Annotated in this window: 59 protein-coding genes and 1 pseudogene (1 of these 60 cut by a window edge); 37 read left to right on the forward strand and 23 right to left on the reverse strand. The window is 42.1% G+C overall.

Annotation, left to right across the window (positions count from 1 at the left end; genetic code table 11):
- Positions 1-86: 86 nt before the first annotated feature.
- From ENH88_RS13870 to ENH88_RS13900, 7 genes are all read right to left on the reverse strand, one after another.
- The gene (locus tag ENH88_RS13870) at positions 87-1,004 is read right to left on the reverse strand and encodes an alpha/beta fold hydrolase (RefSeq protein ID WP_304182964.1); all 918 of its coding nucleotides are present in this window, start codon (positions 1,002-1,004) and stop codon (positions 87-89) included.
- Positions 1,005-1,151: 147 nt separating this feature from the next.
- Positions 1,152-2,075, reverse strand: coding sequence for a HEAT repeat domain-containing protein (locus ENH88_RS13875; protein WP_304182966.1), 924 nt, complete (start codon positions 2,073-2,075; stop codon positions 1,152-1,154).
- A gap of 148 nt (positions 2,076-2,223) precedes the next feature.
- Positions 2,224-3,417, reverse strand: coding sequence for a dipeptidase (locus ENH88_RS13880; RefSeq protein WP_304182968.1), 1,194 nt, complete (start codon positions 3,415-3,417; stop codon positions 2,224-2,226).
- 59 nt (positions 3,418-3,476) lie between these two features.
- Positions 3,477-3,722 carry a YheU family protein gene (locus tag ENH88_RS13885; RefSeq protein ID WP_192543172.1) on the reverse strand — a complete coding sequence of 82 codons (246 nt, stop codon included), beginning with the start codon at positions 3,720-3,722 and terminating at the stop codon, positions 3,477-3,479.
- Positions 3,719-4,699 carry a hydrolase gene (locus ENH88_RS13890; RefSeq protein ID WP_283709839.1) on the reverse strand — a complete coding sequence of 327 codons (981 nt, stop codon included), beginning with the start codon at positions 4,697-4,699 and terminating at the stop codon, positions 3,719-3,721. Before ENH88_RS13890 ends, ENH88_RS13885 begins: the two co-directional genes overlap by 4 nt.
- A 667-nt stretch (positions 4,700-5,366) precedes the next feature.
- Entirely contained in the window at positions 5,367-5,780 is a 414-nt protein-coding gene (locus ENH88_RS13895) for a TIGR02444 family protein (protein ID WP_304182976.1), read from the reverse strand.
- Positions 5,767-7,689, reverse strand: coding sequence for an ATP-binding cassette domain-containing protein (locus tag ENH88_RS13900; protein WP_304182979.1), 1,923 nt, complete (start codon positions 7,687-7,689; stop codon positions 5,767-5,769). The genes ENH88_RS13895 and ENH88_RS13900 overlap by 14 nt, the downstream gene beginning before the upstream one ends.
- Positions 7,690-7,837: 148 nt before the next feature.
- Between ENH88_RS13900 and ENH88_RS13905 the strand changes: the two genes are divergently transcribed.
- Positions 7,838-8,041, forward strand: a complete 204-nt coding sequence (locus ENH88_RS13905; protein ID WP_029216159.1) for a YheV family putative zinc ribbon protein — start codon at positions 7,838-7,840, stop codon at positions 8,039-8,041.
- 12 nt (positions 8,042-8,053) lie between these two features.
- On the opposite strand, the gene ENH88_RS13910 is transcribed toward ENH88_RS13905, so the two are convergent.
- Together ENH88_RS13910 and ENH88_RS13915 are read right to left on the reverse strand one after the other, a co-directional pair.
- Entirely contained in the window at positions 8,054-8,269 is a 216-nt protein-coding gene (locus ENH88_RS13910) for a SlyX family protein (protein ID WP_182719570.1), read from the reverse strand.
- Complete coding sequence (locus ENH88_RS13915; RefSeq protein WP_304182984.1) at positions 8,266-9,255, reverse strand: WD40 repeat domain-containing protein; 990 nt, start codon at positions 9,253-9,255, stop codon at positions 8,266-8,268. The genes ENH88_RS13910 and ENH88_RS13915 overlap by 4 nt, the downstream gene beginning before the upstream one ends.
- Before the next feature lie 201 nt (positions 9,256-9,456).
- Here ENH88_RS13915 and fkpA point away from each other — a divergent pair, with 201 nt between their 5' ends.
- Entirely contained in the window at positions 9,457-10,209 is a 753-nt protein-coding gene (gene fkpA / locus ENH88_RS13920) for an FKBP-type peptidyl-prolyl cis-trans isomerase (protein WP_304182987.1), read from the forward strand.
- A gap of 54 nt (positions 10,210-10,263) precedes the next feature.
- On the opposite strand, the pseudogene ENH88_RS13925 reads toward fkpA, so the two are convergent.
- Together ENH88_RS13925 and rsd are read right to left on the reverse strand one after the other, a co-directional pair.
- Positions 10,264-10,431, reverse strand: a pseudogene (locus tag ENH88_RS13925) (LD-carboxypeptidase); the annotation flags it as partial.
- A 245-nt stretch (positions 10,432-10,676) separates the two neighbouring features.
- The gene (gene rsd / locus ENH88_RS13930) at positions 10,677-11,144 is read right to left on the reverse strand and encodes a sigma D regulator (protein ID WP_304182988.1); all 468 of its coding nucleotides are present in this window, start codon (positions 11,142-11,144) and stop codon (positions 10,677-10,679) included.
- A 484-nt stretch (positions 11,145-11,628) separates the two neighbouring features.
- On the opposite strand from rsd, the gene hemE reads away from it, so the two are divergent.
- Positions 11,629-12,693, forward strand: a complete 1,065-nt coding sequence (hemE, locus tag ENH88_RS13935; RefSeq protein WP_304182990.1) for a uroporphyrinogen decarboxylase — start codon at positions 11,629-11,631, stop codon at positions 12,691-12,693.
- 76 nt (positions 12,694-12,769) lie between these two features.
- Here hemE and sthA read toward each other — a convergent pair whose 3' ends face one another.
- Both sthA and ENH88_RS13945 read right to left on the reverse strand, forming a co-directional pair.
- Positions 12,770-14,197 carry a Si-specific NAD(P)(+) transhydrogenase gene (gene sthA, locus ENH88_RS13940; RefSeq protein WP_304182992.1) on the reverse strand — a complete coding sequence of 476 codons (1,428 nt, stop codon included), beginning with the start codon at positions 14,195-14,197 and terminating at the stop codon, positions 12,770-12,772.
- Positions 14,198-14,210: 13 nt separating this feature from the next.
- Complete coding sequence (locus tag ENH88_RS13945; protein ID WP_304182994.1) at positions 14,211-15,344, reverse strand: acyl-CoA desaturase; 1,134 nt, start codon at positions 15,342-15,344, stop codon at positions 14,211-14,213.
- A gap of 126 nt (positions 15,345-15,470) precedes the next feature.
- Between ENH88_RS13945 and fabR the strand changes: the two genes are divergently transcribed.
- The 6 genes from fabR to ENH88_RS13975 all read left to right on the forward strand — a co-directional run bounded on the left by fabR (position 15,471) and on the right by ENH88_RS13975 (position 21,935).
- The gene (fabR, locus tag ENH88_RS13950; protein ID WP_149980408.1) at positions 15,471-16,088 is read left to right on the forward strand and encodes an HTH-type transcriptional repressor FabR; all 618 of its coding nucleotides are present in this window, start codon (positions 15,471-15,473) and stop codon (positions 16,086-16,088) included.
- Positions 16,089-16,471: 383 nt separating this feature from the next.
- Entirely contained in the window at positions 16,472-18,025 is a 1,554-nt protein-coding gene (gene leuA / locus ENH88_RS13955) for a 2-isopropylmalate synthase (protein WP_145242424.1), read from the forward strand.
- Entirely contained in the window at positions 18,022-19,098 is a 1,077-nt protein-coding gene (gene leuB / locus ENH88_RS13960) for a 3-isopropylmalate dehydrogenase (protein WP_304182995.1), read from the forward strand. Before leuA ends, leuB begins: the two co-directional genes overlap by 4 nt.
- A 75-nt stretch (positions 19,099-19,173) precedes the next feature.
- Positions 19,174-20,574 (forward strand): 3-isopropylmalate dehydratase large subunit, encoded by a 1,401-nt coding sequence (gene leuC, locus ENH88_RS13965; RefSeq protein ID WP_304182997.1) that lies wholly within the window; start codon positions 19,174-19,176, stop codon positions 20,572-20,574.
- The gene (leuD, locus tag ENH88_RS13970; RefSeq protein WP_304182999.1) at positions 20,574-21,173 is read left to right on the forward strand and encodes a 3-isopropylmalate dehydratase small subunit; all 600 of its coding nucleotides are present in this window, start codon (positions 20,574-20,576) and stop codon (positions 21,171-21,173) included. The genes leuC and leuD overlap by 1 nt, the downstream gene beginning before the upstream one ends.
- A gap of 168 nt (positions 21,174-21,341) precedes the next feature.
- Positions 21,342-21,935 carry a hypothetical protein gene (locus ENH88_RS13975; protein WP_304183002.1) on the forward strand — a complete coding sequence of 198 codons (594 nt, stop codon included), beginning with the start codon at positions 21,342-21,344 and terminating at the stop codon, positions 21,933-21,935.
- Between the two features lie 11 nt (positions 21,936-21,946).
- Here the strand turns inward: ENH88_RS13975 and ENH88_RS13980 are convergent, their stop codons facing one another.
- On the reverse strand, positions 21,947-22,318 hold the full coding sequence (locus ENH88_RS13980) for a hypothetical protein (RefSeq protein WP_304183003.1): 372 nt from the start codon (positions 22,316-22,318) through the stop codon (positions 21,947-21,949).
- A gap of 96 nt (positions 22,319-22,414) precedes the next feature.
- On the opposite strand from ENH88_RS13980, the gene ENH88_RS13985 reads away from it, so the two are divergent.
- On the forward strand, positions 22,415-22,858 hold the full coding sequence (locus ENH88_RS13985; protein ID WP_304183005.1) for a TerB family tellurite resistance protein: 444 nt from the start codon (positions 22,415-22,417) through the stop codon (positions 22,856-22,858).
- Between the two features lie 16 nt (positions 22,859-22,874).
- Here the strand turns inward: ENH88_RS13985 and ENH88_RS13990 are convergent, their stop codons facing one another.
- Entirely contained in the window at positions 22,875-23,444 is a 570-nt protein-coding gene (locus ENH88_RS13990; protein ID WP_304183008.1) for an NADPH-dependent FMN reductase, read from the reverse strand.
- A gap of 125 nt (positions 23,445-23,569) precedes the next feature.
- Here ENH88_RS13990 and ENH88_RS13995 point away from each other — a divergent pair, with 125 nt between their 5' ends.
- Both ENH88_RS13995 and ENH88_RS14000 read left to right on the forward strand, forming a co-directional pair.
- Positions 23,570-24,466 carry a LysR family transcriptional regulator gene (locus tag ENH88_RS13995; protein WP_304183010.1) on the forward strand — a complete coding sequence of 299 codons (897 nt, stop codon included), beginning with the start codon at positions 23,570-23,572 and terminating at the stop codon, positions 24,464-24,466.
- Positions 24,466-24,693, forward strand: coding sequence for a hypothetical protein (locus tag ENH88_RS14000; protein WP_304183012.1), 228 nt, complete (start codon positions 24,466-24,468; stop codon positions 24,691-24,693). The genes ENH88_RS13995 and ENH88_RS14000 overlap by 1 nt, the downstream gene beginning before the upstream one ends.
- On the opposite strand, the gene norR is transcribed toward ENH88_RS14000, so the two are convergent.
- Positions 24,690-26,264 carry a nitric oxide reductase transcriptional regulator NorR gene (gene norR, locus ENH88_RS14005; protein ID WP_304183013.1) on the reverse strand — a complete coding sequence of 525 codons (1,575 nt, stop codon included), beginning with the start codon at positions 26,262-26,264 and terminating at the stop codon, positions 24,690-24,692. The two genes, ENH88_RS14000 and norR, sit on opposite strands and share 4 nt — an antisense overlap.
- 167 nt (positions 26,265-26,431) lie before the next feature.
- On the opposite strand from norR, the gene ENH88_RS14010 reads away from it, so the two are divergent.
- Both ENH88_RS14010 and hmpA read left to right on the forward strand, forming a co-directional pair.
- Positions 26,432-27,664 (forward strand): NnrS family protein, encoded by a 1,233-nt coding sequence (locus tag ENH88_RS14010; protein WP_304183120.1) that lies wholly within the window; start codon positions 26,432-26,434, stop codon positions 27,662-27,664.
- Positions 27,665-27,674: 10 nt separating this feature from the next.
- Positions 27,675-28,856 (forward strand): NO-inducible flavohemoprotein, encoded by a 1,182-nt coding sequence (gene hmpA / locus ENH88_RS14015; RefSeq protein ID WP_304183014.1) that lies wholly within the window; start codon positions 27,675-27,677, stop codon positions 28,854-28,856.
- Between the two features lie 37 nt (positions 28,857-28,893).
- Here hmpA and ENH88_RS14020 read toward each other — a convergent pair whose 3' ends face one another.
- Together ENH88_RS14020 and ENH88_RS14025 are read right to left on the reverse strand one after the other, a co-directional pair.
- On the reverse strand, positions 28,894-29,547 hold the full coding sequence (locus ENH88_RS14020; RefSeq protein WP_304183016.1) for an endonuclease: 654 nt from the start codon (positions 29,545-29,547) through the stop codon (positions 28,894-28,896).
- A 131-nt stretch (positions 29,548-29,678) separates the two neighbouring features.
- Positions 29,679-30,389, reverse strand: a complete 711-nt coding sequence (locus ENH88_RS14025) for a hypothetical protein (RefSeq protein WP_304183018.1) — start codon at positions 30,387-30,389, stop codon at positions 29,679-29,681.
- A gap of 163 nt (positions 30,390-30,552) precedes the next feature.
- Between ENH88_RS14025 and ENH88_RS14030 the strand changes: the two genes are divergently transcribed.
- Positions 30,553-30,933: a hypothetical protein gene (locus tag ENH88_RS14030; protein WP_304183019.1), complete on the forward strand. Its 381-nt coding sequence runs from the start codon at positions 30,553-30,555 to the stop codon at positions 30,931-30,933.
- On the opposite strand, the gene ENH88_RS14035 is transcribed toward ENH88_RS14030, so the two are convergent.
- Entirely contained in the window at positions 30,930-31,373 is a 444-nt protein-coding gene (locus ENH88_RS14035; protein ID WP_304183022.1) for a PaaI family thioesterase, read from the reverse strand. The genes ENH88_RS14030 and ENH88_RS14035 overlap by 4 nt on opposite strands.
- A 121-nt stretch (positions 31,374-31,494) precedes the next feature.
- On the opposite strand from ENH88_RS14035, the gene ENH88_RS14040 reads away from it, so the two are divergent.
- From ENH88_RS14040 to ENH88_RS14065, 6 genes are all read left to right on the forward strand, one after another.
- Positions 31,495-32,289 (forward strand): hypothetical protein, encoded by a 795-nt coding sequence (locus ENH88_RS14040; RefSeq protein WP_304183024.1) that lies wholly within the window; start codon positions 31,495-31,497, stop codon positions 32,287-32,289.
- 74 nt (positions 32,290-32,363) lie between these two features.
- The gene (gene lexA, locus ENH88_RS14045; protein ID WP_304183026.1) at positions 32,364-32,981 is read left to right on the forward strand and encodes a transcriptional repressor LexA; all 618 of its coding nucleotides are present in this window, start codon (positions 32,364-32,366) and stop codon (positions 32,979-32,981) included.
- Positions 32,982-33,405: 424 nt separating this feature from the next.
- On the forward strand, positions 33,406-34,548 hold the full coding sequence (coxB, locus tag ENH88_RS14050; RefSeq protein WP_304183027.1) for a cytochrome c oxidase subunit II: 1,143 nt from the start codon (positions 33,406-33,408) through the stop codon (positions 34,546-34,548).
- Entirely contained in the window at positions 34,549-36,150 is a 1,602-nt protein-coding gene (gene ctaD / locus ENH88_RS14055) for a cytochrome c oxidase subunit I (RefSeq protein ID WP_304183028.1), read from the forward strand. It begins immediately after the preceding gene.
- Entirely contained in the window at positions 36,150-36,677 is a 528-nt protein-coding gene (locus ENH88_RS14060; RefSeq protein WP_304183029.1) for a cytochrome c oxidase assembly protein, read from the forward strand. The genes ctaD and ENH88_RS14060 overlap by 1 nt, the downstream gene beginning before the upstream one ends.
- Positions 36,678-36,688: 11 nt before the next feature.
- Entirely contained in the window at positions 36,689-37,564 is an 876-nt protein-coding gene (locus ENH88_RS14065; RefSeq protein WP_304183030.1) for a cytochrome c oxidase subunit 3, read from the forward strand.
- On the opposite strand, the gene ENH88_RS23160 is transcribed toward ENH88_RS14065, so the two are convergent.
- Positions 37,464-37,826: a DUF2909 family protein gene (locus ENH88_RS23160; protein WP_349768655.1), complete on the reverse strand. Its 363-nt coding sequence runs from the start codon at positions 37,824-37,826 to the stop codon at positions 37,464-37,466. The two genes, ENH88_RS14065 and ENH88_RS23160, sit on opposite strands and share 101 nt — an antisense overlap.
- Here ENH88_RS23160 and ENH88_RS14075 point away from each other — a divergent pair.
- The 13 genes from ENH88_RS14075 (at position 37,780) to ENH88_RS14135 (ending at position 50,272) form a co-directional block, all read left to right on the forward strand.
- Positions 37,780-38,520, forward strand: a complete 741-nt coding sequence (locus ENH88_RS14075) for an SURF1 family protein (protein WP_304183031.1) — start codon at positions 37,780-37,782, stop codon at positions 38,518-38,520. The two genes, ENH88_RS23160 and ENH88_RS14075, sit on opposite strands and share 47 nt — an antisense overlap.
- A gap of 1 nt (position 38,521) precedes the next feature.
- Entirely contained in the window at positions 38,522-39,016 is a 495-nt protein-coding gene (locus tag ENH88_RS14080; protein WP_304183032.1) for a transmembrane cytochrome oxidase associated protein, read from the forward strand.
- A gap of 17 nt (positions 39,017-39,033) precedes the next feature.
- Positions 39,034-40,023 (forward strand): COX15/CtaA family protein, encoded by a 990-nt coding sequence (locus ENH88_RS14085; protein ID WP_304183033.1) that lies wholly within the window; start codon positions 39,034-39,036, stop codon positions 40,021-40,023.
- 8 nt (positions 40,024-40,031) lie between these two features.
- A complete protein-coding gene (gene cyoE, locus ENH88_RS14090; protein WP_304183034.1) occupies positions 40,032-40,940 on the forward strand; it encodes a heme o synthase in 909 nt (302 codons plus the stop codon).
- Complete coding sequence (locus ENH88_RS14095; protein WP_304183036.1) at positions 40,937-41,557, forward strand: SCO family protein; 621 nt, start codon at positions 40,937-40,939, stop codon at positions 41,555-41,557. The genes cyoE and ENH88_RS14095 overlap by 4 nt, the downstream gene beginning before the upstream one ends.
- A 168-nt stretch (positions 41,558-41,725) precedes the next feature.
- Entirely contained in the window at positions 41,726-41,998 is a 273-nt protein-coding gene (locus ENH88_RS14100) for an STAS domain-containing protein (RefSeq protein WP_304183122.1), read from the forward strand.
- A gap of 9 nt (positions 41,999-42,007) precedes the next feature.
- The gene (locus ENH88_RS14105; protein WP_304183037.1) at positions 42,008-42,370 is read left to right on the forward strand and encodes a response regulator; all 363 of its coding nucleotides are present in this window, start codon (positions 42,008-42,010) and stop codon (positions 42,368-42,370) included.
- Between the two features lie 15 nt (positions 42,371-42,385).
- The gene (locus ENH88_RS14110; RefSeq protein ID WP_304183040.1) at positions 42,386-44,467 is read left to right on the forward strand and encodes a chemotaxis protein CheA; all 2,082 of its coding nucleotides are present in this window, start codon (positions 42,386-42,388) and stop codon (positions 44,465-44,467) included.
- Positions 44,464-44,949, forward strand: coding sequence for a chemotaxis protein CheW (locus ENH88_RS14115; RefSeq protein WP_304183042.1), 486 nt, complete (start codon positions 44,464-44,466; stop codon positions 44,947-44,949). Before ENH88_RS14110 ends, ENH88_RS14115 begins: the two co-directional genes overlap by 4 nt.
- 47 nt (positions 44,950-44,996) lie before the next feature.
- Positions 44,997-47,684 (forward strand): methyl-accepting chemotaxis protein, encoded by a 2,688-nt coding sequence (locus ENH88_RS14120; protein WP_304183043.1) that lies wholly within the window; start codon positions 44,997-44,999, stop codon positions 47,682-47,684.
- A gap of 113 nt (positions 47,685-47,797) precedes the next feature.
- Complete coding sequence (locus tag ENH88_RS14125; RefSeq protein WP_304183046.1) at positions 47,798-48,622, forward strand: CheR family methyltransferase; 825 nt, start codon at positions 47,798-47,800, stop codon at positions 48,620-48,622.
- On the forward strand, positions 48,612-49,229 hold the full coding sequence (cheD, locus tag ENH88_RS14130) for a chemoreceptor glutamine deamidase CheD (RefSeq protein ID WP_304183047.1): 618 nt from the start codon (positions 48,612-48,614) through the stop codon (positions 49,227-49,229). The genes ENH88_RS14125 and cheD overlap by 11 nt, the downstream gene beginning before the upstream one ends.
- An 11-nt stretch (positions 49,230-49,240) precedes the next feature.
- Positions 49,241-50,272, forward strand: coding sequence for a protein-glutamate methylesterase/protein-glutamine glutaminase (locus ENH88_RS14135; RefSeq protein ID WP_304183049.1), 1,032 nt, complete (start codon positions 49,241-49,243; stop codon positions 50,270-50,272).
- On the opposite strand, the gene ENH88_RS14140 is transcribed toward ENH88_RS14135, so the two are convergent.
- Positions 50,269-51,300 carry a polysaccharide deacetylase family protein gene (locus ENH88_RS14140; protein ID WP_304183051.1) on the reverse strand — a complete coding sequence of 344 codons (1,032 nt, stop codon included), beginning with the start codon at positions 51,298-51,300 and terminating at the stop codon, positions 50,269-50,271. The two genes, ENH88_RS14135 and ENH88_RS14140, sit on opposite strands and share 4 nt — an antisense overlap.
- Here ENH88_RS14140 and dinF point away from each other — a divergent pair.
- The 3 genes from dinF to ENH88_RS14155 all read left to right on the forward strand — a co-directional run bounded on the left by dinF (position 51,277) and on the right by ENH88_RS14155 (position 54,888).
- On the forward strand, positions 51,277-52,611 hold the full coding sequence (dinF, locus tag ENH88_RS14145) for an MATE family efflux transporter DinF (RefSeq protein WP_304183053.1): 1,335 nt from the start codon (positions 51,277-51,279) through the stop codon (positions 52,609-52,611). The two genes, ENH88_RS14140 and dinF, sit on opposite strands and share 24 nt — an antisense overlap.
- Positions 52,612-52,725: 114 nt before the next feature.
- The gene (locus ENH88_RS14150; RefSeq protein WP_304183054.1) at positions 52,726-53,340 is read left to right on the forward strand and encodes a trimeric intracellular cation channel family protein; all 615 of its coding nucleotides are present in this window, start codon (positions 52,726-52,728) and stop codon (positions 53,338-53,340) included.
- 33 nt (positions 53,341-53,373) lie between these two features.
- Complete coding sequence (locus tag ENH88_RS14155; RefSeq protein WP_304183056.1) at positions 53,374-54,888, forward strand: YifB family Mg chelatase-like AAA ATPase; 1,515 nt, start codon at positions 53,374-53,376, stop codon at positions 54,886-54,888.
- Here ENH88_RS14155 and ENH88_RS14160 read toward each other — a convergent pair.
- Together ENH88_RS14160 and ENH88_RS14165 are read right to left on the reverse strand one after the other, a co-directional pair.
- Positions 54,885-55,589: a response regulator transcription factor gene (locus ENH88_RS14160; RefSeq protein WP_304183058.1), complete on the reverse strand. Its 705-nt coding sequence runs from the start codon at positions 55,587-55,589 to the stop codon at positions 54,885-54,887. The genes ENH88_RS14155 and ENH88_RS14160 overlap by 4 nt on opposite strands.
- Before the next feature lie 154 nt (positions 55,590-55,743).
- On the reverse strand, positions 55,744-57,034 hold the 3' portion of the coding sequence (locus ENH88_RS14165) for an alpha/beta hydrolase family protein (protein WP_304183060.1). 1,205 nt of this gene lie beyond the right edge of the window; 1,291 of the gene's 2,496 nt are visible here — the last part of the coding sequence; the start codon falls outside the window, past its right edge; its stop codon occupies positions 55,744-55,746.

Consider the following 57,034-nt stretch of genomic DNA (forward strand, 5'->3'; position numbering starts at 1 on the left):
GCTTACCGCTTACCGCTTACCGCTTACCGCTTACCGCTTACCGCTTACCGCTTACCGCTTACCGCTTACCGCTTACCGCTTACCGCTTACCGCTTTTTCTTGGCGCGCTTTTGCTCTGCTTTTTTAACGTGTTTGCTGATCCATTTGGTCATTTTTGCCATTAATGCTGGCGGGAAGTTATGACCCATACCCTTTACGATTTTTAATTTTGCTTTGCGTATCTGCTGTGCGGTTTGCTTTCCTGCGGCCACAGGCATGACGGGGTCTAAACTGCCGTGAATGACTAATGTAGGGGCTTTTATTTTCGGCATTAAATGCTGCCGACAATCACTGGCGGCAATTGCTGCGAGTTGTCGGTTAAAACCTTGCGGGTTGTGTGCTCTATCAACTCCTAGAGTCGCTTGCTTACGTAGCGTTTGTTCATCTTGAGGATAGGCGGGGCTACCAATTAATTGATTGAGTTTTATATTGTAATGAATAGCGCTATCGCGATTTGCTCGTAACGGGCGGTGTTTAGCGAGTCGTAAAAATAACTTTAAGCTAGATGCCGATAACTTAGGTTTAGTGGAGCTCGACATAATTGAGGTTAAGCTCAGCACCTTCTTTTTATGTTGTGCAGCAATAAGCTGAGCAATCATGCCACCCATAGAGGCGCCGACTAGGTGCGCTTTTTTGATTTTTAGCTCAGCCATCAGCTCGATAACATCATTTGCCATATCATCTAAGGTGTATGGTATATGCGATGCAACAGGCAGTCGTTTAGTTAACCATACTTTAAATAGGTTAGGATTACCTAGCTGCTCAAGTTGGCTCGAAAGCCCTGTGTCGCGGTTATCAAATCGGATCACCCGAAAGCCATTATTAACCAAGCCATAATAAAGTTCATCGGGCCATACTGTTAACTGTGCACCGAGCCCCATAATCAAAATAATAACGGGAGCAGCAAGGTCTCCGCTAGCTTGATAGCTAATGCTGATGCCGCTGCGAGTGTTAATAGTGCGCATAGTCGATTACAGATTAAATGCAGCTAATTAATTATGTGAAAGTATAGCCAGAACAATGGGCAGCTTCATGCTTATTAATATGAATTTTTTATATTCAAAGACTAGCTAAGAAATCATGTGTAAACACGGCTCAGCAGCTGTTTGCTTTTAACTGCCGCCTGTTGCGTGGTTTTGCAATTCATCCAACATTTTTTGATTGCCGAATACTTCATCAAGTAACGTTTTGACATCATTATCAGTGGGGTTTTTATATAGGCTTAAAAGATGCTGCGCCACTTGTTGACTGTAACCAGTTTGCTCATTCTGCGCTTGATAGTACTGCATCACTAAACCTTGCACAGCTAAGCGGCGCACATAGTCATTGTTATCAGTTTCTAATAACTGAGTAAACTTTTCGACAACCCGGTAGTCAAGCACTGGTGTCTGTGTGACTGTCTCGATTGCTTGTATTTTAAAATTACCATCGGTGCTATTGATTGCTAAATTAAAGAGACTATCAATAACAGCAAAGTCATATTCAGGCATGCTCTGTTTATTCAAGATATTCATATTTAATTGCAGTTGATTTAAAGCCACTAGGCGCTCTGCATCACTTATATTTGGGTTGAGAATTTGCTCTCTTAACTGAGTTGCCATTTTTTGAGCATATTGTGGATCTGATTTTATACGTAGTTCATAGTCATCAGGTAACTCGGAGTAAAAGGCATGATAAGGGTTACTCGCTCGCATTTTAGCTTGCACTTGTTGTTCTTTTTCATTTAGCACCGCTAATACCAGCTCTTTAAAATCGTCGTTATTGGCTGCCTCTGCAAATGCTGGATTCTGTATTTGCAAATTAGCGAGTTGTAATTCTAAGGCGGTAATCTTTTTATTTAATAGATCAATTGATAGCTCATTATAATCGCTATTTAATGGGATGTTAGTGACCACTATTTCTGAACCATTTTGTTGTAGAGTAGTTTGTTTTGTATGCGGGGTTACTACATGTTTTGCGAAAAAAGTACCGTAACACGATATAGCAATGGCAATTGTGGCAATAACAATTGCTACAGAGCCCTTATTGATAGGCATTAAAAATGTGCTCCAAAGATAAAACGCTAATTTATCTCTTTTCGCTAAAAATTTCTGTTAAAAGATGTAAGAAGGTAGGTACAAAAATGAGTTTTTTGCTGTGGCTTTGTATATAAGCTCCAGTTGCCCAGAGCTTAACATTTATGAGTTAATGCTTTTTCGCATACTGTTCGGCTTGTTGCCACACGCGTAGTACATTGTCACTTAATATTTTTTTGATATCAGTGTCGCTGTAGCCTCTATCCATTAAGCCTTGTACAAGGTTAGGGTAGCTAGATACATCTTTTAAGCCAACTGGTAAAGAATCGCCCACACCATCATAATCAGAGCCAATACCAACGTAATCGATGCCAATTAGCTCAACAACGTGATCTATGTGATCAAGTACTTGCTCAAGGCTGGCAAACGGGAAGGGGTTTTTCTTACGGTACGCAGCATCAAAATCCTTACTTAGTTTAACGCCTTGCTTTTTAGCATCGTCTTTTTTGTTATTGAGTTGGTCGTACCAACTGCGGGAGTTAGATGTAACAAAGCTTGAACCAAAGTTAATTTGAATAACACCGCCATTCTTTTTCAGTGCTAGTAACATGTCATCGTCCATATTACGCTCAAAGCCTGGCGTGTATTTACGTAGCGATGAGTGTGAGGCGATCACCGGCGTTTTAGATAGTTCTATTACTTGATAAAATGCATCATCTGAAATATGTGAAACATCAATCAGCATGCCGATGTTGTTCATCTCAGTAACCAGCTTTTTACCAAATGGGCTAAGCCCTTTCCATTTACGGCGAATATCATACGACGAATCAGCAATATGGTTGCTTTGTGAGTGAGCTAGGGTGATATAGCGCACACCACGGTCAAAAAAGTGTTGTAGGTTTTTCATTTCGCCCTCAATGGGCGAGCCATTTTCCATGCCCATGGCAAGTGACATTTTACCTTGCTTAAATTGCGCTTTAATATCAGCGGTAGAGCTTGCAATAGCAAACTTGTCAGGGGCGCGTTGTGCAATCGCTTCCATGCTATCAATGAGTTGATTGGCTAATTGGTAGCTTTTACCTTTTCCTTCAAACTCTAAATGAGCTGGAATATAAATCGACATAAACGGCGCGTTCAACCCACCTTGTACTGCGCGTGGGTAGTCAAAATCACCGTCATCAGTGGCTTTAGTTACATCAGCCCATTTCGCATGAATACGGTACGGCACATCGATATGAGTATCGATCAAAATAGTTTCTTGGGTGAGTTTGATTGCTTTAGCTGAGGGGGTAATTGTAGCTGCATTTACTTGGCTGCTAAGAGCTAGAGAGATAGCAACAACCATTGAGCTTAGTTTTATCATTTTTAATGGCTCTTTAAGGAAAAAAGCCATTGTCTATTTTTGCAACGCTGGTTACAAGTTTACTCGTTAAATTGCTCTTCACTTTGCAGTGCTTTAAATTCGCTCTTCGAAATAATAGTGACCGATTCGTGTAGTTCAGAGAAAAACACCAGCGCTTCGCCAGTGGTTAATTGCTGCTTTACTTGCGCCACTTTACTTTCAATGCTGAATTCTTGCTCACCGTAATCGGTGCCTTCACGCAAAACATAGCTTTCAATAAGGTTATACAATGTGTCTTTATCGAGTTGTTGGTGTGGAATGATCATAACGGCTCTTTTTTAACGATCTGATTGAAGTACTCAGGCACGATTTGCTCTAACCAGTAAACAGGTTTAAATGGGTTACTACCCGTTATAAAACCAACATGGCCGCCTTTTTCTGAGATACGCAGCGTAACATGCTCACTCACATCTTGCCTACTAGGTACGGCTTTAATCGACAGCATAGGGTCATCTTTAGCGTGAATAATTAAAGTCGGTGTGGCGATGTGTTTTAAATATGCCTTGGCACTGGCTTGCTGGTAATAATCTTCAGCGCCATTAAAGCCATGCAGCGGTGCTGTGAGGTGCTCATCAAACAGCCATAAATCATCAATGGCGAGTAATTGCTCTGGCGTTAAATTAATTTGTTGCTTGATTTGCGGCAGTTTACGGTGCATGGACTTTTTCATCCGATCGAGCAAATACTTCTGATAAATTTTTGCTAAGCTTTTACGTATTACTTGGCATGATGCCGATAAATCATAAGGTGCAGATACAACCGCGGCGCCATTAAGTAAACATTGCTCCCCTTGTTCACCTAAATATTTTGCCAGTACGTTACCACCGAGTGAAAAACCAACTGCCAGCAAAGGTCGATCTGGAAACTGCTGTTTGAGCTGTTTTATAAAAAAATCAAGGTCGCCAGTTTCGCCACTGTGATAAGCACGGGGTAGGCGGTTAGCTTCAGTCGAACAATTACGAAAATGCATTAATACAACGCTAAAACCGCTTTTTTTCAGGGCTTTCATCATGCCTTTGGCATAAAAGCTATTAATGTTGCCCTCAAGGCCGTGCAGCACAATAGCCAGTGGCGTGTGGTCATTTTTTGGTAGCGACCAAGCAAGCTCTAAAAAATCACCGTCTGGGGTATCAAGCTGTTCTAATTGGTAACGTGTATTATGAAAAGGGCGAAAAAAACGCGGCATAATTGTTTGCACATGACGATTACTCATCCACCACGCAGGCTTGAAATTTGTAAGCATAATTTAAAACATGTTTAGCTATTTGAATTGCTAGTGTAACAAATTTTAATAAAAAGCCCCTAATCAAACAAGTTGATAAGGGGCTTTGCGCGTCGTGCTTAATTCTGATTAGGTGTTTTGTCGTCATGTACTTTCTTGATAAAAAAGTACACAAAGAAAAGGCATAAACTGATCACAACTCCCAGAAAACCAAATGATAAAAATAGTACTGGGTCACTAAAAAAGTCTCTGAAGAATACGTCCATAAATGCCTCCTAATGGCTATGGGTTAATCATAGGCTGGCTTGGCAGAGCTTGATATGATCCAGATCAAGCTATTTTCCTAAGTTGATTAGCAGTGATACAGAAGTTGATTTGGATCAAGTCAGTTAGCTAGGCGAAAGCTAGCGAGATAATGAGCTTGTGAGGGAGAGTTAGCGAGAGGAAAGTTACAAGGTAATGAATTGCTGTAGGTCGTCATTTATGACGACAATTTTTGCTGTAAGTCATTTAAAGGTCTTTTTGCACAAAGAGAAGAGCATGAGAAGTAAATGAGGGTGAATTTAAAGTTTATTCACAGCTAAAGCTGGCTCCTACAAGATTTGGTTACCCGTAGGAAATGGCTTTAGCCATGAATTATTTTTGTTATTAGGATTGTCGCGCTAAAGCACGACCTACATGAGAGCTTTTACAAATATAACGATGTGTTATTTGGCGTGCTGCAAGGTGTTAGAGCAAAGCTATTAATTGTGGTTATTAACATCCCTTGCTGTTGCTTTTCTAGCTTTAACTCGGCGATGAGTAGGTCTTTACGAATTGCAGCATAATCTGCAATCTCGGTTTGATTCGCTTTTAAATAGCCGCGGGCGGCACGCAGGGGTTGTAATACGTGTTGATCAAGTTCACTAATGGATTGTGCAAGTTTGTTTAGCTGTGCTTGACTAATTGCTAGATTGAGGGAATCTAAATAATACAGTAGCAGGCACAGGTTAACGTTTTTACCTTGCTGGTTTTGATAATCTAACAGGCGCGCTTGCATATCACCTTCACTATAAAGCTGACATGCAAACTGCCAAAAGTCATCGCTATTAAGCAAGTTCATCGGCAAACGCTTGTTCTTTTTCTTCCATCTCTTCAAGAGCCATCAGTAGCTCCTCTTCGATGTCATTTACTTTTGGCGTTAATGTCGCTTGTTTTGCGAGTAACTCTTTGAGTTTTGATTTGTTGTCATCGTTATAAAGCTCGTTATCGCCAAGTGCCTGTTCGATTTCAGCTAATTCCGCTGAGTGTTTATCGAGTTGCTTTTCGAGCTTTTCAATCTGTTTTTTAAGTGGTTGCACGGCTTTTCTAAATTCGGCCTCTAGGCGTTTTTGCTCTTTGCGATTGACTTGCGAATTAGCTTTTGGCTCATCGTCAGCTTGAGTGGCTTTTGCCGCTTCTTTATTAGCATTAAGTAGCCATTGATAGTATTCGTCTAAGTCGTAGCCAAACTGGGTTACTTCACCGTTATCCACTAAGTAATATTCGTCGGCGGTATTTTTTAGCATGTGACGGTCATGGGATACAGTTACCATCGCGCCTTCAAAGCCTTGTAATGCCATAACCAGTGCATGACGCATTTCTAAATCAAGGTGGTTGGTTGGCTCATCCAGTAGCAGTAAGTTAGGTTTTTGATAAACCAACATCGCTAACACTAGGCGGGCTTTTTCACCACCAGAAAACGGTGCAACTGGCTCAAGGGCTTTATCGCCAATAAAGGCAAAACCACCTAAAAAGTCGCGCAGTGATTGCTCGCTCGCTTTTGGGTTTAAACGCTGTAAATGAGTAACTGCGCTGGCTTTTAAATCGAGTGATTCCAATTGATGCTGGGCAAAGTAACCAATATTTAAACCCTGATGCTGAAACACTTCACCGGCTTGCGGTTGTAACTCGCCTGATAGCAATTTGATTAACGTAGATTTACCCGCGCCATTACGACCAAGTAGGGCGATACGACTACCAGGCACTAAGTTAAGTTTTATACTGTGTAATATTGTCGTGTCGCCATAACCTGCTTGCGCTTTATCGAGCGTCATCAAAGGGTTTGGCAGTGCGATTGGCTCGGCAAATTCAAAGTCAAACGGTGAGTCTGCGTGAGCGGGGGCGAGTTTTTCCATACGTTCAAGGGCTTTAACACGGCTTTGTGCTTGCTTAGCTTTACTGGCTTTGGCTTTAAAACGGGTAATAAACTGCTCAAGGTGGGCAATTTGTTCTTGTTGTTTTTCAAACATAGCTTGGTGCTGTAATAAACGCTCTGCTTTTTGGCGTTCAAACTGCGAGTAATTACCTTTGTAGACATTGATCAGCTGCTTATCAATATGCCAAATTTGATCAACTACCGCGTCTAAAAACTCGCGGTCATGCGATATTAATACCAGTGTACCTGTGTAGGCGCGTAAAAAGCGTTCTAGCCAATACACGGCATCTAAATCTAAATGGTTGGTTGGCTCATCCAGTAATAATAAATCTGCATCGCGAATAAGTGCTTGCGCAAGGTTTAAACGCATGCGCCAGCCACCGGAAAAATCACTCACTGGGTTTTCGATTTGGTTATTGGCAAACCCTAAACCATGCAGCAGTTCACCGGCTTTGGCTTCTATGCTATAGCCTTTAATGTGCTCAAGTTGTATGTGCACTTTGGCTTGGGTATCGCCATCGTTATGTTGTTCTGCTTCGCGCAGCGCAATACGCATGGCGTAATACTCTGGATGACCTTGTAATACATAATCAATGGCGCTGATCTCAAGCGCAGGGGTTTCTTGTTTTACCGAGGCAATCGACCAATCTTTAGGAATACTGCAATTACCAGCATCAAGCTGTAGCTCTGATTTTAATAAGCTAAATAGCGTTGACTTACCGCAACCATTTGCACCAACGAGGCCAACTTTGTGCTCTGGAAATAAGGTTGCCGATGCGTCTTTAAGCAGTGCTTTACCGCCACGGAGTAATTCAATTTCTGAGATTTGGATCATGTATTATGCGCTTTACTGTGCCTGTGTGAACTTGACGCTATCATAGCACGGAAGCTGGGCTATATTTCAATTGCTAGCGTATCAACTGAGCAGTTATTGGGTTAAAATGCGGCGAGTTTCTTTTCTAATCTAACTGTGAGAAAGCGTAGTGAAGCAGAAAAAACGATTTATTGCTGGGGCAACCTGTCCAGAGTGTAAAACCATGGATATGATGATGCTTTATAAAGAGCATGATGTAGAAAAAGTTGAGTGCATGCAGTGCGGCCATAAAATGGCACAGCCAGAGCAGGCAGTGCAAGCATCAACACGCCAATTTGAACAAGTCATTGGCGTGTTTAAACCGGGCGATTAAGCGACGCTGCAATCAATAGTGTGGCGGCGGTGGCTCTGGCGTATCTGACATCATCATCGACGATGCTTGCGACTCTTTAATTTTTTCAGCCAGTAGCTCTGTTTGGCGTTTCATTTTTGCTAATAGCTGCTGGTGAACTTTGATTTCGTCATTTAAAATTTCAATCGTTTCATCTTGAAAGGCCACTTTGGCTTCAAGTTCTGTTAAGCGATGTTCAATTGTGTTCATTTTTTTTCTCGTCTAGTAAAGCGCTCAGCGATCCCACTGGAGCTTTCGGTTAACAACCCTGTATCGTTGTCAGTAAAAGCGACATCAAGCACCACCGCCGATTTTGGTTTGCTGCCTTCGCGCGGGGTGACACGCCAACTTTGAATTTGTTCACCTGTAGCTAATTGCCATAAATCAACTAAGCGGTTAGGTGAGCCTGTTGCCAGCAATGTGCCTGCGTCATTAAAGCGTACCGCAGTGAAAATTCTCTGGCGGGCAATATACTGCAGTTTACTAACAAGATCACCTGTTGTCAGCTGCCATACATGTGCTTGTGCCATACTGTCTGCGGTAAATGCATAGCGACCTTGTGGATCAAGTGCCACTTGAGTCACTCTGGTGGGGTGATTAAAGCGATGGATCACTTGCCCTGTACGAGTGTCCCAAAAGTAGGCGGCATAATCGTTAGAGCCACTGAGGGCAAAGTGCCCATTAGGGGATAAATCGACCACGTTAATTTTTTCTTGGTGACCAAGGAACTCTATGCGCCTACCGGTTTCTAACTCGAGGTAAACAACCACGCCATCGCTGCGGCCATACAAAACGCTGCGACCTTGGTTGCTAATAGCGATATCTCGAATGGTGGCGGTTTTGATTTTGTAATAGCCGGTATTTTTACCGCTAGCAATATCCCAAACTGCAAAAGTGGTTTTTTCTGCGGTGACAGCATGGCTATTGTCATACGCAATGGCGACAGTGTGGACTAAGCTATCTTGAGCTCGCTGCTGAAACCATTGGTATTTTAGTACTTGCTGTTGATTATCCCACAGGGCGACCCCATGGTGTATGGATGAGATCAGGCTGTATTTGCCATCATGGGATACCGCTGAGGCAAACGCACCTCTAGCTGCATGCTCATAGCTTGCAGTCGCTTGGTCTTTTTGTTCTGAGCAGGCAATTAGTAAGGTGCAGCACAGAAGATACAAAAAAGTACGAAATATCGACATATTACAGGTATTTCCCCTTAACTCTTAGTGATTGAGAGGTTAGACTAGGGCACGTTAGACGCCAAGGTTGTTTATCTAATAACTTGAAAGTGAGCGGTAGCTTACAATCAGAAATTAGATAAGTAGCCTATCACGGGCCGTTAATCATTAACTAGTAATAATACAATAAATGACATCTGCAAAGTGTGTCGGAGATTTAAAATGAAAAAGACGATTAAATTGTCATTGATTGCAGCGTCAGTTTTTGCGCTAACAGCTTGTAATCAAGAAGCAAAACAAGAACAAGCACCTGTAACGCTGGATACTGAAGCACAACAACAAGCATACGGTATTGGTGCATCTGTTGGTAACTTTTTAAATAAAGATTTAGCTGACAAAAAAGAGCTAGGTATTGAGCTTGACCAAGCACTATTAATTCGTGGTTTTGAAGATGCCCTTGCTGGTGATGCAAAAATTGACGAAGAAAAAATTCGTGAAGTATTAACTGCATTAGATACATCAGTGCGTACTAAACAAGAAGCACACGCTAAAGTTGAAGCTGAAAAGAGCCAAGCTGCAGGTGTTAAATACTTAGCAGATAACGCTAACAAAGAAGGCGTTACAGTAACTGAATCTGGCCTACAGTATGAAGTGATCACCCAAGGTGATGGCGAAAAACCAGTCGCTACCGATGTAGTAAAAGTACATTACAAAGGTACTTTATTGGACGGCACTGAATTTGACAGCTCTTATTCACGTAACGAGCCAACAACTTTCCCACTTAACCGCGTAATCGCTGGTTGGACTGAAGGTTTACAACTTATGCCTGTTGGCTCTAAGTACAAGTTCACTATTCCTGCTGAGCTTGCTTACGGCGACCGTGACTTAGGTAAAATTCCAGCTAACTCAACGCTTGTTTTTGAAGTAGAACTACTTGAAATTCAAGACGAAGAGAAGTCAGCTGCTGCAGAGTAATTAGTTATTCTGTATTGAAAAGGGGCTAATTAGCCCCTTTTTTGTTGCTAAATTTTAGCTGAAGGCGGCTTCTTTTATAATCAGTGTACCGGCATCAGCATTAAGCTCAATTTGGATGCTGATCGGCAAAATAAATGGTCGTTTGAGATGACCAATCATCACGCTTCGGTAGGCAGGAATAGTCTGCGGTTTAATGTAATCTGCAAAAATTTCAGCAAGTGTTAATGAGCCATAGCCATTTCCTGGACTGCAATCGTTACAGTCACCAAAAACAACCCCTCCAGTGCACCCATTAGTTTTAAAGTGCTAAGCATGCGGTCAATCCGACAAGGCTATCATTACATTATCGAAATATAAGTTTCATTTTTTTTGGTTTGGCTAGGAATATTTAATTTATTTTTGAATCAACAGCAGTGAAAAAGTAAACAAGGAGCAGGGCTCCTTGCTATATCATCAATGTGGCTTATCTAGGTATGATTAGAATACAAATTATCGATTAATTCATCTTCTAGCTCAAAGCGCAGCTCAAGTGCTTCGCCAAGTTTTGATAAGTCATCATCAAAATCATTGAGTAAATCTTCTTTGTCCACTTCTGCATATTTATCATTAAAATCAAGTGCAGTATCGGTAGTTTCTGAAATTCGTGGATAAAGTTCACTTGCTAGCTGTTGGCTGTGAGGGCCTTTTTGCTCACATGCTTTGGCAATGTCGTCATACACTTCAAAGTGCCCAGCAGATAAGTAGTCCATCAAAATTTGGCAAAAATTTTGGATCTGTAATTGATCTGGTAAAGCGTGGTCTTTTTTATCATACGGTGAAAAGCCAGCAATACGACAATATAAGACTAACAGTTCTTGACGTTCTGTCAGCCATTTGTCGATAACGGTGTGGCTACCACCCCATTTTTGTTGAGCTTTTTCCAAACGCGTCAGCATTATCATTCTCCTTAGCTGGGTTGGTTTCCTCTATAACAATGAAATATGCAGTAAAGATCAACACATTTTTTAAATAATTTAGTAATAAAAGATTAATGTATTGATATATAGCTAGTTATGATTACTACAAGGCAATTGTTTTAGGCAAGAAAAAACCACCATAAATGGTGGTTTAATTTCTTTTCCATGACCTGTTTAAACAAGCTTTCTTATTGTTATGGGAAGATTTTTATTTTTGTTGTTATATAATTTTTTATTGTTTTTATTGTTAACGCGGGACAAGTTATACCAAGCTTTTTACAATGTTGCAAACATATTAATGAAAAAATTCAAATGTTACTGTTTGTTGCTTGGTTTTTAAGCGAAAAATAAAACTCATGATCTATATCTATCCAAGCGCGTTTTGCTGTTATTGCGATAGAGCGCTGTGCGATATGGTGATACAATCTGCGCAATTTCATAACAGCTTTAGGATCTCTTACGCATGAGCGAATTAAAAAACGACCGTTATTTACGTGCATTACAAAAACAACCTGTTGATGTAACTCCGGTATGGATGATGCGCCAAGCAGGGCGCTATTTACCAGAATACCGTGCAACACGTGCACAAGCGGGCGATTTTATGAGCCTGTGTAAAAATGCTGAGCTAGCGTGCGAAGTGACACTACAGCCACTGCGTCGTTATCCATTAGACGCTGCTATTTTATTTAGTGACATTTTAACCATCCCTGATGCGATGGGCTTAGGCTTGTACTTTGAAACGGGTGAGGGTCCTAAATTTGAACGGCCAATCTCATCGTTAGCCGATGTGAAAAAGATTCCAAAGCTTGATCCAACAGACGAGCTTGGCTATGTAATGAATGCTGTGAGCACTATACGCCGTGAGCTGAAAGGTGAAGTGCCGCTAATTGGTTTTTCGGGCTCTCCGTGGACACTCGCTACTTACATGGTTGAAGGTGGTAGCAGCAAGGTATTTGGTAAAATAAAAAAAATGGCATTTGCAGAGCCGCAAACATTGCATTTATTGCTCGATAAATTAGCTGATTCAGTGATCGACTACTTAAATGCCCAAATTAAAGCCGGTGCGCAGTCTCTGATGATATTTGACTCTTGGGGTGGTGTATTAAGCCCGCGTGATTACAACGAGTTTTCATTGCAATACATGCACAAGATTGTAGATGGCTTAATTCGTGAATACGATGGCCGTAAAGTGCCTGTAACACTGTTTACTAAAAATGGCGGTCAATGGATAGAAGCGATTGCAGCAACAGGCTGTGATGCAGTAGGCCTCGATTGGACCATTAATATTGGCGATGCTAAACGTCGTGTTGGTGATAAAGTGGCACTGCAAGGCAATATGGATCCGTCAATGCTACATGGCACACCTGATCGTATTCGCCAAGAGGTCGCAACAATTTTAGAAGATTTCGGCACTGGTAATGGCCATGTATTTAACTTAGGCCATGGTATTACGCCAGATGTAGACCCTGAAAACGCAGGCGTATTTATCAACGCAGTGCATGAGTTAAGTGCGAAATATCATAAGTAATTAATTTGCTTTATACATGAACATTAAAAAAGCCCGCTTAATGTAAGCGGGCTTTTTGCGACTTGCTATTTACTTGTTACTTAAACAAGCGATTTAAACCATTTAACGCCGCAACACGGTAGGCCTCAGCCATGGTTGGGTAGTTAAAGGTGGTATTTACAAAGTAATCAATATTATTGCCGCCATTTTTTTGTTCCATAATGGCTTGGCCAATGTGCACGATTTCCGAGGCACGCTCACCAAAGCAATGTACACCCAGTACTTCCTTGGTTTCAGTGTGGAATAATATTTTTAAACTACCGACTTCGGTACCGGCAATCTGTGCTCGCGCTAAATGTTTAAATTGAGCTCTGCCGACTTCATAAGGGATTTTAGCCGCAGTAAGTTGTTGTTCGGTTTTACCCACAGAGCTCATTTCAGGAATGGTATAAATACCCGCTGGAATATCAATAATTAGCTTTTCATCGCAGTTACCAGATGCAATCGCATCGGCGGCAATACGGCCTTGGTCAAATGCTGCGCTGGCAAGGCTTGGGTAGCCAATGACATCACCGACGGCATAAATGTTATCGACCTCAGTTTGGTAAGTTTCATTAACTTTTAACTGCCCGCGGCCATCGGCTTTTAAATCAACCGCTGCAAGGTTAAGTCCGTCAGTGTTGCCGGTGCGACCATTGGCAAATAAAATACAGTCAGCTTTTACGCGCTTACCCGATTTTAAATGCATGACCACACAATCATCACGGGTTTCAATGCGGTCAAATTCTTCGTTATGACGAATTACAATACCGCTATTCCAAAAGTGATAGCTTAACGCATCTGAGATTTCAGCATCCATAAAAGCTAATAAGCGGTCGCGAGTATTTACTAAATCTACCTTTGCGCCTAAACCCTTAAAGATCGAAGCGTATTCACAGCCAATTACACCTGCACCATAAATTAAAACGCGATGAGGGTCATGCTCTAGCCCTAAAATAGTATCGCTGTCGTAAATGCGTGAATGGGTAAAGTCGACTTCAGGTGGACGATAAGGGCGAGAACCAGTAGCAATAACAATGGTTTTAGCAGTTAGTCGTTCGGTTGAACCATCAAGACGTTTAATTTCAATCGTGTGCTTATCAACAAAGCTGGCATCACCTTGAAACATATGAATGCGGTTACGGTCGTAAAAGCTACTGCGTAAATTTGATTGCTTAGAAATAACCGAGCTGGCGTGGCGCAAAATATCAGGAAACGTTAACCGACTAGGGCGCTCACCGACATTAAACAATGGGTTTGCTTTGTATTCTATATAGCGGCTAACAGAGTGACGTAGTGCTTTTGAAGGGATAGTACCCCAATGTACGCAACCACCACCAACGGCAGCTTGGCGTTCGATAACGGCCACTTTTTTGTTACTTTTAGACAGGTTCATGGCGGTACCTTCACCGCCAGGACCTGTGCCTATAATAATTGCATCATACTGAAATGATGGTTGTTCTTGCTTTACTTGTTGTTTGGCCACAGCCACTCCTACATTAACTAAAAGAGGCTTTTAATAACCTCGCATTGAGTGCAAGCCACGCCTGTTTTTGGTTTTCCCAGGCCGCTTCCAACTCATGATATTGTGTCATTAAAGCTGATTTTTCGCATTGTTGCAGCATGTTATTCTTTTTAACTTCTAATACTTGCTTTTTTAGTGCGCAATAGTGCTGTAGCTTTTTCAGCAATAAATCGTACTCTTGCTGCAATAATGTAAGCTTATCTTGCGCTAAAGGCAATTTAGCTAAACGGTTTTGCGTTCTATTCATTAACGTTTCGGCTTTAGCTTTTTCGATGCGTTCAACCGGCGTACGTTTTAATTTTTTAGCAAGACCAACAGCCGCAAAAGCGCGGATCATCCATTTTGTTGGATCATAATGAAACCATTTTATGCCATTGCGATAGTCACTGGCAAAAATATGGTGAAAGTTATGGTAACCCTCGCCATAAGTAAATAAGGCTAGAACCCCGTTATCACGGGCAGTATTTTTTTCAGTATAAGGACGAGATCCCCAGATATGTGCCACAGAATTGATAAAGAAGGTGAAATGCTGACTCAATACCAAACGTAATAATCCGGCTAATAACAGCATAGCCAATACATCACCAATCATTAAGCCAAGTACAAGTGGAATACCAATATTAGTTGCTAATACTAATTTCATATAATGGCGGTGTTGCCACATCACTATTTTATTGCGTTGTAAATCACGGCAATTAGAGTAATCACTATAGCTGTCGCCTTGGTAATCACGCAGCATCCAGCCGATATGGCTATACCAAAAGCCATTGGTTGCTGCGTAAGGGTCTTTTACTGGATCATCAACTTGACCATGATGAACACGGTGATCGCTACTCCAATGCAGCGCACTATTTTGCAGCGCAAAGGCACCGCCTAACGCGAAAATAAACTCAACCACTGGGTGAGCATCATAGGTTTTATGTGCCCAAAGACGATGATAGCCTGCGGTAATCGACATACCGGCATAAAACATACAAGCAATGAATGCTAGCCAATGGCTGCTGGTAAAGCCATGGGTAAATCCATACCAAGGCACTAATGTGGCTGCTGCCAAAAAGGTAATGCTAAAAAATAGGACGTTGGTCCAAATAATTGGTGGTTTTTTCATCTTTAAAAATCTGAGCGTACACTTGTAAGCTAAAATAATATTTCATTCTCTTGCCGTCAAGTATTAGACTGGAGAATTAAGATAAAAATCACCATAAATTGATTTAAATTAAATCAGGAGTAGTTCATGTCGGGTGTTCGCGCGCAACAGAAACAAAAAACACGACAAGCTTTAATTGAAGCGGCATTTAACCAATTGAGCGCCGATCATAGTTTTTCTAATTTAAGTTTACGTGAAGTTGCCCGTGAAGCAGGTATAGCACCAACCTCATTTTACCGCCACTTTAAAGACATGAATGAACTCGGTTTAACTATGGTTGACGAAGCTGGCTTAACGCTGCGTCAACTGATGCGTCAAGCACGTCGCCGTATAGCTAGTGGTGGCAGTATCATTACCACCTCGATTGTTACTTTTATGGAGTTTATTGATAACTCCAGTAATCAATTTAGATTATTACTGCGTGAACGTTCCGGTACCTCTAAAGCATTTCGTGCTGCTGTGGCCCGTGAAATTAAACACTTTATTTTAGAGCTTGCCCATTATCTTGAAAGCGAAACCCCGTGTGATGCCACTCATGCGTATATTCAAGCAGAGGCTATGGTGACTTTAGTATTTAATGCTGGTGCCGAGGCGCTTGATATTGAAGGCCAACAACGAGAAGAATTAGTCGAACGTTTAATTTGGCAATTGCGCTATATAACCCGTGGCGCTAGCAATTATGTGCGTGATGGTAATAAAGAGTAAAAAATAGCAAAGAGTTAATCTAGGCGAAGGCTGTGAGGTAGCTAGTTTAATAAACTTAAATCACTAAGTTTTTGTATTAATTTATGCTTTAAATTTGAATTTTTGGATTTTTATTTCTTTTTGAGGGGTTTTTAATTCGCTTTAAAGAAAATATTATGCTTGCATGCACAGTTTTGAAGTGTTAAAAATAGGCCTCACTGAACACACACATTTAGTAAAGACGATGCAAAATACTCATTTAATTACATTAAAACTAAACCTCTTACTGCTAGTGCACGTGAGCGGGGATTAGTGTATTTGCATTAAGTAAACACAAAAAACCCCGCATATTGCGGGGTTTTTTTTATCTCGCATCCAGGGCAGCAGAGAATTAAGGGCAGATTATGCAAGAACAAGATAAAGTATGGATTTTCGACACCACCTTACGTGATGGTGAGCAAGCGCTTAAAGCGAGCCTAACTGAAGAAGATAAAATCCAGCTGGCGCATACTATTAGCCGCCTAAATGTGGATGTGATGGAAGTTGGTTTTCCGGTTTCGAGCCCTGCCGATTTTCGTTCAGTTCAACGTATTGCCACAGAGGTGAAAGGCCCAATTATTTGTGGTTTAGCGCGTGCTGTTGCTAAAGATATTGAAGCCTGTGGCGAAGCACTTCGCACAGCACAGCAAAGTCGAATTCATACTTTTATTGCTACTAGCCCGTTGCATTTAGAACACAAACTGCGCATGAGCTTAGATGACGCGACAGCAATGGCGGTTAAATCAATCAAGCTTGCCCGTAATTATACTGATGATGTGGAATTTTCATGCGAAGACGCAGGCCGTACACCGCATTGGGATTTATGCAAAATTGTTGAGCAGGCGATTAACGCCGGTGCATCAACCATCAATTTACCGGATACAGTTGGTTTTGTAACGCCAGACGAATACGCGGCGATGATCCGCCATTTAATGAATAACGTGCCAAATATTGATAAAGCGCGGTTAAGTGTACATTGCCATAATGATTTAGGTTTGGCAGTTGCCAATTCTGTTGCAGCGGTGCAAGCCGGTGCACGACAAATCGAATGTACGATTAATGGGATTGGTGAGCGTGCGGGTAACTGCTCGCTTGAAGAAGTGGCGATGATCATGAAGATGCGCCAAGACCACTTAAAAGTGTATACCGATATTCGCAGTGAAGAAATCTATCGCGCCTCACGCCAAGTAGCAAAAATTTGTAATATGCCTGTGCAACCTAACAAAGCGATTGTTGGCGAGAATGCGTTTGCCCATAGTTCAGGTATTCATCAAGACGGCGTATTAAAAGCACAAAATACCTATGAAATTATGTCACCAGAAAGCGTCGGCGTACCAAATAATCAATTAAATATGACTTCACGTTCGGGTCGTCATGTTATTGAGCACCGCCTTGAAGAATTAGGCTATCAAAAATCTGATTACGATATGGATAGCCTATATGAAAGCTTCTTAACCCTTGCAGATCAAAAAGGTACAGTGTACGACTACGATCTAGAAGCGATGATCTACTTTAATCAGATCAGTGATAAAGACGACAAATACCAATTAGAGTTTGTTAACTCAACCTCTAACTCGCAATCAGTGGCAAGCTCTACAATTGGTATGACGATTAATGGTGAGTCTAAACAAGAAGCGGCTACTGGTAATGGCCCTGTAGAAGCGTCATTCTTAGCGATTGAGCGTTTAACGGGTATGGCTGTTGAAATGATTGAATTTAATCTAGAAGCCACCGGAGAAGGTGCCAGCTCACTAGGTGAAGTAAATATAATAGCTAAATACGATGGTCGCCCTTATCACGGCGCGGGCATTGCCGCGGATGTGGTTGAAGCGTCAGTACGCGCTATGATCCGCGTTTATAACTTAATTTATCGCGCACAAAAAGTGTCTGATTTAAAACAACAAAGGAAAGCAGGATGAGTCAATCAAATTATAGCGTTGCAGTATTAGCAGGCGACGGTATCGGCCCAGAAGTAATGGCAGCAGCAGAGCAAGTATTGGATGCTGTGAGCAGTAAATTTGGTTTTACTTTAACTCGTCATCATCATGCTATTGGTGGCGCTGCGATTGATCAATTTGGTAAAGCGTTACCCGATCCAACTCTTGCAGCCTGTGAAAGTGCTGATGCTATTTTGTTTGGTTCAGTGGGTGGCCCTAAGTGGGAAAACCTACCGCCAAACGAACAACCAGAACGTGCATCACTTTTACCACTGCGCAAACACTTTGGTTTGTTTTGTAACTTACGCCCAGCGCAACTATTACCAGCACTGAGCGCTGCATCGCCACTGCGCGCTGATATCAGCGCACAAGGTTTTGATATTTTATGTGTGCGTGAATTAACCGGCGGCATTTACTTTGGTGACAAAGGCCGCAGTGGTGAAGGGGCTGATGAAGCCGCTTTCGACACGCAAACCTATTCACGTAAAGAAATTGAACGTATTGCGCGTTTTGCTTTTGAAGCAGCAAAGTTACGTAATAACCATGTTACCTCGGTTGATAAAGCTAACGTATTGGCATCAAGCGTATTATGGCGTGAAGTGGTTACAGAGGTAAGCAAAGACTTTCCAGAAGTAAGCCTTGATTATATTTATGTTGATAATGCGGCGATGCAGTTAGTTAAACAGCCTAGTCAGTTTGATGTATTGCTGTGCGATAACCTATTTGGTGATATTTTATCTGACGAATGCGCGATGATCACTGGATCTATGGGCTTATTACCATCGGCAAGCTTAAACCAATCTGGCTTTGGTTTGTACGAACCTGCGGGTGGCTCCGCGCCAGATATCGCAGGGAAAGGGATTGCTAATCCAATCGCGCAAATTTTAAGTGCCGCGTTAATGCTACGTTATTCACTAGGTCAAGATGAAGCGGCGCGCAGCATAGAAAAAGCAGTCGCCGAAGCGGTCGAAGCAGGTGTTGGTACACCAGATATTTACCCAAATGCGGGTTATACCACCCTAGATGTTGCCGCTGCGATTGTCGCTAGAATATAAAACGGCACGTATTTAAACAATTATTCACTCGCTGCACCGTCACGCGGCGAGTCAAACAAATTAGGGGATCAGCAAGTGGCCCAAACGTTATACGATAAAATCTGGCAAGCACACGTAGTTGCTAGTATTAATGAGCAAACCGACTTACTTTATATTGACCGTCATTTAGTACACGAAGTGACATCGCCGCAAGCGTTTGCTGGCTTGCGAGAGAAAAACCGTAAAGTACGTTGCCCTGAAAAAACCATCGCGACCATGGATCATAATGTATCGACTAAAAGCCGTTCATTAGATGCCGCCAGTGAAGTATCAAAAAACCAATTGATGGCGCTTGATGCCAACTGTAAAGAGTTTGGTATTGTACTTTACGATCTAAACTCAATTAACCAAGGCATAGTGCATGTAATGGGGCCTGAGCAGGGGATTACTTTACCGGGCACTACCATTGTTTGTGGTGATAGCCATACCTCTACTCACGGTGCATTTGGTGCACTGGCACACGGTATTGGTACGTCTGAGGTTGAGCACGTACTAGCAACGCAAACGCTACAACAGAAAAAAGCCAAGTCATTAAAAATTCAAATTAATGGTGTACTACGTCCAACGGTTACAGCCAAAGATTTGATCATGGCGGTGATTGGTAAGCTAGGTACTGCGGGTGGTACAGGTTATGTGGCAGAGTTTTGTGGTGAAGGCATTGCAGCACTGTCAATGGAAGCGCGTATGACATTGTGTAACATGAGTATTGAAATGGGCGCTAAAGCGGGTTTAATCGCTTCAGACCAAATCACTTATGATTACTTAAAAGGCCGCCCATTTGCCCCACAAGGCGATGATTTTGAAGCTGCAGTTGCTTATTGGGAAACCCTAAAAACTGACCAAGGCGCGCAATTTGACTTAGAAGTTGAGCTTGAAGCGAGCAGCATTCAGCCGCAAATTACTTGGGGCACCAGCCCTGAACAAGTTATTGGTGTTGATGAGTGCATTCCAGATCCCGACCAAGAGCCTGATTTGATCAAAGCCGATGCGATCCGCAGTGCGCTTAAATACATGGGTTTAACAGCTGGTGATAAGTTATCGTCAGCGACGGTAGATACGGTATTTATTGGTTCATGCACCAACAGCCGTATTGAAGATTTACGCGCTGCAGCACAAATTGTTGAAGGCAAAAAAGTGGCCGCCGGTGTAGAAGCGTTAATCGTACCAGGTTCTGGTTTGGTAAAAAAACAAGCTGAAGACGAAGGCTTAGCCGATATTTTTAAAGCGGCTGGCTTTGAGTGGCGTGAGCCGGGTTGTTCAATGTGCTTAGCAATGAATGACGACCGTTTAGGTGCAGGCAAGCGTTGTGCATCTACGTCTAACCGTAACTTTGAAGGCCGCCAAGGCCGTGGTGGCCGCACCCATTTAGTGAGTCCTGCAATGGCCGCAGCGGCAGCTATTCATGGTCGCTTTGTTGATATTAGAGGAGAAGCCTAATGAGCATTTTTTTTAGTGGCTTAATGGCCCCACTTGATAAAAACAACGTCGATACCGACCAAATCATTCCCAAGCAGTTTTTAACCTCAACCAGCCGTGATGGCTTTGATGCGGCGTTGTTTTATGATTGGCGCTATTTAGATAACGGCGAGCCAAACCCTGCGTTTATTTTAAACCGACCATGTTACCAAGGCGCGCAAATATTACTAACCCGTGATAACTTTGGCTGTGGCTCATCACGTGAACATGCACCATGGGCGCTTAAGCAATATGGCTTTGAAGTAATTTTGGCGGAAAGCTTTGCCGATATATTCTTTAATAACTGCGGCAATAACCAGATGCTAGCTATTGCACTACCCGCGCAAACATTGGAAGAGTTATTTGTACTGAGTGAACGGCACGACGATATTCATATCGACATTGATCTTGAAAATCAGGTGCTTACCAGTAACAAGTTTGTGCCAATCAGCTTTGATATTCGCAAAGACGTAAAAGAGCGTTTATTAAGCGGCTTAGATTTTATCGGCGTGACCGAAACGCTAAACCCGCAAATTGATGCTTTTGAAAAGCAATTAGCCGCAGCTAGACCTTGGCAGTAAAGGTTTAAAAGTTATTAAACAATGAAACGCGGCTCAGGCCGCGTTTTGGTATATCACTTGCTAATCTTTCTCCTCGCTAACTCGCACCTTATGGCCTATTCACCGCGATTACTTCCTTTGTATTTATTTACACGCTAAGCTGCTCTTTTATATTTTTTGGAACATGCTATGAAATTATTAACTGCGGCGACCTTATTACTGGCGTCTACGGCGGCGTTTGCACGTCCTGCGCCTTTGGTATCTATTCCAAGCCATGATGGCTTTTTTGATAATATTGCTGCTCACTGCGGTAAAGCATATGAAGGAACTGTCACGGTTGATAATGCCACAGGACCAAGTTCGTTTGCCGGTAAAAAATTAGTCATGCATGTTCGTAAATGCACTGATAGCGAGTTACAAGTGCCGTTTCATGTCGGTGATGATGCATCGCGTACCTGGATCATTACTAAAACCGGCAGTGGTTTGAGTTTAAAGCATGATCATCGTCATCAAGATGGTACTGATGATATCTCGACTATGTATGGCGGCCACACGGTTGACGCGGGTTTTGCTAGCGTACAATCGTTTCCTGCGGATCAATATTCAAAAGAGTTGTTTGTCAGCCAAGGTATTCCACAATCAATGGGTAATACGTGGCAAATGTATATTTACCCTGAAACGTTTACTTACCGTTTAATTCGCCAAGGTCGTGAGTTCCGTGTGGATTTTGATTTAACCAAACCAATTACACCACCGGCTGCGCCTTGGGGCTATAAAGATTAAAAAAGCAAAGACTAATCTTTTGTGGCTTCTGTCTCACATTGCAGTAATACCGTTAAGGGTGGCTGATATTTACGGGGTTTGGTTGGGAAACGATCGTACTCTTGTACGCCGTCAGTCACTTTTAACATAAACGGGTTACCGCGGCATAGGCGGTTAGCATGGCGTAGTAAAAACACGCTTTGATTTTTAAAGTGTTGATAGTCGTCAGATTGAATTTCTAAATGGTAGTTATTTGCGTCTAATTTTGTTTGGTAATAATGTACTTTTTCATCAAAGTCATAGAGCTTTTCGGTTGCACCTTTTTCAGCCAACGCGACATTACAGCCCACTAACAGCGCTAGCGTTCCTATAATTATCAAGCAATTTGCCACCTTTCCTTTCATAAACCTTTAGCTCCATTATTGTATTGAGCACGCAATTTAACTACAGTGGTGCATCAAGTTATGCTGTAAGTCTAACACCCAAAAAGGGAAAATGTGATGTTCAAACAAATTAAACAGCTTTTTTCGTCATTTAATGAACAGCCATCAATGATGCAAGAGCATGATCTGAAAACGGCGATAGCAGCATTATTGATTGAGGTAATGCGTGCCGATAGTGAGCAACAAGCAGATGAACTCCAGACGTTAACGTTAACTTTAAAAAAGTATTTTAATTTAAGCGAAGAAGACGTTGCACAATTAACAGAGCAAGCTGGTAGCAGTTTGGATGAAGCGATTGATTACTTTCAGTTCTCTAAACAAATTAATGCCCAATGTAGTGCTGAGCAACGTATTGAAATTATCGAACTGCTGTGGCGTTTAGCCTATGCCGATGGCGAGCTTGATCCGCAAGAAGAATATGTGATCCGCCGCGTAGCCAGTTTATTGTATGTAACTCATGAAGACTTTATCGCCGCTAAATTAGCAGCGACAAAGCTTTAGTCAGTGGCGTAACCGCTTACTTATTGAGTTTGCTAGTAACACTGACGAGTTGCTGCGCAAGACCAGCTACTTTCTCGGCAGTTACAGGGTCGCTAATGCGGCCTGTTTCATCCAGTACAGTATGAATCGCAGGTACGGCAAGTTGATCTGCCAATACTAGGCTGCCAATACCGGATAAAATATCACGTACATGGTTTAAGCCACGCAATCCACCTAGTCCACCCGGTGATGAGGCATATAACGCTGTAACCTTGTTACGAAATGCAGGTACAGCACCTTGCTCTGTACGTGATGCCCAATCAATGGCATTTTTAAGTACCGCGGTGATTGAACCGTTGTATTCAGGGCTTGCCAGTAAAATACCATCAGCAGCGCGAAGTTTGTCTTTTAGCAGCTGTGCACCAACGGGTGTGCCTTGCGCTTCAATGTCTTCGTCAAACATGGGTAAGTCTAAATCGGCCAGTTTGATCACTTCTACTTCCGCACCGCTTTCTAATGCAAAGCGGGCTGCTTCATTGATCAATTTTTGGTTAAAGCTGTCTTTACGTAAGCTGCCTGCTAAGGCAATAATTTTTGGTGCAGTCATGGTGTTCGCCTTAATTAATCTAGTTAGTTTGTCTGTTACGTACTTTAGCAAATATTTACTTGCAGAAAAGCCAAATAAACGCAAAACTTATGTGCATATACGCACACTGAAGATTAAGGATAAGTATGGCGATTCAATTTGATGACTGGCAAGACGTAAAAGTAGCCTATGAAGTTGCGCGGTTGGGTACGTTAACCGCAGCGGCTGAAAAGCTCAATGTCCATCACAGCACGGTACTTAGGCGGGTTAATAATTTAGAACAAAGCTTAAATGCGCGTTTATTTCATCGCCACGCTCGGGGGTATAAGGTCACTGAGATTGGCGCTAAACTCTTTACAGCAGCACAGTCTATTAATAGTGAGCTTGAGCGCTTACACAACGATATTATTGCCGCAGATAGTACTTTGCGTGGTAGTTTGTTGCTTACGACGGTCAGTGGTTTTATAGATGTACTGAGTGATGTGTGTGAACAGTTTCAAAGCTTACATCCACAGGTGCAGCTGGAAGTCATTTTAGATCAAAAACGTTTACGCCTTGATCATGGCCAAGCACATATTGCAGTACGCGCGGGTCCTCGTCCTGATGAGGGTGATTACATCGCCCAACATCTAGCGCACTTGTCGTCAGGGTTTTATGCGTCAAAACGTTATATTGAAAAATACGGAATGCCAAAAACGTTAAAGCAATTACCACTGCATAACTTTGTTTCTGGAGTGGCCGGCTACAATGGCAAAGTACCTTATTTCGCGTGGGTTGATGAAAATATTCCTACAGAACAAGTGAAATTACGGGTGTCTGAAACCTCAGAGGCCACCCGTGCGATTGTTAAAGGCTTGGGAATTGGCGGGATGCAGCATGACGTCGCTGCGCAATACCCTGATTTAGTACCGGTACTGGCAAGCGACTTAAGCTGGCCTACGGACTTATGGTTAGTGACGCATCATTTAGTACACCGTACCGCGAAAGTGCAAGCATTTAGTCAGCTATTAAAAGCGTACTTTAAAGAGCATAAGTTAGGTTGATGTGGCATTACAAAAACCTTGGTGATGCGATGTTGGCAGGCCCAGAGCTGAATCAAATAAAGCACAGTGCTGGTGCTAATCTGCGGCTATTTGTGCGTTATATCACGAAACATGGTTTGCATTGTGAAGTTATCGTGTATTTCCCGCCAGAAGCGAAAAGCGTGGCTAAACAATGCTTAGCCACGCCCTGTGTAGCGCCAAATGAAAGTGATTTAACGACCCTTTAAATTACGCATGTCTTTTTGACTGCAATCCCCAAACGCTTAGCGAGCCTGACTAGGTTTGCTCGATCAACCTGTAAAGTGCGTGCAGTTGCAGCCCAATTAAATTCATGTTGTTCTAGCTGTTGGCTGATTAAATGCTGTGTAAATGTATCCGTTGCTTGTTTGAGCGAGAGATTTTGGCTATTTATCTTATCGTTATCGGCAGTTGAAATTGCGACTGATACAGGATTACTGGTACTGAGGTTAAGCTCACAATGTACTGGTTCAATAGTAATTATTGCTTGCTGCCACTGACTTTGTTTGGCTTTTAATGCAGCACGGCTGATCACATGTTCAAGCTCGCGTACGTTACCTGGCCAATTGTACTGGGTGAGTAGTAGTTGTGTTTCAACACTGAGTTTTAATTGTTTGATAGCCAGCTTGCGGGCGGTTTGTTCTACAAAGTAGCCTGCCAGTAAAATAACATCATTTTCACGTTGTTTAAGTGGTGCAACGTTGAGCGGATAAACACTTAAGCGATGATATAAATCGGCGCGAAAGCGTCCTTCGGCTACTTCATTTTTTAAATTGCGGTTAGTTGCAGCAATAACCCGTACATCAACGTACTTTACTTCATCTTCGCCCACGGTTTGAATTTCACCACTTTGCAATACCCGTAATAATTTACTTTGCATAGCCAGTGGTAGTTCGCCTATTTCATCTAAAAACAGCGTGCCACCATCTGCCAGCTGAAACTTGCCTTGACGTGCATTATGGGCGCCGGTGAAGGCTCCTTTGGCGTGGCCAAAAAACTCACTTTCGGCGAGGTTTTCTGGTAATGAGGCACAATTTAAGTGAATTAGTGGCATTTCGCTGCGCTTTGAATGTAAGTGGATATTACGTGCCACTAGCTCCTTACCGACCCCAGTGTCTCCTTGGATCAACACACTAAACTCAGAAGCTGCAACGAGTTTGATGTCATTTTTGAGTGTTTGTATCGCAGGGCTGTGGCCAATGATCTCTACACCATTGCGGGTAAGCGCTGCACGGTTTAGCTCTTGTACTAAAGCGTTGCTATGTTGCGCGTGGTTTTGATATTGCTGTAATTGTAAGGTGGTCTGTAAATGTGCAGCACAAAGTAAACTTAGTTGTGCTAAGTCAGCTAGATTTAAGTTATCGAATGCATTGGCATCAAGGCTGTCTAGAGTGATCACCCCAAGCAAAGTATTAGCGCTATTAAGTAGCGGTATCCCTAAGCAAGCATGGACAGGAATATCACCCGTTTTGCTCGATAGTAGGCCATCATAAGGATCTGGAATTGGGCAATCGTGAGCAAACTGCAACGGTTGTTTGGCATTACAAATAGCGTGTAACCGAGGGTGCTCATTAATCGCAAAGCGCCGCCCCAAGGTGTCGGGCATCAGGCCATGAATTGCTTGTGGCTTTAATACATCGCCTTGCAGGGTCAGTAATGCAATCGCGTCACTTGGGATCAGTTGTTGAATGCAATCTATAAGTTGCTGAAAAGGCTGTGCTTGAGTATTCACTTGAGCAAGCGTAACGGCAGTATTCAATAAGCTTTGATTATCTATCATGTCAAAATGACTTAAACGTGTTTATTTGTCTTTTTTGATGCTGAGTCATAAAGACTTACTTGTCAAACGTTAAATGGTTAATCTATTGAATTTTAATGTATTTAAATGTTGGCTTGGTCTGTGCAATAGCAGGCTATAACGATTCAATAGGTGAGTTTAATAAGCTAATGCGACCAATCAATGTAACCGAGCCAATGTCCGAGCAAGTGCATTTCTATCAAGTGAGTCAATGGCCATTATGGATGTTGGCATTTCGGCCTTATTTTTTAGCGGCGGGTATGTTGGCTGTTTTATCTATTGGTTACTGGTTATTGATCTTAACTGGTCATGCAAGTTGGCAATTAGCTATGCCAGCAACGCTTTGGCATGCTCATGAAATGATGTTTGGTTTTGCAGGCGCAGTCGCGGTAGGGTTTTTATTAACAGCAGCACAAACTTGGACCGGGGTTGCGAGTATCAGTGGTAGTAAATTGATGTTACTTACACTGCTGTGGCTAGCTGCGCGTGGGGCATTTTTTATAACTGGCACGGGCATTGAAAACTTTAATTTATATGCGTTGTTATTGCTCCAATTGCTTTGGTGGTTAGGCGCCATTATGGCGTTGGCTAATATGTTGTTTAAAGCCAGTAACAAAAATAACTATCAATTTTTGCCGATGCTAAGTGCGCTGTGCGTACTGAATATGATTTATTTATGGTTAGTTATTGAACAAAATATGTTACTTGCATTGGCCGTGGTCGATACCGCGGTGTTGGTAATGACCTTATTTGTTGGTGTAGTGGCTGGGCGCGTATTACCGTTTTTTACTGCGCGAGGCCTTGGTTTAACTGAGCAAGTGCGTACTCCACGGTTAGATAAAGTACTACTTTATAGCTCAATATTTGCCGTTGCACTTTATTTTATCAGTCAGTTGTTCATACCAACAGTGAAACCTGGTTGGGCGCTGGGTCTAGTTGCTGTGCTGCATTTTAGTCGTTCATTGGTATGGTGGCGCAGCGCAGTGCTCAAAGTGCCGTTATTATGGTCGCTGCATTTTTCATATTTGGCATTAGGGTTTGGCTTGGCATTACTCGCGCTAAGTTTTTATAGCCCCATCATCTTGTTTAAAGATGCGCTGCATATGATCACTATAGGCACGATTGGTATGATGATTTTAGCCATGATGACGCGGGTATCTCATGGTCATACTGGGCGTCCTTTAACGATTCCTCATTTTATCGCTGTGGCGTTTGCTTTAGTGCTTGTTGCAGCAATCATTCGTTCGTTATTACCTGTTGTTATTGGGCCACACATTGCATGGCAGCTGAGCGCTGTGCTGTGGATCGTGGCATTTTCGTTGTTCTTACTCCACTGTATTCCTATTTTAACGCGGCGTCGTGTTGATGGGCGTAGTGGTTAAAGGAAGTTGTATGTTATCTGATAAAACGATTGAAATCGTTAAAAGTACCGTGCCGTTATTAGCGCAAGCGGGCACCGTAGTTACCGAGCATTTTTATAATCGCATGTTTAGCCATAACCCTGAGCTGCAAGATATTTTTAATATGACTAACCAGCGCAGTGGCCGTCAGCAATTTGCACTGTTTAATGCGCTGGCCGCCTATGCGCAAAATATTGATAATTTAGCGGTGTTAAAAACAGCGCTGGCACGTATTAATCATAAGCATACCAGCATGCATATTTTACCTGAGCATTATCCAATTGTTGGAGGCCACCTAATTGGCACCTTAAAAGAGCTACTTCCTGAACAATTTACAGCCGAAGTTGAATACGCATGGCGCGAGGCATACGCACTACTTGCTGATATTTGTATTACTGAAGAGGCGGCCTTATATGAGCACAGTAAAAATAATCATGGTGGTTGGGCGGGTACTCGTGAGTTTGTTATTGCTAAAAAACACCGTGAATCTGAACTAGTAACCAGTTTTACCTTAGTTCCTGTTGATGGCGAAGCCGTGATAGCGCATAAACCTGGCCAATATTTAGGCATTAAGGTGAAACCCGATGATGCACAATATAATGAAATTCGTCAGTATTCAATTTCCCAGCAAAGCAACGGCGAGAACTACCGCATTAGTGTGAAAAAAGAAGTACAGCCAGCTGCGGGGATTGTGTCTAATTATTTGCATGCACTCGATGAAGGTCGTGTCATTGAGCTTTACCCGCCAGCAGGAGACTTCTTTTTACGCGCGAACAATAAGCCAGTGGTGTTAATTTCTGCTGGGGTTGGGCAAACGCCGATGCTAGCAATGTTGCAAACATTATTGAGCGATCAATCAAATCAACCTGTGACTTATTTACATGCATGTGAGAATCAACAACAGCGTTCATTTAGTGACTTTTTATTTGCCCAAGCCGCTGCACACTCACGATTAAATCATTATACCTGGTTGAATCACGGTGGTGAGGGCGCTGACTTTATTGGTTTGATGGATGTAAAGCGTGTTGCAGAGCAATTACCGCTCACACAAGGTGATTTTTATATTTGTGGCCCAACGGGCTTTATGGCGGCAATTAAACAGCAATTAATTGCCCTTGGGGTAGATGCCACACGCATTCATTATGAGGTATTCGGCCCACATCAAGCTATTTAGCGCGCAGTAACAAGGCGCGACATGCGCCTTTGATATTTTAGAGAACGGTGTTGCTCTGTTGCGCTGCCAAAGCTTGGTTTTGCCATGCGGTAAATAATTTTTGCTGTTTGTCGGATATTTTTAAACCGTAGGTTTTTTGCATATAAAAATAAGCATCGGCAATGCGCTTGCGGGCATAAAAGGGCGGTTCTATTACTCGCTGTTTAAAATCGACTTTCACTTGGCAACTGCCATATTGGCTTGCGTTGCCTGTAATCATGCCAAAACGATAGTTAGAGCGGTCGGCATTTATCTCACCAATTGCTGGAGCCAAATTATTAATATCGGCTTCCATTTTACGAAACTGTGCACTGGTTTTAATGCAGTTTTTTCGGCCGCCATTTTGCCAACATTGCAGTTGGTGGCCAAATTCCCAGGCCGGCACTATATGTTCCCATTCAATCCGAACGGCACGGGCGTTGGGCTTGCCTGAGCGTGTTATGGCATTACGAGGTACATAACCGCACGCATTCGGGTCGGGCACCAGTTTTTTGCCTTGGCGCTTTATATCGCAGCCACAGTAAATACTTTTAGCATCGTTGGGTAAGGTTTTTATAAGGTGTTTTTTGGCGCTTGAGAAGCTAGTAAATTGCTCCGCGTAGAGGTTAAAACTCAGGCAAACAAAAACTAGCGCAAGAATAAAATGCGGCATATCCAATCACTTTAGTGTACAACAGGAGGCGCTATTTTCGAGTGATTATTCAACGAGGTAAATCAGTTGAACGGTGTATGTTGATAAAAATGCAATGACATAACAGACAAGGCAATCGCCATGCCTTGCTACTATTTACTGTAATGTTTACGACGGCGCAGGCGTAGATTTTGTAGTAAAAGTAGTATGCCCGTGATGCAAAACAGTACGCTAGTGGCTGAAAAACTAATCAGTAATGGGTTATTAAAGTCTTCACGCTCATCGTAATCCATAATATGTAGCATCCAGAAAAAGTCGAATATGCGCCATATTGTGCTGCGAACGCTAATAACTTGGCCATTAATTGCAGATAAATATAAAGTTGTACTCCATCGATCATCGAATTGCACTTGCCATAGGTTTGCTTTGTAGCCCACTTCTCTGGGGCCGGCTTCAAGTTGTATGGCGTGTTTTACAGCTGCGTTAATTAACAGGTGAGCTTGAGCATTGGCAATAATATTCTGCTGCGTTGGCGCAGCTAATGGTTGACCGGTGCGGCCATTAAAGCTCGACTCTCCTTGGCTGGTAGCAACAATAATAATCGGGGTAGTTAAAAAATGACTATAAGTGATCCGCATTGGCTCACTTATTTGTGCAACAATGCTATCGAGTGAAACCGAGTAGTCTTGACGCTGAAATGGATTATCTAATTGCCGTGCCGCTAAATGTTTACCGTGTACTTTTGCAAGTGGTATTGCACTCATTACTAAGCCGCCTAGCAACCATACAAAAATTTGTAGCGCTAATAAGTAACCTAGCCACTTGTGGAGCTTACGCGCATATTTAAAAATGCGTTTATTCATTACTACTGCCTGCTTGTTATTATTAGGGCGCTATTCTATAAATTATATCGAGTTTGCCAATGTGGCAAATTGTCGCAGATAATAAAATCCACAGTTGATTTGGTATAAATGTGAAATTAGGTTAAAGTTTGCGTTGTTATTAACGTAGGGTAAAAATGAAACAATGTCGGAAATTCAATTTTTAAATGTAGATCTAGAGCTTGAATCAAAGCAAGATATTAGCTTGCTAGTTGCGGACTTAAAAAAAACTGCTGTGGTTTTGCATTATGATAAAGATGAGTACCGTCAACTTGCACGTATTGAGTCTAAACTAGAGGTTACTTCACCAGATAAAGCAATTAACCATTTATGTGAATTGATTGAGTCTTGCTCGCGCAATGCATTAAAACAGTGGTTATCATGCTCAAAGCGCACCTTTGATATTGGCTTTGAATCTGGCACTTCGCCAAAATGCTTTAATCAAGCGCTCAGTGCCGATACTTTATTGCGTATTTCTGCGATTGGTGCAGGTATTGAAATTACAATTTATCCACTTTCAAACTAGCCTTTACGCTCTACAACTGCTGCGGTCATTCTTGATACGCAGCACAGTTCCCCACGACTATTAGTGATTTTTACTTCCCATACCGATGTGCGCTTGCCTAAGTGCAGTGGCCTTGCTATCGCGGTTAATATACCATTACGTGATGCTTTTAGATGGTTGGCGTTGATCTCTTGGCCAACACAATAAAACTTCGTAAAATCAACTACAAAGTTTGCAGCATAACTAGCCACCGTTTCTGCAAGCACAACATTTGCGCCGCCATGTACCATGCCCATCGGGTTGTGATGAGCAGGGATTGCAGGCATGGTTGCTGCTAAATAATCATCGCCTATTTCACTTATTTCAATGCCCATGGTTTTCATTAATGTGCCTTGACCACTTATGCCGTCATCAAGTTGTTTACATTGCGCTAGGGTGATCGGTTGATACCAAATACTCATCAGTCTACCTCATTAATTTATTTACTAAATCAGTCTACACTTTTAAACATTTTTCTACAGTTAAGATCATAAAAATAGCTAAAATGTACCTTTATTATGTATTTGTTAATAGGCTTAAAGGATGAAGTTAAACGTACTTGGCTTTAGTGCAATACTGCTTGTGAGTGTACTTGCTCAGGCTCCAGTTGTAGCTGCTACACAGCATCAACTGGATATTGGTTTTACCGATCTTGCCGGTTTAGATGAGTCATTTTTAGGCGCGCGTTATCGTTACTTTGCTCAAGATCTTGAGTCTCTAACTGGACCATATGAATTTAAAGCCCACTTAAATCGAGTGAATAACTATGCTGTTGGCGGATTCTCGAATGGTGATTTTAACTATTTAAATATCGATGCTGCCGCTTATGGCCCTGAGGGGTTAGTTATGCAGGCCAGCCTGCAAAGGATCTCCGATGATAACAAAGATTGGCGAGATACCGATTATTTAGTAAGTGCAGCACTTGGTAAGCAGATGAATGAACAGCTGCAACTTGGCTTTAACGCTTATTACAGTCGAGCTGAAAGCTACAATATTAACTGGCAGCAGAACACCGAAAACGTCTCGGTAGAGTGGACTTATGCGCCTTATGTGCGCTGGACTGATATTGATAATAACCAAGGTTGGGATTTAGAGTTAAAACAATTAGCGGGACGTTATCGCTATGTGCAAGGACGGGCATTTTATTATGTAAATCAGGCATGGTCAGTAGGATTAATTGCCAATATTCGTAATACGGATAACCTCAGTGACAACTATGAACTGCAAACACAATATTGGTTTAATCAACATGTCGCATTAAAATTAGGTTTAGGCTCAGCGCTTGATTCCGGAAGTGGCTTAAATAGTATGAGCTTGTTATTAACGGCGCGATTTTGAGCCAATTTATATTTGCGATTTTCAGATAACTGTATATACTCACAGTTAAATGTACTGTATGGAAAACCAGTTGTATGCGCCCATTAACGAATCGCCAAGCTCAAATTCTCGAACTTATTAAAGTATTTATTAAAGATACCGGTATGCCGCCAACCCGTGCTGAGATTGCGCAAACGCTAGGTTTTAAAAGTGCTAATGCAGCGGAAGAACATTTAAAAGCACTGGCTAAAAAGGGCGTAATTAAAATGAAGCCCGGTGCTAGCCGTGGTATTCAGTTGGTTGAAGAAGAAGAGCCAGAACAACTTGGTTTACCGCTAATTGGTCGGGTAGCGGCTGGTGAGCCAATCTTGGCACAACAGCATGTTGAGAGTCACTGCCAAGTTGACCCATTATTATTTAAACCAGCAGCAGACTTTTTATTACGAGTGCAGGGCATGAGTATGAAAGACATTGGCATTATGGATGGTGATTTACTGGCAGTACACAGCACTCAAGTTGCGGAGAATGGCCAAGTGGTGGTTGCCCGTGTTGATGATGATGTAACAGTAAAGCGCTTTGAAAAAGCAGGTAAAAAAGTTTTTTTGCATGCCGAAAATGATGAATTTGCGCCTATCGAAGTTGATCTTGAGCATGAATCTTTCAATATTGAGGGATTAGCGGTTGGAGTGATCCGTAACGCTGATTGGATGTAAGTTTTTTGTTTACTATTTTGCACCAAATTGGTGAAGTTTGGTGCTTTGATTTTTTTTACCTCTTTAATGGCTAAATTTCATACTTAGCTATGCCCCTCAAGCCCTTGTCAGCTCTACTTATACGTTACTTTTAGCCCACTACTACTCCCCTTCATTACAAAATAACGCGCTGATTTCTAGTTATTATTTATGCACCAAAAGAGAAATTAATTACTCCTAAAACTTGCTAATTGTTCGTTTTTTAACTAATTGGTTAATACACTGTGTTAACACTTGTCTTTAAAAGTTGCGAAGTTTTACGCAAAAGCACTTTCCAGAGGCAGAGTTAATTACCAGTTACAATAAAAAAATAACGAATTGGCGTGAAAAAGCAGTGCCGCCTTTTCGCTTTGCGTCTTGCAATAGCATCAAAAGGAGCCGTCACATGGGTAAACTGAGCTCTACCTTGTGGCTTATATTACTTATGCTTCCGCAGCAATTGTTGGCTAATAGCCAATTTAATATGCGCGAAGGTGTAACCGATATAAGTAATAATGTTTATCAACTGCACATGACTATATTTATTATTTGTTGTGTGATCGGGGTGATTGTATTTGCCGTTATGTTTTGGGCGTTAATACATCACCGAAAATCAAAAGGGGCAATTCCAGCCCAATTCCACGAAAGCACTAAAGTTGAAATACTTTGGACTGCTATTCCATTTGTTATTTTGATTGGTATGGCAATTCCTGCCACAAAAACCTTAATCGCGATGGAAGATGCGAGTAAAGCTGATCTGACCATCAAAATTACTGGTTCACAATGGAAATGGCATTATGAGTATATGGGCGAAGATGTGGCTTTTTACTCTATCTTATCGACTCCGCAAGAACAAATAACTAATCAAGCGGATAAAACGACGACCTACTTACTTGAAGTAGACAAGCCCTTAGTCTTACCGGTTAACAAAAAAGTGCGCTTTTTAATGACTTCAGATGATGTGATCCACTCTTGGTGGGTGCCTGATTTTGCGGTGAAAAAAGATGCTAATCCAGGGTTTATCAATGAAACGTGGACGAAAATTAATGAAGAGGGCATTTATCGCGGGCAATGTGCAGAACTATGCGGCAAAGATCACGGCTTTATGCCCGTGGTTGTGGAAGCTAAATCTGAGCAAGACTTTGCCACATGGCTGGCTGATGCTAAACAAGCGAAGCAAAAAGCGGCCGCCGCGGATGCAGCGTTACTAGATCAAACATTATCGAAAGAAGAGTTAATGACGCTGGGTGAGCAGGTCTATATGGCAAGTTGTGCAGCATGTCATCAACCTACGGGTATGGGGTTACCGGGGGTGTTCCCCGCAGTTAAGGGCAGCCCTGTTGTACTTGGTGATATTAAAGATCATATCGATGTAGTAATACATGGTCGCCCAGGCACTGCGATGCAAGCATTTGCTAAGCAGCTATCAATTAAACAATTAGCTGCGGTTATTACCTATAAACGAAATGCGTGGGGTAACGATACTGGCGATGTTATTCAACCGAGTCAGATTCAAGCTGAGCTTGATGCAACATCGGAGGCTAAATAAATGAGTAGCGTAATAGAACAACACGATAATACAGCTGCACATCATGATGATGGGCATCATCACGGCGCAAAAGGGTTTAAGCGCTGGTTATATACAACCAATCATAAAGATATCGGCAGTTTATATTTAATCTTCTCGCTCACCATGTTTTTAATAGGTGGCGCCATGGCTATGGTGATCCGAGCTGAATTATTCCAGCCAGGACTGCAGTTAGTCGACCCGCACTTTTTTAATCAAATGACCACAGTACATGGTTTGATCATGGTATTTGGTGCGGTTATGCCTGCCTTTACAGGACTGGCAAACTGGATGGTGCCCTTAATGATTGGCGCGCCAGACATGGCACTGCCACGGATGAACAACTGGAGTTTTTGGATTTTACCGTTCGCGTTTTTAATTCTATTAGCGTCATTGTTTATGCCTGGCGGCGGGCCTGCATTTGGTTGGACTTTTTATGCACCGCTCTCCACCACTTACAGTAATGATAACACTGCGTTATTTGTGTTTGCCGTGCACATTATGGGTATCAGCTCAATTATGGGGGCAATTAATGTCATTGTGACCATAGTGAATATGCGCGCACCAGGGATGACCTGGATGAAACTCCCGCTATTTGTTTGGACTTGGCTAATCACCGCATTTTTACTAATAGCAGTTATGCCAGTATTAGCTGGGGCTGTGACTATGGTGTTGACTGATAAATACTTTGCTACTAGCTTTTTTGATGCCGCTGGTGGTGGCGATCCGGTGATGTTCCAACATATCTTTTGGTTTTTTGGTCACCCTGAAGTGTATATTATGATCCTGCCAGCCTTTGGTATTATCTCGACCATAGTGCCGACCTTCTCTCGTAAGAAATTATTTGGTTATGCCTCTATGGTATATGCCACCTCCTCGATTGCCTTATTAAGCTTTATTGTTTGGGCGCATCATATGTTCACCACTGGTATGCCGGTAGCCGCTGAATTGTTTTTTATGTATGCAACTATGCTGATATCGGTGCCAACGGGGGTAAAAGTATTTAACTGGGTAGCCACTATGTGGCGTGGGTCAATTAGTTTTGAAGTGCCGATGTTATTCAGTATTGCGTTTATCGTGTTGTTTACCTTGGGCGGTTTTTCCGGTTTGATGTTGGCGATTACCCCTGCTGATTTTCAGTATCACGATACCTACTTTGTAGTTGCGCATTTTCATTATGTATTAGTCACAGGCGCGGTATTCTCAATCATGGCAGGTGCCTATTATTGGCTGCCGAAGTGGACGGGGCATATGTTTAATATCACCTTAGCTAAATGGCATTTCTGGCTATCTTTGGTGAGTGTGAACGTACTATTCTTCCCTATGCACTTTGTTGGCCTTGCTGGTATGCCACGGCGAATTCCTGACTATGCACTGCAATTTGCTGACTTTAACGCCATTATTAGTCTTGGTGGGTTTGCCTTTGGCTTATCGCAATTGCTATTTGTGGTAGTGGTATTTAAGTGCGTAAGAGGTGGCGATAAAGTGCCAGCGAAGGTGTGGGATGGCGCCGAAGGGTTAGAGTGGGAAGTGGATTCTCCTGCGCCATATCATACCTTTGAAACACCGCCGGAGATCAAGTAATGAGCCACGCACCACTGCTTAAGCGCTTAGTGTTGATATGCCTAGGCATGTTTGCTTTTGCCTTTGCCTTGGTGCCGTTATATGACGTTTTTTGTGATGTAACAGGACTTAATGGCAAACCATCCTTAGAGCAAGCAAAGCAAAGCACCAGCATTAATGAAACACGCGAGGTGGATGTGAGTTTTACTACCCATGCACAAAGTGGTGCACCGTTTGCGGTGCAATCAGCTGAATACAGTGTTTCAGTGCAGCCCGGAGCAATGCGCGAGGTACTGTTTAAAGCAAAAAACCTCAGCAATGAAGATAAAGTTATGCAGGCGGTACCTTCGGTATCGCCAGGAAAAGCAGCCAAATACTTACATAAAATGGCCTGTTTTTGTTTTGATCAACAGCCATTGAAAGCCGGTGAAGAGGTAGAGTTTAAATTACTTTTTTACGTCGATACGCAGTTACCAGACGATGTAGAAGAGCTGACTTTATCGTATACCGTGTTTGATATTAGTAGTCAGTTAGTGGCTAGTAATTAGGAGCAAGTGAGATGAATCAAAATTACGAAAAATACTATGTGCCAGCACAAAGCCCATGGCCTATTGTGGGAGCTGTGGCGCTATTTTTAATTGCTGTAGGTGCCGCATTGACGGTTATGCAGCTAGGCTCCGAGGGGGGCAGTGGTCATTACATACTTTACGGCGGAATAGCAATTTTGCTCTACATGCTATTTAGCTGGTTTAAGAATGTGATTGAAGAATCACATCAAGGTTTGTACTCAGCACAAATGGATCGCTCGTTTCGCCAAGGAATGAGTTGGTTTATTTTCTCTGAGGTGATGTTTTTTATGGCCTTTTTTGGCGCGTTGTTTTATGCGCGAATGATCTCAGTGCCTTGGTTAGGTGGTGCGGGCAACAACGCGATGACCAACGAAGTTTTATGGCCAACCTTTGAAGCTATGTGGCCGTTAGTGACAACCCCAGCTGGGGGCACTACACAAGCAATGGGGTGGCAGGGTTTACCATTAATAAACACATTAATCCTACTGACTTCATCGGTGACGTTGCATTTTGCGCATGTGGCAATGGAAAACAATAAACGTGGCCCACTAAAAGTCTTTTTAGGCTTCACTATTTTACTTGGCGTTGTATTTTTAGGGTTGCAAGTTGAAGAGTATATTCACGCCTATCAAGACTTAGGGCTTACTTTAGATGCCGGTGTGTATGGCAATACGTTCTTCTTATTAACCGGTTTTCATGGCATGCACGTGACTCTCGGTACCATTATTTTACTGGTGGTATTTTTTAGAATTTTAAAAGGTCATTTTAGCCCTGATAAACACTTTGCATTTCAAGCGGCTGCTTGGTATTGGCACTTTGTGGATGTGGTTTGGTTGTGTTTATTTGTGTTTGTATATGTGTTGTAGGGTTAGCATTTGGATAAATGTATCCTAACTTCAACGCTGCAATAACAACAACGAGCACTACGACAGAAAACAACACGCGGCGGCCTAAATAATGTGACATTGGCCGCCCATTATCTCGGCCTGAAACCATAATAAACAATGCTCTAAATAAGTTAAAAAGTATAAACAATAACAACAGTACAATAATAATTTTAATAATCACTGGGTTCACCTTTATGCAGTTAATTTTATGGCGTAAACAAAAGCTTAGCTCAATTTTCATCGTTTGCGTGGTGATTGTTGTGGTATTGGTGTGTTTACGTTTAGGTTATTGGCAAATGCAACGAGCAGAAGCTAAAACACAGCAACTTGCTCATATCGCCAGTGTTCAAGCGCGAGGTGTAATGGATTGGCCGCAAGTGCAGGCACTGCCTAGTGACTGGAACAAAACCGGAGTTCAGGCAACTTTAACCGGTACGATAGATAATAATTACTATTGGTTATTAGATAATCAAGTTTATCAAGGACAGGTTGGCTACGATGTGTTAACGCTGTTTAAACCCGCAACCAGCAAAAAACCGCTATTAATTAATCTTGGTTGGATTAAAGCTCCGCTTTCACGCGAGCAGTTACCGGCTATCGAGTTACCGAATCAACCCATCACAATCAATGTGCAACTGAAGCAGGGTAAGCTCAGTGGTTTCACCTTAGATAACGCCTCAATAAACAAGCTCGAAAATGACAGTTGGCCAAAGCGAGTACAAACCATAGATTTGCAGTTATTCACCCAACAAGCAGAGCAAACGATGGTTGATTTTATTGGCTATCGTCAAGGTGCTGGTGATGAGCTAGGGATACCGCATTATCAAGCTGTGGTGATGAGTCCACAAAAGCATTATGGCTATGCCGTGCAATGGCTATTAATTGCTTTGGCGTGTGTTGTGGTGGCTATTTTTGCCAGTAAAAGAAGGAATTAAAATGAAAAATAAACCCATGGTAATTTTTATCGGATGCTGTTTAGTGCCTTTAGTACTGGCTTATTTAGCATTAAAGTTAGACTGGATACCCTCTGCATCGACCAATAACGGTGAGTTTTTAACAACAGAAGTAAAAATTAAAGATTGGCAAAGTACAGAGCATAAACAATGGACTATTGCGTTAAATCATCCTGAGCAATGCCAGCAGCCATGTGCCGAGCAGTTGCAAGCGCTTGATAATTTATATGTGGCGCTTGGTAAAAACCAAGGCAAGGTTGATATGGTTATTTTAGGTGCCGCACAGCAAACAGCGACCCCTTGGCCGCAACTAGCCAGTATTGATGAGCTGACGCCTGCTAGCCTCTATTTAATCGATCATATGGGCTTAGTGGTGTTGCAATACCCGTATCATGATGAGCCGCAACAAAATCGATTAACGCAAAAAGGTCTGCTCCAAGATTTAAAAAAATTACTTAACTATTCGCGTTCTAGCTGAGCAAAGGAGTGTTAACTATGTATAAAAATTATAAGCACTTAGTGTTAGCCACTTTTCTGTTATCAATTTTGGTTGTTGGCTTAGGCGCCTATACGCGCTTAAGTGATGCTGGCTTGGGGTGTCCTGATTGGCCTGGTTGTTATGGCTTTTTAACCGTACCAAAACATGCAGCTGATTTAGCTCATGTAGAGCAAAGCTACCCAGATATGATGTTTGAAACCGCCAAAGCGTGGAAGGAAATGATCCATCGCTACTTTGCTGGAGCACTCGGCTTACTTATTTTGGGGTTATTTATTTTGGCTTTTATAAAGCGTCAGCATCCAATCATGCCGGTTAAATTACCATTTTTGTTACTTGCCTTAGTTATTTTTCAAGCTGCGCTTGGGATGTGGACGGTCACTATGAATTTGCAGCCATTAATCGTGATGGGCCACTTATTAGGTGGATTCAGTATTTTATCATTGATTACATTGCTGTATCTGCGGCTAACGGCGAAACCAATTTATGGCGGTGATACACCTGCACGGCGTTACTTTAAACTTAGTTTAGTGGCTTTAGCGGTGTTAATAATGCAAATCGCACTCGGTGGCTGGCTTGCTGCTAACTATGCCGCGCCGCACTGTAATGGCTTACCATTGTGTAGTTATGGGCAACCGTTTTCACTGAGCAGTGTGTTTCAATTGCCGTTAGAGCACAGCACCTATGAATACGGTGTGTTATCGCAGCAAGCCAGAATGTCGATTCATTTACTACATCGGATCTGGGCGTTAGTTACTTGTGTGGTGTTAGCGCTGATCATGTGGCGTATTTATAGCCGCGCAATTTCAAGAAAAATTAAACAGTGCTGCGTTGCAGTATTGGTCGCACTACTGTGCCAAATTTGTTTAGGCTTGGCGGTTGTGCATTGGCATTTTCCGCTAGGCGTAGCACTGGCACATAATTTAATGGCTGCCATACTATTGTTAACGGTAGTTCGTTTATGTTTTTACTTAAAAGCACGTACTTAGGGGCAGTTATGACACAATTAATAGCAATAACAAAGTTAGCACCTAGCCAAATTAGCGGCTTAATAAATGATTATTTAGCAATCAGTAAATTTAAAGTAGTCGCCATGCTGGTATTAACTGCATGGGTTGGCTTAGCACTTGCGCCCGATGTTGGCCGCGGTATTGGCGTGCAATTTATTAGTTTATTGGGGATTGGTTTATTATCTGCGGCGGCGGCCGTGATCAATCATGTGGTCGACAGCGAAATAGATAGTAAAATGGCACGAACTCGCCATCGCCCAGTGGCTAAAGGTCGGTTATCAAAATTGCATGCATTAAGTTTTGCCGCAGTCATTGGAGTGAGTGGGTTTCTAATGCTGATGATCTGGGCTAATACTTTAACAGCCATATTAACCTTATTTGCCTTAGTTGGTTATGCATTTATTTATACCTCATTTTTAAAGCGTGCAACACCGCAAAATATTGTTATTGGTGGGCTTGCTGGTGCAATGCCGCCATTATTGGGCTGGGTGTCTGAAACTGGACAAATGGCGGCAGCGCCATGGTTACTGGTGATGATCATATTTACCTGGACTCCACCGCATTTTTGGGCGTTGGCAATTGCGCGTAAAAGCGATTATGAGCGTGCCAAAATACCTATGTTGCCTGTTACCCATGGCATCGACTTTTGTAAAACCTGCGTAGTTGCTTATTCAGTGTTACTTACCTTAGTGTGCGTGCTGCCTTATTTAATTGGCATGTCGGGGATTATCTATTTGATAGCAGCTACCTTGCTCAATAGTATGTTTACGTATAAGGCAGTAAAACTCAAATTGGCAGGAAATGACGATACGGCAATGGATTTATTTCGTTTTTCGATTATTCATTTAATGTTACTCTTTGTCGCCTTATTTATCGATAAATGGTTTGTTATATGAATAACTTAGCAGTTAAGTGTCGACCTGTATGGTTGACCCTAGGTTTACTGTTATTAACGGCATGCAGTGATAGCGCGATACCTGAAGTTGAAGCTTTAGTATACGAACAAGCACGGCCGTTAAGCGACTTTACCTTGCAGGACCAAGACGGTCAGCAAGTGACGAAGCAAACATTACAAGGCCAATGGAATTTAGTGTTTTTAGGTTATACCAGCTGCCCTGATATCTGCCCACTGACATTAGCTAAACTCAAAGGTGTCTATAACGCATTGCACGCTGAGTACCCACTGCAAATTTGGTTTTTAGCGGTTGATCCAAAACGCGATACAACAGCTAAACGCAAAGCCTACATTGATTATTTTAATCCTGATTTTTTAGCCGTTTCAGGGGAACATAAAGATTTATTTCCACTGGTGAGGGAATTGGGGTTAATTTACGCCATTAGCGACAGTGATGAGCAAGAATATGCCGTTGACCATAGTGCTTCAATTGCTATGGTTGACCCGCAAGGAGCGGTAAGAGCTATTTTTAAACCTGAGTTTAAACAAGGTAGTGTACCGTTAATTAATGCTAAATTATTAATAACCGAATTTAAGCAGATTGCGGATCATTTTTAATAAAACAAGTATATTTTAATTATTGTAGAGGAGCGTTGAGCTCCTTTTTACTGTTCATTTATTCCCCTATAAATAATTTCACTCTTTTTTTAACGCATTTATGGCATTTTTACTAACTCAGTCTAAGCTTTTGTTATGAATTGGTTAAACATGGAAAGTGCGAAAAATATGTTAAAACTTCCTGCTGAACTAGTAATCACTCAAGTTGAAAATTTACACCAAGATTTATTACAAGAATTACACCGCAATGATGATGTGTGCCTCGATATAAGTGAGGTTGCACGCGCAGATACCGCCTCAATTCAACTATTGTGTGCTTTGCAAAAGCACTTGCTGTGCTTACAACACAAAATTATTTGGGTTGGGCAAAGTAAGCCTTTAAGAAATGCCATTAATCGCTTAGGCCTAAGTGAATATCTAATACTTGAAAATGCGGAATAAGGGGTTTATATGAAAAGAATTTTAGCCGTGGATGATTCTACGTCGATGCGTCAAATGGTGAGTTTTACACTGAAAAAGGCGGGTTTTGAGGTCACTGAGGCAAAGGACGGCAGCGAAGCACTGAACATCGCAAAACAACAAGGTTTTGATGCGGTGATATCGGACGTCAACATGCCGGTAATGGATGGCATCACTTTGATCCGAGAGTTGCGCACCTTACCAAACTATAAATTTACGCCATTGCTAATGCTAACGACAGAATCGGGTATGGATAAAAAAGTAGAAGGGAAGGCTGCTGGTGCAACTGGCTGGATAGTTAAACCCTTTAATCCTGAACAGTTATTAGCGGTTTTAAAAAAAGTGATTCGCTAATCTAGGGGATGGGGTATGAGTATAGATTTAAGTCAATTTTTTGAAGTATTCTTTGAGGAAAGTTTTGAAGGCTTAGATGCCATGGAAGCTGAGTTATTAAACTTGGTGCCTGGCGAAGAAGATTTAGAAACAATCAATACCATTTTTCGTGCTGCGCATTCTATTAAAGGTGGCAGTGGTACATTTGGTTTTAACTCTGTGTCTGACTTTACTCATGTGCTCGAAACCCTATTAGATCAAATTCGTGAAGGGAAACGAGAGCTTAGCGCAGAGCATGTTAACCTATTACTTAAATCAGTTGATTGCTTGCGGGAGTTACTTCGTAGCTTACAAGCAGAGCAAGAACCTAATTTAGCAGAAGCTATCGATCTCAGAATTAAGTTTGAACAGATTTTAGGGGTAAACCAAGCCGATAACCATACAGCTGAAGTCGATGCTAATCCCGTTCAACTTGCCCTGAACACTTATCAGATTGATTTTAAGCCTCATCGGCATTTATTTAAAACTGGCAATGAGCCACTGTATATGATCAGTGAGCTTGCTGAGCTGGGAGATTTAGAGACTCAAGCTTTCAGTAATGAGATCCCTGAGATTGCAGATTTAAGTGTCGAAGATTGTTTTTTATCTTGGCGATTCTTTTTAAATACAGCAAAAACAGAGAGTGCTATTCGAGAAATATTTGAGTGGGTTGAAGATGACGCTGATATTACCATTGCGCTATGCGGTGGTTTATTTGCTGAAGATGATACGCAAATTACAGCACTTGATACGACTGAGATAAACCTTAACTCAACCCCTGCAGCTGTCAATGTTGCTGCAGTGAAGCCGATAAAAAAAAGCACCGCAATTAAGGCAAGCACCCCAGTTGCAGAATCAACTTCAATTAGAGTCGGCATAGATAAAGTTGACTCACTTATCAACATGGTGGGCGAGCTGGTTATCACTCAAGCTATGTTAAGCCAAATTGGTCAACAAGAGATAACCGAAGCGACTATCGCCTCTTTGCAGGAAGGTTTAGCGCAATTGGCTCATAACACTCGCGATTTACAAGAAAATGTAATGCGCATCCGAATGTTACCAATCAGCTTTGTATTTAGCCGTTTTCCACGTTTGGTAAGAGATATTTCGCAAAAGCTGAATAAACAAGTTGAGCTAAAACTGCTAGGAGAGCAGACCGAGCTTGATAAAACCGTGATGGAAAAAATATCAGATCCTATGGTGCACTTAGTACGAAACTCGCTGGATCATGGACTAGAAACGGTTGCACAGCGCCTTGCAGCGGGTAAAGACCCGGTTGGTAAGGTAACGCTTAATGCGTTTCATCAAGGTGGCAATATCGTTATAGAAATCATGGATGACGGCCAAGGTCTTAATACGGCAAAAATAAAACAAAAAGCGGTTGCCAATGGGTTAGTAAGCGAAGCTGATGAATTAGGTGATGATGAAATTAATGAGCTTATTTTTATGCCCGGTTTTTCAACCGTGGATGAAGTAAGTGATATATCCGGACGTGGTGTTGGTATGGATGTGGTGAGACGCAATATCCAATCACTCAATGGCTCTGTTGAAGTGTCATCAGCCGCAGGTGTCGGATCTACCTTCACTATTCGCTTGCCACTTACCTTAGCTATCTTAGATGGCCAGTTAGTTCGAGTCGCAAAGCACACCTATATTATTCCATTAATCTCTATTGTTGAATCATTACAAATTGATATCAGTAAAGTCAGTCGAGTGGGTAAAGACCTCGATGTACTTAGGCTACGCGATGAATATATTCCTATCTTGCGTTTATACAGTATTTTCAATCATCCAGGCGCGATAGAAACACTCGATAAAACCTTATTGGTGGTAGTGGAAAGTGATAATCAAAAAATTGGCTTATTAGTTGATGATTTATTGTCGCAACAACAAGTAGTGATCAAAAGTTTAGAAGCGAATTACCAAAAAGTAGATGGTGTTTCAGGTGCGACTATTTTAGGAGATGGGCGAGTTTCACTGATTGTCGATATTAGCGGCTTAATTAAATTGTCAGGACTAAGAAAACCCGGTAGCCAAGAATTGATAATTGAATCGCAAGCCAACTTGGAGGCGTCATGATCTCTGCGCACAGCGAATTAGATAACAAAATAATGCTTGAACAGGCGCAAGGGGTTAAGCAATTTTTAACCTTTATTATGGCTGATGAAGAATACGGTGTTGATATTTTAACCGTTCAAGAAATTCGCAGTTGGGAAGAGATCACTGAAATCCCAAATGCTCCCGATTATCTCAAAGGGGTAATTAATCTACGTGGCACCATAGTGCCGATTTTAGATTTAAGATTGCGTTTCGGCTTAGCGATGATTGACTATGGACCGCTAACGGTAGTGATCGTGGTGAAAGTCATTTTTGAGCAAAATAGCAAGATTATGGGAATGGTAGTCGATGCCGTATCTGATGTTTACAGTATTGTAGAGCAAGATGCGAAGACGGTGCCTAACTTTAGCGGCTCGGAGAATACTGAATTTATCGCAGGGTTAGTGAATGTCGGTGAGAAGATGGTCGCGTTATTGGACCTGCAAAAAACAATGAATATTTAGCCAAATACTAAATATAGTAAATGGTGATCAACAAGAAGGTGATGGGCATGGGGTGGTTTAGTAATTCTAAAAAATCAAATAATGATTTAATCGTTACGGCATTAAATAAGTCACTTGCGGTGATTGAGTTTGAGCCTAGCGGCATAATTATTACGGCGAATAATAACTTTTTAGATGTAATGGGTTACCCCTTAGAAGAAATTCAGGGCCAGCACCATTGTATATTCGTATCTAAAAATGAAGCTCAGAGCACTGAATACAAAAGCTTTTGGCAAAGTTTGAAAGACGGAAAGTTTATTGCTGATGAGTTTAAGCGGATCAGTAAAAGTGGCAAAGAAGTGTGGATCCAAGCAACGTATAACCCCGTTCAGGATGAGCATGGACATGTTATAAAAGTTGTGAAATTTGTCAGTGATATTACCGCGCAAAAAATGCTCGCTGTTGAAGCAGCGGGGCAAATTGCTGCTATTAGTAAATCGCAAGCGGTGATTGAGTTTGATTTAGACGGCAGCGTGTTGACCGCGAATGATAACTTTTTGCAGACATTTGGTTACCAGTTAGAGGAAATAGTAGGGCGGCATCATCGTATATTTATTGCATCAGAAGTTGCTAAGAGTGAACAATACTTGCAGTTTTGGCAAAAATTAGGTCGTGGTGAATTTGACTCAGGTGAGTATTTACGTATCGCTAAAGATGGCAGTGAAGTATGGATCCAAGCATCTTATAATCCAATTTTTGATCTCAGTGGCAAACCTTACAAGGTGGTTAAATATGCGACAGACATCACAGTTCAAAAAGAATTAGAAAAAGAATCAAAACGTGATGCAGAGCTATCAAGTGCATTAACGATCTGCCAAGCGAGTGTGATGATGGCTGATAATGATTTGCAAATAGTGTTTGCCAACAATCAATTAAAACAGATGCTTCAAACCAGAGAAGATGAACTGCAGAGCGTGCTCGGTGACTTTTCCGTCGATACCATGATCGGCTCAAGTATTACGACATTTTTTGAAAATGCCGCGCAACAGGCTCAGTTATATGCAAACTTGACCGACTCCATTGAATCAAAACTAGAAATTGCATCGTTAATTTTTAATCTTATTGCGACGCCTTGGTTTAATAAAAAAGGCAAACGATTAGGAACTATAATTGAGTGGCAAGATTTAACCGAAAGCATTAAAAAAGCCACGGCCGAAAAAGCTGCTGCAGAAGAGAATTTACGTGTACGCCGAGCACTTGATCGGGTTGCAACAAATACCATGATTACCAATACTAAAAACGATATTATTTATATGAATGAAGCGGTGCAAAATATGATGCACAACGCAGAGCAAGATTTACGCTGCGATTTACCTCATTTTGATAGTAGTCAGTTATTAGGGCAAAATATTGATGTATTTCATAAAAATCCAGCTCATCAACGTGATCTGCTAAGCAAGTTAACCGATACTTACAGTGCAGAGATAGTTGTTGGTGGGCGCACCTTTGGCTTAGTTGCTAACCCTATTTTTACCCCCGCAAATGAACGTATCGGCACTGTGGTGGAGTGGGAAGATAGAACGGCTGAAGTAGCAATAGAAAAAGAAATTGCTGACTTAGTCAGCTCGGCACGTAAAGGTAATCTAGAGGCGCGTGTTGCAGAGCAAGGTAAGGACGGTTTCTTTTTACGTTTAGCTAAAGGGCTAAATGGTTTAGTTGCTATTGTTGATGATGCTGTCACAGGTACTGGTAATATGCTCGATGCTATGGCAAATGGTGATTTATCAAAACGCATAGAACAAGAATATCAGGGGTCGTTTGAAAGGCTTAAGCGTGATGCTAACGCGACGGCCGATAAATTAACGGAAGTAATTAATGGTATTAATACCTCTGCAAACTTAGTGGCAAGCGGCGCAGAGGAAATATCTCAAGGCAACGCTGATCTAAGCCAGCGCACAGAAGAGCAGGCATCATCGCTTGAAGAGACAGCATCAAGCATGGAGGAAATGACCAGTACAGTGCGTCAAAATGCTGATAATGCAAAAGTGGTCAATGAACTGGCGGAAGAAACACGTGATAAAGCGCAGCAAGGGGGCGAAATTGTTAATCGCGCGGTGATCAGTATGTCGGCAATTAATGAGTCGAGTAAGAGAATTGCCGATATTATCAGCGTGATTGATGAAATTGCCTTTCAAACCAATTTATTAGCCTTAAATGCAGCGGTTGAGGCGGCCAGAGCTGGTGAGCAAGGCCGAGGTTTTGCGGTTGTCGCTGGAGAAGTGCGTAATTTAGCGCAGCGTTCTGCTGGTGCTGCGAAAGAAATTAAAGAGTTGATCAGAGATAGCGTTGGCAAGGTTGAAGACGGTACTTTGTTAGTAAATGAATCTGGTGCAACCCTGAAAGAAATTGTTATTGCCGTGCAAAAAGTAACAGAGATGATATCTGCTATTGCCGCAGCGTCAGAAGAGCAAAGTTCAGGTATTGAGCAGGTAAACAAAGCGATATCGCAAATGGATGAAATGACCCAGCAAAATGCGGCCTTAGTTGAGCAAGCATCAGCGGCAAGTGAATCAATGTCAGAGCAAGCAAATGATATGACCAGATTACTGAATTTTTTTACTTTAAGTCAGCAAACAACAGCAATGAACACTGCATCAGTCACTCCCATCGTGGCGCCACCACACAATCGTAACATCCGTAGTAAAACGCGAGGAAACAACTTTGCCGATTCAACAGATGAGTGGGAGGAGTTTTAAGGTTTCGTATCAATAGCGCAAGTAAAGGCTCTGCACAAACGCGAGAGCTTTTACTTTGCAATTGCTTTTAATGTTTAACCGCATCCCTGACGCGTCTATTACGAGTATTTGTAATGAAAGAGTTTTTATTAACCGATAGTGACTTTAAACAGATCGCAGCTATCGTTTATGACGCGTGTGGTATTGTTTTGGGTGAACATAAACGCGAAATGGTTTATTCACGCCTTGCTCGTCGGATCCGAGCCTTGGGGCTTGCAAATTTTAAGCAGTATTTAACTTATTTAGAGACACATAAAGAGCAAGAATTTAGCGATTTTATTAACGCGATAACCACCAACTTGACTTCTTTCTTTCGTGAATCACATCACTTTGATTATTTGCAATCACATATTGTCCCTAAGTTGTTAGTCGCAAATAAAACGACCCGGCGAGTGCGGATATGGTCTGCTGGTTGCTCAACTGGAGAAGAACCTTATTCTTTAGCTATGAGCTTGCATGGCTTATTTCCAGCAGATTGGGATGTGAAAATTTTAGCCACTGATTTAGATTCAAACGTATTGGCTAAGGCGCAGTCGGGCACTTACACTGCGGCTAATGTAAACGGACTTGAAGCACAGCAATTACAACGCTGGTTTTTAAAAACTAAAGATCGCGAGCTGTTCAAAGTTAAACCTGAGTTACAGCAAAATATTCATTTCAAGCGTTTGAATTTATTGCAAGACTGGCCAATGAAAGGACCATTCGATGTGATCTTTTGCCGTAATGTGGTGATTTATTTTGATAAAGAAACGAAAGATCAGTTGTTTACTCGTTACTGCAATATTTTAGCTGAGCAAGGGTATTTATTGTTAGGCCACTCTGAAACTATTGGCAAGGAACACAGTGAGTTTAAAAATTTAGGCAGAACTATGTACCTTAAGGTGACCTATGGAGCGTGATTTTAAGCCTGTGCTGCATGGCTTTGAGCATATTAAACGGTTTTGGGATGCTGGGCTGCAGCAAGTTGTAGCTAAAGTTTTGCCCGGTGAATTTTATGTATCAAAAAATGATGAAGTGATTTCCACAGTGCTTGGTTCGTGCATTGCAGCCTGTATTTATGATGACAAACTGGGGATTGGCGGCATGAATCATTTTATGCTTCCTATTGAAAAAGGTGCAGAGCCAACCAGCGCGCATAATTTAAATTGTCGTTATGGTAATTGGGCAATGGAATTCTTAATTAATGAGGTGCTTAAAAATGGTGCATCTAGGCAAAATTTAAAAATAAAACTGTTTGGCGGTGGCAAGATTATTCGCTCGATGAGCGATATAGGTCTTGGTAATATTCGCTTTGCTCATTCTTATGTGCAAGAAGAGGGGTTAAACTTGGTATCTCATGATGTAGGAGGCCCTTGGCCACGTAAGGTTAATTTTAATCCTCAATCAGGCAAAGCACAGGTTAAAAAATTGCGCGAGATGCATACAGATGTAATTGAAAAACGCGAAGTCCGTTATTTACATGATATCGAAAAACAAGATTCTAAAACCGATATTGAGTTATTTTAAGGGGTAAAGAAATGGTCAAGGTGTTAGTGATTGATGACTCGCCATTGATACAGCGAGTATTGACAGAAGTGCTGCACCAGGTTGATGATATCCAGGTGGTTGGATGTGCAGAAGACCCTTATCAAGCACGAGACATGATTAAACAGCTTAATCCAGATGTGCTGACTTTAGATATTGAAATGCCAAAAATGGATGGTCTTAGTTTTTTGAAAAACTTAATGCGCCTGCGGCCTATGCCGGTGGTGATGATCTCGACGTTGACACAAAAAGGTTCGCCTATTACCTTGGAAGCGTTGGAGCTAGGTGCTGTTGATTTTATTGCCAAGCCGATAGTTAATGTATCTGCACAATTTAATCAGTACGCAAAAATTGTGCAGCAAAAAGTACGGACAGCGGCTTCTGCCCGGGTTAGATCGTTTAAACTCAGTGAAGTGAAGCCAATAGAGACATTGAGTAATGCCCAGTTTAGTGTCAATAAAGTGCTGGCAATTGGCGCGTCAACGGGAGGCACTGAAGCAATCAAAGAAGTGCTGATACGGATGCCAGAAAATTGCCCGCCAATAGTGATCACTCAGCATATCCCGCCGGTGTTTAGCAGCTCGTTTGCGCAGCGCATGGACCGCACCTGCACCATCAATGTTAAAGAAGCACAACATGGCGATAAATTAGCCGCTGGCTGGGCGTATATTGCACCAGGGGATCAGCATTTGAGCGTGATACAGCAAGGCGGCAGTTTATATTGCCAACTTGATCAGCATGATCCGATCAACCGCCATCGTCCAGCGGTCGATGTATTATTTAATTCACTGGTTAAAATATGCCCTAAAAACACCATTGCCGCTTTATTAACAGGTATGGGCAGCGATGGCGCTAAAGGTTTACTGGCATTAAAACAACATGGAGCTTATACCGTAGCGCAAGATGAGTTATCGTCAGTGGTATGGGGAATGCCTAAAGCCGCAATTGAACTTGGCGCGGCAATAGAGGTTGTCTCTCTTGATAGGGTTGCTCAGCAGTTATTAAGTCAAGCCGTGAAACGTTAATCAATGATCACCCATGGTTGTGAAAACCAATAATAACTATCTTTGTGGCTGATTGATGGCGCTGTACAGTTAAAGCGCGAGCGGCCTAGAGCTAACGGTTTAGGTGAATTTATCATCACCGTATCCGCGGCTGACCAGTCTAGTTTTGCCTGACCAATGCCCGATACATAGCACGCTAACTGACTTTTATGAAAGTCCCCCATATTAAATTTGATACTGATCTGAGGCGGATTTTCATTGGTAACACTATCTACATAATTGAGCGCTTGGATTGCAAAGGCGCGAGAGTTAAGTTTAGTAACTAGCGTATCAAGCTTGCTGTAAAAGCCAGATGCCGGAAAGCGTGGTAAACGGCTAAAGTCAGAGTCTTTGTTAACGGCACCAGAATGTTGACCAATACCGATAAACCCCAATTCTTTTACTAAATCTTGTAATTGATTATTAAATTCACCATAGGGATACGCTAAGTATTTATAGTCATGACCAATTTCTTCTTTGATCCGTTGTTGTGCTGACAAGATATCTTGCTTAATACGTGCTTGCCATTGTTGCTTTGTTTCATTGGCTAATTTGCGGTGCAGATAATCATGTTGCGCACTGTGATTGCTGATCAGCGCCCCTTTTTTGGCAAGCTCTCTGAGTTTGTCCCAGCCCATTACATAGCTTTTACCTTCATCAATCAATTTTGGATTAACAAAAATAGTGTAAGGGTAATTAAACTTCTCTAATATCGGCGCTGCTTGTTGGTAGTTATTGGTGTAACCATCATCAAAGGTAATTGCCACTGTTTTATCTGGTAAACTTTGACCTTGTTGTAAACTTACAAGCAAATCATTTAATGCGATGACGTTAAAATCATGTTCTTTTAAATAGTTGAGGTGTTCAGTGAAGGTTTTTGCGCTGACACTAGTGACTGCCGGTAGAGTTTCACTGACATGATGGTATTGTAAAATAACTGCGCTGTGAGCAGGTAAAGATAGCCAGAATAGGATTGATAGTACACTGTGAAAAAGTTTCTTAATCGTCATAAAGCACACCATAAAAGCTTGCTGTTGTTAGCCGGTCCAATGATATTATCAAATATAACCGTGCCACTGTTAGGATTAGTTGATACCGCTGTAATTGGCCACCTCGGCAGCGCTCATTTTCTTGCTGGAATTGCCTTAGGGGCCACCGTGATCTCGTTATTATTTTGGCTTGCGGGATTTTTACGTATGAGCACCACAGGATTAGTTGCGCAAGCTTATGGTAAAAAAGATTACCCCCAATTAGCCGGATTGTTAAAGCGTAGCTTAGTATTAGCGCTTATCGTTGCCTTTTCTTTAATTGCTTTATCACCCCTTATTAAAAATGTCATAGCGTACCTTTCTGGTTCTAGTAGCGAGGTGCTTGTACAAGCCTATAGTTATTTTGAAATTCGTATTTTTAGTGCGCCAGCAGCATTATGTAACTTGGTATTATTAGCTTGGATGCTCGGAATTCATTACGGCAAAGGGCCCTTTTATTTATTATTAGTCACTAATATCACCAACATTGTTTTAGATATTTATTTTGTGGTGTATTTAGATTGGCAAGTGGCTGGTGCCGCATGGGCTTCCGTTATTGCTGATTATACCGCGCTATTATTCGCGTTATTTTTAGTTTTTAGATTGGCGAAAAAAATGGCCGTGCCGCTATTTCTAGCTGGGTGGTTTAGCCGAGAGAAAATGTGGGCGTTATTAAGTCTTAACCGTGATATTTTTATTCGCTCCTTAATATTACAACTATGCTTTAGCTTTATGACCTTCTACGGTGCACGTATTGGCGAGATAACGCTTGCGGTCAATGCGGTATTGCTGAACTTTTTAATGCTAGTGAGCTTTGCGCTCGATGGTATTGCCTATGCGAGTGAAGCAAAAGTTGGCCAAGCAAAAGGCCAACATAGCGTGCGGCGTATAAACTTATGGGTAAAGATAAGCGTATTTTGGGGGATGTTATTTGCTTTTTGTTATAGCGTGTTTTTTGCATTGTTCGGTAAGAAAATCATTACCTTGTTAACAGATATTCCCGAAGTTATTAGCGCCGCCAATGAATACCTAGCGTGGTTGATTTTTATGCCGCTTGCGGCCATGAGTTGCTTTTTGTTTGATGGTATTTTTGTTGGCTTAACACGAGCGAAAGATATGCGTAATACCATGATATTTTCAGCCTTAGTCGGATTTTTTGGTGTGTTTTGGGTATTTAGTGCTTGGCAAAATCACGGTTTATGGTTGGCGATGAGCTGCTTTATGTTGCTAAGGGGGGTGACTTTAATCGCCCGTTATAGGCAGTTGCAAACAACGCAGCAGTTACTGAATTAATATAAATATAAAAATCTACAGTTAACTAAAAACTTTGGATTTATTGTGCTAAAACGGCATCGTTAAGCACAGTTGATTTCAACTTCGATTTGCATCTTGGGATGGCTTGGATATATGACAGAACTTTACCATTGGTTTGATTTAATTGGCATCGCGGTATTTGCAATGTCGGGTACTTTAATTGCCTATGATAAAAAAATGGACGGTTTTGGTGTCGTGGTATTGGCAACTGTTACGGCGATAGGTGGTGGTACAATTCGCGATTTAATTTTGGATGTTCCGGTATTTTGGTTGCACGACCAAAGTTATTTTATCGCTATTTTTGCTTCTGTATTTATTACCACTCGTTTGATAAATAAACAAAAATCAATTCCGATATACCATTTGCATGTTGCTGATGCGTTTGGTTTAGCATTCTTTGCTGTGATGGGTGCGCAAAAAGCACTGCTTGCAGGTATGCCGGCAACAACCGCCATTATTATGGGCGTGATCACCGGTTGTTTTGGTGGCGTTACCCGCGATGTACTCGCGGGTAATATTCCAATGTTATTAAAAGGTGAGCTGTATGCCATTACCTGTATTGCGGGTGGTATCATTTATACCCAAGCTATTGCCTTTAACGTGGCAACGGAAGTGGCCATGGTTTTAGCAATGTTAACTACTTTATTATTGCGCCTTGCAGCAATGAAATGGCAACTAACACTACACGTTTTTAAATATCCTGACTAAACTGTAAAGAATATAACGTTACAGGGACAAAGGATGTCATTAGCTCGGATTTATTCGCGTGCCCAAGTAGGCATTCAAGCACCCGAAGTGATCGTTGAAGTACATTTAGGCAATGGTTTACCGGCATTTCATATTGTTGGCCTGCCTGAAGCGTCTGTGAAAGAAGCCAAAGATCGGGTCCGCAGTGCATTAGAAAACTCCAAATTTGGCTTTCCTGATCAACGTATTACCGTAAACTTAGCGCCTGCCGATTTGCCTAAAGATGGCGGGCGTTTTGATTTAGCTATTGCGATCGGCATCTTAGTGGCATCAGGGCAAATAGTCTGTGCTGATATTGAAAAGTATGAATTTTACGGCGAGCTGGCTCTTAATGGCGAAGTACGTGGCGTGAATGCGATACTTCCTTCCGTTTTGGCTGCTAAAGCACAAGGGCGTTGCTGCTTTTTACCGTTAGTGAATGACAGCTTAGCAAGTTTGGTGAATGGTGTTGAACGTAAGGCGATCTCCTCTATTCAAGAAGTATGGAGTGATCTACTAAACCAACAGCCTTTACCGCTTAATATTGTTTATCCTGAACAGCAGCATGGCGGCGTTGAGTTTTTAATTGATTTGAGTGATGTTAAAGGCCAAGCTGGCGCCAAAAGAGTATTAGAAATAGCGGCCGCGGGTGGTCATAATTTACTGTTTCTGGGTCCTCCGGGCACCGGCAAATCGATGCTTGCACAGCGTATGCCGACCATAATGCCTGGCATGTCAGATGATGAGGCGCTTGCTACTGCGGCTTTGTACTCAATCATAGGGCAAACTGTTGATTTAACAAATTGGCGTAAGCGACCATTTCGTAATCCTCACCACACTTGCTCTGCTGTCGCGTTAGTTGGGGGGTCTTCAAATCCCAAACCTGGGGAAATTTCATTGGCGCACAATGGCGTATTATTCCTTGATGAATTACCTGAGTTTGAGCGCAAAGTGCTTGATTCATTGCGCGAACCAATGGAAACCGGCACAGTCACTATCTCAAGAGCGGCGCGGCAAATGGAGTTCCCCGCACAATTTCAACTTATAGCGGCACTCAATCCTAGCCCAACTGGTTGTCATAACGATAAGCGTGCTACTCCGGATCAAGTGATGCGTTATTTATCGCGGGTTTCTGGGCCGTTTATCGACCGCATTGATTTACAAATAGAGCTGCCACGGTTAAACAGTACGCAGCTGCAAAGTACTGAAGCTGAAGAAACAAGTGCGTTAGTAAGGGCCAGAGTTGAAATGGCACATAATTTACAACTAAACCGGCAAGGCAAAGTGAATGCGCGACTTAATAATAAAGAAATGAGTGTCCACTGCGCACTGGCAACAGCCGAATTACAGTTTTTAGCCAAAGCCAGTGAGAAGCTGTCGTTGTCACCACGCTCTTATCATCGGGTGATTAAAGTTGCGCGGACGATAAGTGATTTAAAAGGGCAAACAAATATTACCCTGAGTGAGCTAAAAGAAGCGTTGAATTATCGCGCATTTGAGCGACTATTGGCTCAGTTGAGTCAATATTAGATGGATAGCATGTAACCTTTACCACGTACGGTAACAATGCGTTTTTGATCTTTTTCATCATTTAGTTTTTTGCGCAAACGGCCAATCAGCACATCAACGGTGCGATCGTTCGGGCTCCAATCTGGCTGGCCTATTTCTTCTGATATCTTTTCACGGGAGGTCGCTTTACCTGCGTTACTGATCAAGCAAATCAGCACTTTATGCTCTGCTTCGGTCAAACGTGATTCAACCCCTGCGGCAGTAATTAGCGTGCGGTTATCCGGGTGCAATTTGAAGTCAGCGTATTCAATAAACTCTTCACTTTCATCGAGGTTATTATTGCTTTTTAAGCGCTTATAAAGTGCACGCATGCGCAGTTCAAGTTCTAACAAATCGACTGGCTTGCAAATGTAATCATCAGCGCCTTGAGCAAGGCCGGCAATACGATCGGCCTGAGAATCGCGGCTTGAAAGCATGATCACACCGATATCGGTCAATGTATTGAGCTCTTTTGCTAAGTGAAGGCCATCACGTTTAGGTAATACTATGTCAACAATCGCTAATGAGATGGCATCATGATTGTTAGCACGAGCTTGCACTATGGCTAAGGCATCAGCGCCAGTGGCATCGTTTTCAATGCGAAATTCAGTCTCTGCAAAATGATTGATTATACGTTTAACTAATAGTTCGTCATCTTCAACCAATAAAACATGAATAGTCATAGTATCTCAATTACCTTTAATGATGCCGCTATGTTATCACTCATTCGCAAATGGTGAGAAGGGCGATTTTTAGTGTTTATGCACTATTTAGGCGATTGTTTGATAATTAACAACAGATAAACTTAGTCAGTCTATCTGTTGTTTGATGGAAAAACTACTTTTCAGGGTATAGGTACTGCCACCACTGCGGCTGTTCTTTTAAGTGTTTATCAAAATATGCCAGCATCGTGTCCCACCAATTAAAACGTTGATCGCGGGCCAATATTTGATGATCAGCCCCTTTATATTCAATCAGCTCAACATCTTTGCCAAGTAATTTCAGGGCGGTATACATACTATGACTTTCTCCCACCGGAACATTAGTATCAGCATCACCATGTAATAGCAGTAGCGGTGTAGTTACTTTGTCAGCGTGAAATACAGGACTATGTTGGCTGTACAGCGTGCTGTTATTCCAAGGATAGCTGTTTTTAGAGGCTTCGCCTGAATATAAATAGCCCCACCAACCTTGCCCCCAATATGAGGTGATATTAGAAATACCCGCATGCGCAATTGAGGCACTAAACATATCCGTTTTGGTGGCCAGTAGCATAGTCATAAAGCCGCCGTATGATGCGCCTAAATTACCTAAACGATTTTTATCAATAAATGGATACTGTTTTAGTAACGCTTGGGTGCCTTGCATAATATCGTCAGCAGTATATTGTCCCCATGCATTGACGTGTTTTGCCGAAAACTGCTGACCAAAACCAGTTGCGCCAGTCGGCTGCACCACATAGACCACATAGCCATGCTCTGCCCATAAATTGAACGGATAACGGCCAGTAAAACCACGGGTAACCGGTGAGGTACCGCCATAGTAATATACTAATGCAGGGTATTGTTTGCTCTTATCGAGATTGCTTGGCAGGTAAACTCGGCCTTTAATTTCAATACCAGCAGTGTTAGTAAAGTTAAACTCATCTAAGCTAGCTATCTCAGTATTGGCATATTCTTGCGGTTGTGAATCCCACAATGTAGTTGCTTGGTTTTTGTTAATACTCAGCTGTTTTAATTGCTGCGCAGATGATGCATTCGAACCACTCACTAAAATAACAGGACTGCGATTGGTTGAATAACTAAATTGTTCGACCACATCAAATCCCGTGTTAAGTTTGCTAAAGCGTTGTTTACTTTTATCGTACAGATACAAAGCGATGGTATCTTGCTCGGTCACTTTAACGAGGGCATCGCCATTGGGTAATACTTCAAGTTGGCCAATGGCGGGGTCAAATTCACGGCTTAATGGTGCTGCATTTGTACCATTGTCGGTTAATAAATAAAGCTGCCCGTCGTAGTTATTTGCCAACATATTCTCTGGCAAGTTTCTGCCTAAGCCGGCTTTAAAATCAGGGCCTGCCGTGACATAAATATCATCGCCGGTGTACTTTGCTTGATTAAATGTC

Source organism: Pseudoalteromonas prydzensis (assembly GCF_011050055.1).
Lineage (GTDB): Bacteria > Pseudomonadota > Gammaproteobacteria > Enterobacterales > Alteromonadaceae > Pseudoalteromonas > Pseudoalteromonas prydzensis_A.

Excerpts from the sequence above, each read along its gene's own strand:
- fabR (WP_149980408.1), top strand. The coding sequence starts at position 15,471 with ATGTCGGGTGTTCGCGCGCAACAGAAACAAAAAACACGACAAGCTTTA.
- ENH88_RS14075 (WP_304183031.1), top strand. The coding sequence starts at position 37,780 with ATGCAGTTAATTTTATGGCGTAAACAAAAGCTTAGCTCAATTTTCATC.
- ENH88_RS14155 (WP_304183056.1), top strand. The coding sequence starts at position 53,374 with ATGTCATTAGCTCGGATTTATTCGCGTGCCCAAGTAGGCATTCAAGCA.
- ENH88_RS14020 (WP_304183016.1), bottom strand. The coding sequence starts at position 29,547 with ATGCCGCATTTTATTCTTGCGCTAGTTTTTGTTTGCCTGAGTTTTAAC.
- ENH88_RS14030 (WP_304183019.1), top strand. The coding sequence starts at position 30,553 with ATGTCGGAAATTCAATTTTTAAATGTAGATCTAGAGCTTGAATCAAAG.
- ENH88_RS13885 (WP_192543172.1), bottom strand. The coding sequence starts at position 3,722 with ATGATCATTCCACACCAACAACTCGATAAAGACACATTGTATAACCTT.
- lexA (WP_304183026.1), top strand. The coding sequence starts at position 32,364 with ATGCGCCCATTAACGAATCGCCAAGCTCAAATTCTCGAACTTATTAAA.
- ENH88_RS23160 (WP_349768655.1), bottom strand. The coding sequence starts at position 37,826 with ATGAAAATTGAGCTAAGCTTTTGTTTACGCCATAAAATTAACTGCATA.
- ENH88_RS14115 (WP_304183042.1), top strand. The coding sequence starts at position 44,464 with ATGATCTCTGCGCACAGCGAATTAGATAACAAAATAATGCTTGAACAG.
- rsd (WP_304182988.1), bottom strand. The coding sequence starts at position 11,144 with ATGCTGACGCGTTTGGAAAAAGCTCAACAAAAATGGGGTGGTAGCCAC.
- ENH88_RS14065 (WP_304183030.1), top strand. The coding sequence starts at position 36,689 with ATGAATCAAAATTACGAAAAATACTATGTGCCAGCACAAAGCCCATGG.
- ENH88_RS14150 (WP_304183054.1), top strand. The coding sequence starts at position 52,726 with ATGACAGAACTTTACCATTGGTTTGATTTAATTGGCATCGCGGTATTT.
- ctaD (WP_304183028.1), top strand. The coding sequence starts at position 34,549 with ATGAGTAGCGTAATAGAACAACACGATAATACAGCTGCACATCATGAT.
- coxB (WP_304183027.1), top strand. The coding sequence starts at position 33,406 with ATGGGTAAACTGAGCTCTACCTTGTGGCTTATATTACTTATGCTTCCG.
- ENH88_RS14110 (WP_304183040.1), top strand. The coding sequence starts at position 42,386 with ATGAGTATAGATTTAAGTCAATTTTTTGAAGTATTCTTTGAGGAAAGT.
- cheD (WP_304183047.1), top strand. The coding sequence starts at position 48,612 with ATGGAGCGTGATTTTAAGCCTGTGCTGCATGGCTTTGAGCATATTAAA.
- ENH88_RS14085 (WP_304183033.1), top strand. The coding sequence starts at position 39,034 with ATGTATAAAAATTATAAGCACTTAGTGTTAGCCACTTTTCTGTTATCA.
- leuA (WP_145242424.1), top strand. The coding sequence starts at position 16,472 with ATGCAAGAACAAGATAAAGTATGGATTTTCGACACCACCTTACGTGAT.
- ENH88_RS14100 (WP_304183122.1), top strand. The coding sequence starts at position 41,726 with ATGTTAAAACTTCCTGCTGAACTAGTAATCACTCAAGTTGAAAATTTA.
- ENH88_RS13900 (WP_304182979.1), bottom strand. The coding sequence starts at position 7,689 with ATGATCCAAATCTCAGAAATTGAATTACTCCGTGGCGGTAAAGCACTG.
- ENH88_RS13985 (WP_304183005.1), top strand. The coding sequence starts at position 22,415 with ATGTTCAAACAAATTAAACAGCTTTTTTCGTCATTTAATGAACAGCCA.
- ENH88_RS13875 (WP_304182966.1), bottom strand. The coding sequence starts at position 2,075 with ATGCCTATCAATAAGGGCTCTGTAGCAATTGTTATTGCCACAATTGCC.
- ENH88_RS14160 (WP_304183058.1), bottom strand. The coding sequence starts at position 55,589 with ATGACTATTCATGTTTTATTGGTTGAAGATGACGAACTATTAGTTAAA.
- norR (WP_304183013.1), bottom strand. The coding sequence starts at position 26,264 with ATGATAGATAATCAAAGCTTATTGAATACTGCCGTTACGCTTGCTCAA.
- ENH88_RS13945 (WP_304182994.1), bottom strand. The coding sequence starts at position 15,344 with ATGAAAAAACCACCAATTATTTGGACCAACGTCCTATTTTTTAGCATT.
- ENH88_RS14060 (WP_304183029.1), top strand. The coding sequence starts at position 36,150 with ATGAGCCACGCACCACTGCTTAAGCGCTTAGTGTTGATATGCCTAGGC.
- ENH88_RS14040 (WP_304183024.1), top strand. The coding sequence starts at position 31,495 with ATGAAGTTAAACGTACTTGGCTTTAGTGCAATACTGCTTGTGAGTGTA.
- ENH88_RS13975 (WP_304183002.1), top strand. The coding sequence starts at position 21,342 with ATGAAATTATTAACTGCGGCGACCTTATTACTGGCGTCTACGGCGGCG.
- hemE (WP_304182990.1), top strand. The coding sequence starts at position 11,629 with ATGAGCGAATTAAAAAACGACCGTTATTTACGTGCATTACAAAAACAA.
- leuB (WP_304182995.1), top strand. The coding sequence starts at position 18,022 with ATGAGTCAATCAAATTATAGCGTTGCAGTATTAGCAGGCGACGGTATC.
- ENH88_RS13990 (WP_304183008.1), bottom strand. The coding sequence starts at position 23,444 with ATGACTGCACCAAAAATTATTGCCTTAGCAGGCAGCTTACGTAAAGAC.
- ENH88_RS14025 (WP_304183018.1), bottom strand. The coding sequence starts at position 30,389 with ATGAATAAACGCATTTTTAAATATGCGCGTAAGCTCCACAAGTGGCTA.
- cyoE (WP_304183034.1), top strand. The coding sequence starts at position 40,032 with ATGACACAATTAATAGCAATAACAAAGTTAGCACCTAGCCAAATTAGC.
- ENH88_RS14000 (WP_304183012.1), top strand. The coding sequence starts at position 24,466 with ATGTGGCATTACAAAAACCTTGGTGATGCGATGTTGGCAGGCCCAGAG.
- ENH88_RS13910 (WP_182719570.1), bottom strand. The coding sequence starts at position 8,269 with ATGAACACAATTGAACATCGCTTAACAGAACTTGAAGCCAAAGTGGCC.
- ENH88_RS13870 (WP_304182964.1), bottom strand. The coding sequence starts at position 1,004 with ATGCGCACTATTAACACTCGCAGCGGCATCAGCATTAGCTATCAAGCT.
- leuD (WP_304182999.1), top strand. The coding sequence starts at position 20,574 with ATGAGCATTTTTTTTAGTGGCTTAATGGCCCCACTTGATAAAAACAAC.
- ENH88_RS13880 (WP_304182968.1), bottom strand. The coding sequence starts at position 3,417 with ATGATAAAACTAAGCTCAATGGTTGTTGCTATCTCTCTAGCTCTTAGC.
- ENH88_RS14120 (WP_304183043.1), top strand. The coding sequence starts at position 44,997 with ATGGGGTGGTTTAGTAATTCTAAAAAATCAAATAATGATTTAATCGTT.
- ENH88_RS14035 (WP_304183022.1), bottom strand. The coding sequence starts at position 31,373 with ATGAGTATTTGGTATCAACCGATCACCCTAGCGCAATGTAAACAACTT.
- ENH88_RS13995 (WP_304183010.1), top strand. The coding sequence starts at position 23,570 with ATGGCGATTCAATTTGATGACTGGCAAGACGTAAAAGTAGCCTATGAA.
- ENH88_RS14080 (WP_304183032.1), top strand. The coding sequence starts at position 38,522 with ATGAAAAATAAACCCATGGTAATTTTTATCGGATGCTGTTTAGTGCCT.
- ENH88_RS13890 (WP_283709839.1), bottom strand. The coding sequence starts at position 4,699 with ATGCTTACAAATTTCAAGCCTGCGTGGTGGATGAGTAATCGTCATGTG.
- ENH88_RS14095 (WP_304183036.1), top strand. The coding sequence starts at position 40,937 with ATGAATAACTTAGCAGTTAAGTGTCGACCTGTATGGTTGACCCTAGGT.
- ENH88_RS13895 (WP_304182976.1), bottom strand. The coding sequence starts at position 5,780 with ATGAACTTGCTTAATAGCGATGACTTTTGGCAGTTTGCATGTCAGCTT.
- ENH88_RS14010 (WP_304183120.1), top strand. The coding sequence starts at position 26,432 with ATGCGACCAATCAATGTAACCGAGCCAATGTCCGAGCAAGTGCATTTC.
- ENH88_RS14105 (WP_304183037.1), top strand. The coding sequence starts at position 42,008 with ATGAAAAGAATTTTAGCCGTGGATGATTCTACGTCGATGCGTCAAATG.
- hmpA (WP_304183014.1), top strand. The coding sequence starts at position 27,675 with ATGTTATCTGATAAAACGATTGAAATCGTTAAAAGTACCGTGCCGTTA.
- ENH88_RS13915 (WP_304182984.1), bottom strand. The coding sequence starts at position 9,255 with ATGTCGATATTTCGTACTTTTTTGTATCTTCTGTGCTGCACCTTACTA.
- ENH88_RS14135 (WP_304183049.1), top strand. The coding sequence starts at position 49,241 with ATGGTCAAGGTGTTAGTGATTGATGACTCGCCATTGATACAGCGAGTA.
- fkpA (WP_304182987.1), top strand. The coding sequence starts at position 9,457 with ATGAAAAAGACGATTAAATTGTCATTGATTGCAGCGTCAGTTTTTGCG.
- ENH88_RS14125 (WP_304183046.1), top strand. The coding sequence starts at position 47,798 with ATGAAAGAGTTTTTATTAACCGATAGTGACTTTAAACAGATCGCAGCT.
- ENH88_RS13980 (WP_304183003.1), bottom strand. The coding sequence starts at position 22,318 with ATGAAAGGAAAGGTGGCAAATTGCTTGATAATTATAGGAACGCTAGCG.
- ENH88_RS14140 (WP_304183051.1), bottom strand. The coding sequence starts at position 51,300 with ATGACGATTAAGAAACTTTTTCACAGTGTACTATCAATCCTATTCTGG.